Raw genomic sequence first — 56,497 nt, 5'->3', positions numbered from 1 at the left:
ATAGCTTCTACAGAGAGAAGAAGACGATGAGTACTCCGATCGTGGCCGGCAGTCTTCGGCCTACCCGCACCCGCACTCTCCAGGTCGGCTCCGCCGAGGTCACCGTCCAGGACCGTGACCGCACCCGGCCGTTCCTGCTGCTGCACGGTGGAGGGGGCGTGCAGACGATGTCCGGTTTCGCCGATCTGCTGGCCGAGCGGACGCACTCCCGGGTGCTGCTGCCTACCCATCCCGGCTTCGGCGGTACGCCGAAATCCGATGGGCTGACCGGCGTTTCCGAGCTGGCTCGGGCGTACGTGACGATGCTGGATCAGCTCGACCTCACGGACGTGACCGTGATCGGCAACTCCTTCGGGGGATGGCTGGCCGCCGAGATCGCCCTGCGGAACAGTCCGCGCGTCAGCGGCGCGGTGATCGTCGACGGGATCGGCATCGAGGTTCCGGGGCATCCGATGGCCGACGTCAGCGGCTTCTCGCGGGACGAGCTCCTGGCGCACTCCTACCACGACCCGAGCAAGGCGCCCGTTCCGCCGGGGGGAGGCGGCACCGGCCCGAGTCCCGATGTGCAGGCGCTGATCGGCTATACCGGCCCGGCGATGTCGGATCCGACACTGGCCGAACGCCTTGGCGGCCTGGACATTCCGGTCCATGTGGTGTGGGGCGAGAGCGATCGCATCGCCGATCCGGAGTACGGAAAGGCTTATGCCGCCGCCATCCCGATGTCGACGTTCACCCTGCTTCCGCGCACCGGCCACCTGCCGCAGATCGAGGCGCCCGAGGAACTGCTGGCCGCCCTGCTCGATCTCGGCAACCGGTGAAAGCCCCACTGTACGAGGAGAAATCGGCATGATCACCCCACTGACCGTGACCCGGATCGGAACTCCGCTCGCGGTTCCGTGAGGCCTTGCGCCCGCTGATGTCATTTGGGTGCAGCTCGCCTGGTGGGGGACTTCTGACCTGGGGGCTCTGCCAGATCTCGGGCTGACCGGCGCGGCCCGCGGCCTGGGCAGCGATCATCCGCGCTCGGGGCACCGCATCGGTGAGCCCGTCGAGGTGGGCGGGGTCGTCGTGGTCCTGGCCTTTCCCGCCCGCCTCGCTGTCTGGTGCCCAGGCCGGCTCAGCGGGCGAGCTGGTTGAGCCACTCACGGAGAAGGGCGGTCTCGGCCGGACGGAGCGGGAGCTCGTCCTCGTCCGCGGCGCCGAGAGCGGCATCGAGGGCGAGAGCCCGGGGCGCGAGACCGGGATCCGCGTCCGGGGGTTGCGGATGGTCGGCGGCCAGAGAGTCGATGAGGGTATCGCGCATTCTCGCGGAGACCTCTGGGTCTCGGTCCTCGGGAGGAACGCCGATCAGCGACAAGGTGACGCCCGTGATGGAGGCCAGTAGCAGGCGGGCGGCCAATGCGGGTGGGAGCCGGAGACGGCCCGCGGCGGCCATGCGGTCAAGGAATTTCAGCAGGAGTTCGCGGGCCTCGTCGGCGGCGGGCGGGCGGCGACCGGGGCGGTCGGTGCCGTACATCAGGACGTAGAGCGCGGGGTGGCGCAGGCCGAAGTCGACGTGCATGTCCCAGGCATGGCGCATGTCGCCGACCGGGTCGCCGATGTGCGCCAGGGCCTGCTTCTCGGCCAGGTAGAGGTCGAAGCCGTGAATGGCCAGGGCGGCGAGGAGGCCGTCCTTGTCGCCGAAGAGCTGGTACAGAGATGCGGCGCGGATCCCGGCCGCTGCGGCCACCGAGCGGGTGGAAACCGCCTCAGCGCCGCCCCGCTCCAGGATGCCGGTCGCCACCTCGAGGATCCGCTGGCGGGTACGGGCTTTCTCGTCGTCCATCGTTGCAATGCTACGGAATATCGCGTATCACTGATGCAACATCGATACACATAATCGCGTAGCAGTGATACATCAGGAGAAGCCAGTGATCCGTGTCGGATATGGAGCTATGCAGCTCGCCGGGCCGAATGTGTGGGGGCTACCGGAGGACCCCGAGTCGGCACGGCGCGTGCTCCGCCTGGCGGTCGAGCTGGGAGTGACGTTCTTCGACACCGCGAATGCCTACGGGCCGCGTACGGTGAACCGGCTGATCGGGGAGGCACTGCGGCCGATCCCCGAAGGGGTGATCGTCGGCAACAAGGTGGGCGCCGGACGCGGACCGGACGGGTCCTGGGTCATCACCGACCATCCCGACACGGTCCGCAGGCAGGTCCACGAGGCGCTGGCCGACCTGGGAACGGAAGTCAGCGAGCTGACGTACCTGCGCTCGACGGCGACACCCGGGGAGCTCAGGGCCAGGTGCCCTTGGAGGATTCGCTCGGCGTGCTCGCCGAACTGCGCGATCAGGGACTTATCCGCCGCATCGGCCTGTCCGGCGCATCCCCGGAGACGCTGGCCCGTGCCCAGCGGATCACGCCGATCGCCGCCGTGCAGAACCGTTTCAACTTGCTCGACCGCAGCGGCGTCCGGGTCCTCGCCGACTGCGAAGCGCAGGGCATCACGTTCGTCCCCTACTTCCCGCTGGCCTCCGGACGGCTCACCAGATACGAGGAGCTGGCCGCTCCCGCGGAACGCCTCGGCGCGGCACCGGCCCAGGTCGCGTTGGCCTGGCTGCTGCGCCGCTCCCCTGTCATGGTCGTCATTCCAGGCACGGCGAACCCGGGCCACCTGCGCGCCAACATCGCCGCGGCTGAAGTCGCCGAGAACCTGACCGAGGCCGAGGTAACCCGCCTGACCCGCCTCGCCGACGAGTCTGACGTCGTCCTCGATCGGCCATATCAATCCACCCTCTGAAACCGTTCGTCTCGGCGCGGGGTGCGGATGTTGCCGGAGGTGAACGGTATTGAGCGCACTTACGTTGCCGAAGGGCTGTTTTCGGCACGCAGTAGTCCGTGGGCGATGACATCCGTCGCGGCTGCCAGTAGCTCCCGGAGTTCGGATTCGTTGTGGCGGAGGCTGTCCGGGCGCCAGTGCAGGCTGATTATGCCGTTCCAGGCGGCCAGGAGGGCCATCGCTACCTTGGTGGGGTCGACCGGTCGGGCGATGCCGGCGTCGATGCCCTGTTGGATGGCTCGGGCGAGTCGGTTGTTCTGTTCGGTGATCTGGGTGGCCATGCGGTCCAGCAGGTCTCGCCCCGCGGGGTACTGACCCGGGTCGCCCGGGAAGGCGAGCATGCGGAAGTACTCCGGGTATTGCAAATAGAGCTGGAGATACTGTTCGGCGACCGCGTAGACCTGTTCGGCGGGGCCGCGATCCGGGGTGAAGGCCAGATCCATGAAGTGGCGGTCGGTGTCGAGGACGCGCTCGACGACGGCGGCGTGGAGCCCGGCCTTCGACCCGAAATGGTTGTAGATCGAGCCGACGGCCACGCCCGCGTGCTCGGCGATCTCCTCCACGGTCACCTCCGCGACCGGCCGCTCGCTGAAGATCTCCTCCGCCGCCTGCAGCAGCGTCTCGATCGTTCGCTGTTTACGTGGGTCCATCCACACCGTTCTTGTAGTCATTGCAAAAAGTCGGTCACCACGGTAGCTTACCGGGTATTGAACTTCTTGTAATGATTACAAGAAGTCGAAGAGGGGAGTCTCGATGACCGCGTCAACTCGTGAGGTGTCGTTGCGGCCGTTCCGGCGACTGCCGTTCGCGAACCTGCCGGAACGGCCGGCCCGCCCGCATCCGTACTTCGACTCGACCGCGCACGAACTCCGGATGGAGTCGGATACGTTGGGGCCGTTGCGCATTCACTATCGCGAATACGGTGCCGGTGAACCGCTGCTGCTCCTGCACGGTTTGATGACGAGCAGCTATTCGTGGCGGTACGTCCTCGACGGGCTCGGGCAGCACTATCGGCTCATCATCCCGGATCTGCCCGGTGCCGGGTCCAGTAGCGCTCCGGCACGACGCCGCCTGGCGCCGGAGGCGCTGGCCTCCTGGATCGGTGAATTCCAGGTGCGGTTGGAAATACGCGGATGTCCTGTGGTGGCCAATTCGCTGGGCGGGAATCTCGCCATGCGCCAGGCGTTGCGGGATCCGAGCGCCTTCTACGCGATGGTGAATATCCATTCGCCAGGGGTTCCGATGTCGCGTCTGCACGCGCTGCACCCGGCGCTGTCGTCGTTGCCGGGTGCGGAAGCCGTGCTGCGCTGGTGGATTCGGCGTGACCCTGCTCGCTGGGCGCATCGCAGCGTGCACTACTACGACGAAACGCTGAAATCGCTCGAAGAGGTGCACCGGTACGGGGATCCGTTCACCGGTGACGAGGGCGTCGGTGCGTTCGTCGACTACCTGCGTGATGTGATGGCCCCGGCCGGATTCGCCGATTTCGACCGGGAACTCGCTCGCCGCCGCAGTCGTGGTGAGCCGTTTCCGGTTCCGCTGCAACTGATCTACGCCAACCAGGACCCACTCGTGCCGCCCGGCGTCGGTGAGCGTCTGGCGGAGCTGATCCCCGATGCCGAGCTGTGCCGGCTCGACCGGTCTTCCCACTTTGCGCACGTCGACACCCCGGCCGAGGTCACCGATCTCGTCCTCCGCTTCCTTCGCACGCATTGACGAGGCGACCCGGGGCGATACGGAGGCTCGTCGATCGCACCGCGATGGAGGCTCGTCGACCGCACTGCGATGGAGGCTTGTCGACCGCACCGCGATGCTGGACAGTGTGATCGGGTGTTCGTCCGGTGGGGGCGGGCGCGGGGATGCGGAGTGAGGAGGTAGGGAGTCCCTCCGTGGCGGTGCGGGCTCCCGGTCGCCGATGGTCAGTGAGACTCGGTTGAAGGTTCAGAATGCGGTGCACCGCACGGGGATCGGTCTGACGAAGGGGCTTGTGGGCACCCGGCTGTTGGGGATGCCCACGCTCGAACTCACGACGGTCGGGCGCAAAACCGGGCGCCGACGTCCGGTCATGCTTTTCGCCGCGGTCGTCGACGGCGAGACGATCGTGGTCGTGGGTTCGCGGGCGGGGGATTCGGTGCATCCGGCGTGGTTCCTGAATCTTCGGGACAACCCGCGAGTGGAGGTGTCCCTGCGGAACGGTCCGGTGCGGACGATGCTTGCCCGCGTGGCGACCGCCGACGAACGCGCGGAATTGTGGCCGCGGGTCGTTGCGGCTTGGCGGGGGTATGCCCGGTACCAGCGCAGGACCGAGCGGGAGATACCGCTCGTATTGTTGAGCCCGGCTCCGGAAGACGGCTGATTCGTGTCGTCCGGTACGGACAGCCAGTCGGCGGGGAGAATGTGAGCATGACCGACCTGACCACCTTCGCAGATCTGGCGGCGCCCGAGCACGGGCTCTGCGTCGTTGTCACCATCCGGGCCGACGGCTCGCCGCAAGCCAGCGTCGTCAATGCCGGTGTCCTGCCTCATCCGCTGACCGGGTTCGACTCGGCGGGGTTCGTGGCGCGGGGTGGCACTGCGAAACTCGCCCATCTGCGGGCGAATTCGGCCATCGCGGTGACCGTCCGGAGCGGTTGGCAGTGGGTCACCGTGGAAGGTGCGGCCCAGTTGATCGGGCCCGACGATCCGCATCCCGAGGTCGATGACGAGCAGCTGCGGCTCCTGTTGCGCGCCGTCTTCATGGCGGCCGGCGGGACGCACGACGACTGGCCCACCTACGACCGGGTGATGCGCGACGAACGCCGCGCCGCGGTTCTCATCACGCCCACCCGGATCTACTCGAATCCGGCATAAGGGAGCGAAAACCCCTGGACTATGGGCGTTACGGTGGACGAGTGATCGCGAAACCTACCGTCGTCGCGCTGAAGAAAGCCGACGCCGGGGAGATTCTCACCTTGCAGCGGGCCGCCTACATCACCGAGGCGCAGGTGCACGACGACGTGCTGCTGCCCCCGCTGACGCAGACGTTGCGCGACCTGCTGGACGAGTTGGCATCGCCTGACGTGACGGCGTACGGAATCCGGGACGGGGCACGATTGGTCGCCGCGGTCCGGATGCGGGTGGAGGGGCGCGTGAGTCATGTCGGGCGGTTGGTCGTCGCGCCGGACCGGCAGGGCAACGGTCTCGGTTCGGTTCTGCTGCGGGCCGTCGAATTCCTTGTCCCCGAGTCGGTTGCGGAAATGAGGCTGTTCACGGGCGAGCACAGCCGGAGCAATATCCGGCTCTGCGAACGTTTCGGCTACCGCGAGATCGAGCGCACGCCCGCGGGCGCCCATCAGCTCGTTCACCTCGCCAAGGCGCTCGATCGTCCCGCAACTGTCTCCGGCGACAAGGAGTTGCCGGAATACATCTAGCGGGGCCGGGGTGCCGACGGATGGACGTTACTCCGGCCGAGGGCGGAGGACCAGGCCGAACATGATCATGTCGCGGTGGGTGTCACCGATGCGCTGGTAACCGCGGAGGACGCCTTCCGGAACGAATCCGCATGCGTGGCAGACGGCTTGGGAGGCGTGGTTACCGGGCTCCACGAGGGCTTGCAGCCGGAGGAGTCCGAGTTCTGCCGCGAGGTCGATGAGGAGGGTGACGGCGGCCTCGGCGTAGCCGTTGCCGCGGTGGCGATCGAGGACCCAGTACCCGATATTGCCTCGGCGGTGGGTCCAGTCGATGGCGTTGATGGTGGCCATGCCGACGACCTCGGCGGATGTCACGGAGACGATCGCGAGCGGGCATCCCCGTCCCCCTGCCGCCTGGTCGGATTGGCGTTGTAACCAGGTAGCCCCTTGCTCGGGCGTGTAACGGGCGGGGACGGTCGTGATCAGCGGTATGTAGGGATCGGCGGCGGCTTCGGCGATGGCCGGCAGGTCGTCGTCGGTCCACGGGCGCAGGACGGCGAGCGCATTTCCGAGCCGCGGCAGCGCGCGCAGATCCGGTGGTCGGGCGCGATCGTGCGGTGTAGTCATTCGCGGCGACTTTCGTGGGACGACGGTGACTCGATCCGAACAGTGATCTCCGCGATGACCTCCGCAGGCCGGGGACGGTCGGCGATCTCGGCTGCGATGGCCCGGGCCTGGCGGCAGCTCACGGAGATTCCAGTTTCCGCGCGAAATCCCGGAGGTCGGAGGTGAAGAGGCCGGGCTGTTCGAAGGCGGCGAAGTGGCCGCCCCGCGGCTGCTCCGCCCAGTGGATCACGTTCCACTGACGGTCGCACCATCGGCGTGGCGCCCTGGTCTTCTCCCGCGGATAGAGCGCGATGCCGGTGGGAGTTTCCACCCTGCTGCCCCATACCGTGGCGTCGGCGCCGTACCATTCCGACTCCGCGTAGAGCCTCGCGGCGGACGTGGCGGTGCCGGTGAGCCAGTACAACATCGTGTTGTCCAGCAGCCGGTCCACCGTGAACGGCAGGCCCCCGCGGGTATCGGACCAGGTGTGGAACTTCTCCAGCAGCCAGGCCGCGAGCCCGGCGGGGGAGTCCTCCAACGCCGGGCCGATGCTGTGCGGGCGGGTGGCCTGCTGGAGGTAATAGCCGTTGTCGGCGCCATAGACCCGCGTATTGTGTTCGAGCGCAGCGCGTTCCAGCGGTGTGGCTTCGGCCAGCGGATCGGCGAGCCCGGGCGGTGCCACGGCCCAAGGAAAGTTGATGTGCGCCCCCAGTAGCCGGTCGGGCCGGGTGAGGCCCAGCTGCCGGACGACGAAGGCGCCCCAGTCCCCGCCCTGGGCCAGGAATCGGGGATATCCGAGTTCGCCCATCAGCACGGCGAAGGAGTCGGCGATGGCGGGAACGTCGACGCCGGGTGCGATGGTCGGTCCGGACAGCGCGAAGCCGGGCATCGATGGCAAGACCACGTGGAAGGCGTCTTCGGCGCGCCCGCCGTACGCGGTCGGATCCGTCAGTGCGGGAACGCAGTCCAAGAACTCCATCACCGAGCCCGGCCAGCCGTGGCACAGCAACAGCGGTGTGGCGTGCTCGTGCCGGGAGCGCGCCACGAAGGCATGCACCTTCAACCCCGCGAAGGTACCGATGACCTGGGGTATGGCGTTCAGTTCGGCCTCGGTGCGACGCCAATCGTAGCGGTGCAGCCAATGCTCGACGAGCCGCCGCAGCCAAGGCTGCGGCGTACCCCGCTCCCAATCCTCGTCCGGCAGGTCGACGCGAAACCGCGTGCGTGCCAGCCGGTCGCGCAGGTCGATCAGCGTCTCCTCGGCAGTGGCGATGGTGAATGCGTGCACCCACGCATTCTTACTCACCGTGTGGTATCCGCGGCCTCACCACTCGCCGGGGAAGGTCTGTGCCGACCAAACCGCCTGTGGCCGAGCATCTTTGCCACCGGCCGGCGGTGTACGAGATCAGCAGCCCGGACCGCCGAACGTCCGGCAGTAGGTGACCGGATTGCCGTATTCCTCGATGGCGAGCAGGTGGTCGCCATCCCACTCGGTGCGGAAGAGATACACGTTGCGGTACGGGCGGGCGTCGGCCGTGGTGAAGTCGCCGTTGGCCTGGACGAACGACGTTCGGCCGCCATCGGTCACGCTGATCCGCACATCGGTGAATTCGATGGTGGCCATGGCGGTGAAGACGCCGCCGACATATCCGAGAACCTGGTCGCGGCCGACGAATCGGCCGGCGGGGGCCTGGCCGCCGTCGAACGACAACGGCACCGTCAGCGTTGCCGATTCGGTGAGCATGCCTTCGATCGCCGGGAGGTCCTTGTGCCGCAACGCATCCAGGAAGCGGTGGGATCGGTCGACGGCGGCGTGTTCCGGTGAATGGTCTTGTGCCGCAGCATTTGTGGGGGACACCGCGGCGACGAGGACGGCGAGCAGGACGGCGGTGAGGCGAATGCCCATGGGAACTCCAAGAGACTGAGTATCTACTGATACTGAGTATCATAAGGGTTCCGGTATCGGTTGGCTAGACTGGCGGAGTGAGTCGGCCGCAGCACCCCGAGCCCTCCCTGCGCGAACGCAAGCAGCGGCGGGTGCGGCAGGCGATCGTCGAGGCGGCGCACGAGCTGTTCGCCGAGCGCGGCTACGGTGCCGTCACGGTCACCGATATCGCCGCGCGCGCCGAGGTCGGCCGGGCGACGTTCTTTCGCTACTTCGGCGACAAACAGGAGGTCGTCTTCGGCGACGGGCATCCCGACTGGTCCGGGTTCGCCGCCGCGGCGCCCGAGCCGATCGGCGCCGGTCTGCCCGCCGCGCTGGATGTCGTCCGGACGCTGGTGGTCGGGTTCGTCTCGGATCTGGTGGCACGGCCCGACGCCTATATCGCGCACGAACGCCTCGTGGCCGGTGAGCCGGAATTGCGTGCCCGCAGCCTCGCCAAGCAGCGGCACTACGTCGGCCAGATCACCGCGCTGCTGGTCGAGGCCGGAGCCGAGTCCGAAACAGCCTCCCTGGCAGCGGAACTCGGCTTGGCATGCTTCTACGCCGGGCGCACCGCCGCCGACAACGATCCGCACCGCCTGACCGACGCTGTCGCTTCCGCCTTCGACCGGCTCCGTTCGGCGGTGCGCTGATGCTGTCTATGCCCGCGGCCGGTGCGGAGCGTCGTGTCGATTGCCGGTGCGGAGCGTCGCGTCGGCCGTCGGTGCCGGGCATCTCGTAGCAGGGGATGCCGGTCGCGGTGGCCGGATTCGCCGAGGTCGCGCACGCGGATGCCGAGCGCGGCAGGGGCATCGCGCGGCTCGCCCGTGCCGTGCGTGTCATCGGCCACCGATGCCGTGCGTCTGTCGGCTACCGATGCCGAGGTTTGCCAGGCATGGTGCGTGACCACCCCATCGGTACCGGGCTCGTCGGTGACTGGCGAATCCGTTGTTGCCTTCACGCCGGTGTCAAGGTTTAGCGTCGTGACGGCGACAGAGCGAGGAGAGATGCATGCTGATCGGGGAGCTGGCCGATCGCGCGGGTACGAGCGCCCGCACATTGCGGTACTACGAGCAGCACGGGTTGCTGCGGGCGGAGCGGTCCGGCAACGGTTATCGGGTGTACGACGAGCAGGAGTTGCACATCGTCCGCAAGATTCGCGCACTGCTCGAACTCGGGTTCGGGCTGGAGGACACCCGCCCGTTCGTCACCTGCTTGCGTGCGGGGCATCGCAACGGTGACGAATGCCCGGAATCGGTCGAATCCTTGCGCCGCAAGCTGGCCGAGGTCGACGAGGCCATGGATAATCTCGCCGCCGTGCGGCGGAATCTGAGCGATCGCCTGGTGGACGCGATGGCCGAGCCTGCGCCGCCGCAATGTGAGTTCACCCAGCTGTTCTGACCCGATTCGAAGTCGCTCGACGGCCCGTAGCGGGTGCGTCGGCGCCGATGCGAGGAGATTTCGTGAAATTCGCCGTCAACTACGCGACGCCGGTCGACGGGACCGATCCCGACCGGCTGGCGGGGTTCGCCGAGCACGCGGAGAGCTGTGGTTTCGAGGCGTTGTACGTGCCGGACCACGTCGTGCTGTCTCCCGGCGCGAAGAACGGGAACGGCGAACTGCCCCCGACGCTTCCCTACCTCGATCCGCTGGACTGCCTGAGTTTCGTTGCGGCGGCGACGAATCGGATTCTGCTCGGCACCGGTGTCCTGCTGCTGCCGTACCGGCATCCGGTGGTCTTGGCCAAACGCCTTGCGACGGTGGACGTCCTGTCCAAGGGCAGGATGCGGCTGCTGACCGTCGGGCTGGGCATCATGCCCGGCGAGGCGAAGGCGGTGGGCGTCGACTTCGCGACCCGCGGCCGCCGCGCCGACGAGGCGATCGACGTGCTCCGTCTGCTGTGGTCGGGCGGCCCGGCCGGCGTCGACCACCACGGCGAATTCTTCGACTTCGACAAGCTGTGCAGCTATCCGAAACCGCACGGGGTCACCGAGCTTCCGATCCACGTCGGGGGATCCAGTCGCGCGGCGGCGCGGCGCGTCGGGCTGCGCGGCGACGGGTTCTTCCTCGGGGGAATGCTGACCGAGCAGGAGCGCGACGAGCAGTTCGAGCTGGCCCGCAAGACCGCCGCGGAGGCCGGCCGCGACCCCGCCGCCCTGGAGTACACGCGCTGGGGTCCGAGCGATCTCTCCGCGGAACAGGTCGGGGAACTGGCCGAGCACGGCGTCACGCGGGTGGTGGTGAACTTCGCCGCCCCTGATCTCGATCAGCAGCGCGACCAGATGTCGGAATTCGCCGACCGATTCGGCCTGAGGTAGTCGAGTCCACCGCGGCGGTGCCGCCTATGCCGAACTGTGGCGGTGCCGCGTTCAGATAGCGGTGGTACCGCGCGTTTCCGAACAGCGTGGCGCCGTATATTTCGTACGGGGCAGCGCGTGAACGTCGCACAGCGGTGTCGGGTGCTTCGCACGGTGGCAGCGTCGCGAGATGATGTCGGACAGCAGTTGGCCGGCAGGAGCGCCGGGACGCTACGTGCTATCGGCGCGGATTCCGGCGAGGACGATATCTATTGCGCGGCCGAGTGTTTCGGCATCCGTGGGTTCGGAGGCCGTGATCTGGGACAGTCCTCGGATGAGGAGGTAGATCTCGTCGACGGTGACCGCCGGCCGCACGGCACCGGCGTCCCGGGCGCGCGCCAGCACGGCGTCGACGGTTCCGCGTAGGTTGTGCGAGGCGGTGCGGACCGACGGGGGCACCTGGCCGTCGGTGCCCAGTAAGGAGACCAGCGTGAGCTTGGTGGCGCCGCGTTCGATCATCACCCGGATGAGCTCGCGCAGGGCGTCGAAGGGATCGCGGTCGGCGGACAGGCTCTCGGCGCGGCCGGAGAGGTCGGCGAAATGGGCCAGCAGCGTGGCCTCGAGCAGATCGGCCTTCGTCGGGAAATGCCGGAACACGGTCGCGATGCCCACTTCGGCCCGCCGTGCGACCTCCTCGGTGGACCCCGCCGCCCCCTGTTCCCCGAACACCGATTCGGCGGCGGCGAGGATCCGCTCGCGGTTCTGCCGCGCGTCGTGTCGCACCGGGAATGTCCTCTCGTGGGCGATGGGGCGAAACCACTTTAACCGGAGTCGGCACTTCGCTACAGTAACCGGAGTATTGACCTCGCTCAGGAGAGTGGAATGAGCACACCCGCCGATGTCATCCGCGCGGTCACCGCCGGTGTGAGCCGCCTCGTCGTGGGTGGGCTCGACGACGAGGAGCGGACCGCGCTGCTGGACGAGCTGGCCGGCTACTACGCCGAGGAGACCGACGTCCGGCATCCGTTCGCGCCGCTGGGCGATACACCGCTGCGCACCCGGGTCGAACTGTGGGAACACTTCGCCGAATCGGCCCGCGGCGGAGGCGTGGCCGAGTTCGGGCCGGACGACGTCGTCGTGCACGAGACCAGGGACCCGGAGGTGGTGATCGTCGAATTCGCTTATCGCGGAACGGCCGACGGCGGCTCGTTCGCGCTGCCGTGCATCTTCGTGGTCCGGGTGCGCGCGGGCGTGATCGTCGAATCGCGCGACTACGCCGACCACATCGGCTTCGCCCGCGCCTTCGGCCGGCTCGGCGATCTCGCCACCGCACTGGCCGCCGAGGGCGAACGCACCCGATGAGCGGGACGGTGCGGAGACGGCCTTCGGCGTTCGACCGCACCACCCCACGAGCTAGGGTGCGGATTGTGGGCGAGCGGGAGCTGGTGGAGGACTACGTCGGCGACGGCGGGCTGATGCAAGTGGCGACGGTCCGCGCGGATGGTTCGCCGGTGGTGTGCACGGTCTGGTATGTGCCGTCGTTCGATCCGGATCGGTTGCACTTCATCTCGCGCACCGATCGGATCCACTCGGCGAACCTCCGTCGCAACCCGGCGGTCGGCGGGGCGATTCTGCACGATCCGCCGGCCGAACTCGGCCTGACGGGGCGCGGGCTCTCGTTCACCGGACGCGCGGTGGAACTGCCGGGCGCCGGGATCGAGGCCGAGAAGCGGGCGTTCGCGGCTCGGTGGCCGAATGCCGCCGGTGTGCTCGGCGCCATGCCCGACGCCGCCTCGCGGCTGTACGAGATCGCCGTGCAGCACTGGGTGTTGTTCGACGAGGAGAACTTTCCGGAAAGTCCGCGGCGCGAGATCGCGGGACGGTAGCCACCGGACCGACGTGGCCCGTTCCGGTCGCGCGGGTGATGGATGATGGGTGGTATCAGGCGGCTCGCGGGTGAGCCGATCCCGTCCCGAGGAGGTTGTGTGCCGCGCACGCCCGATTGGTCGCCCGACGATATCGACCCGAACGTGCCCAGTTCGGCCCGGATGTACGACTACGTGCTCGGCGGGTTCAACAATTTCGAGGTCGACCGCAAGCTGGCGGACTGGGTATCCGAGACGATGCCGGAGGTGGCCCAGGGCGCCCGCGACAACCGCGCATTCCTGCGGCGGGTGATCACCCACCTCGTGACGGAGCGGGGCGTCGGGCAGTTCCTGGATCTCGGGTCCGGCATCCCGACCGCGGGGAACGTGCACGAGATCGCGCAACGGCTGGTCCCCGGGACGCGGGTCGCCTATGTCGACATCGATCCGGTGGCGGTGCGGGTCAGCCGGCAGCTGCTTGCGGAGAATCCCGACGCGACGGCCGTCCGCGGTGACCTCACCGATATCGAGCCGATCCTCGCCGACCCGGAGGTCCGCGCGCTGCTCGATTTCACCCGGCCGATCGCCGTGCTCCTGGTGTCGGTGCTGCATTTCGTCCCCGACAGCGCGCGGCCCCGGTCCGTGATCGAGCGACTGCGAAACGCGTTGGCGCCGGGCAGCTTTCTGGCGATCTCCCACTTCACCCACGAGGGCCGGGAGGACTACGCGAAACGCATCGTCGCCATGTCCCGCCAGACCCCCACCACCACGAACCCCCGTACCCGCGCCCGAATCGAGGACCTGTTCGGCGATTTCACCCTCGTAGCGCCCGGCTTGGTGGACGTCACCGAATGGCACCCGGAGGAGGACGTAACACCCACGGGCCGGTCCGGCTGGTACGGCGGAGTCGGCATCCTGGGGTGAGCCCCGTCCTTTCCGTCCTTCAGGGCGTCCTCCGTTCGCGCCCGTCCGGTGTGTCCCGTTCTCGTCATTCCGGCGTGCTTGTGGCCGGAATCCAGCGGCACGATGTAGATCCCGACCACCGGTGCGCCGGGGTGACGAGGCGCCTGTGAGAGCCCGGATGGAGAGCTGCCCGCGACGGCACAGGGGCAGCGATGCGCTGACAAGAGCCCTGGACAGGTCTACTGTCCCACACATGCCGAGGTGATCGGGCGGGGTGTCGGCGATCCCGGAGGGCCGCACCGGATTCCTCGCTTGTCTCGAGAACAGGAGAGGGCGTTGCGATTCCTACGAATGGGCGCGTTGACCGCCGCCGCGGTGCTGGCCGCGGGCCTGGCGCTGACCGGATGCTCGACGAGCGGCAGTGACACCGAGCTGGTGACCGTGAACGGCGCCGAGCCGCAGAATCCGCTGGTGCCGACCAACACCAACGAGAATATGGGCGGCCGGGTGGTGGACCGGCTGTTCGCGGGACTGAAGTACTACGACGCGGACGGCCGGGCGCACGACGAGATGGCGCAGTCGATCGAGACCGCCGATCACCAGCACTACACGATCGAGATCAAGCCGGACTGGACGTTCACCGACGGCACACCCGTGACGGCGAAGTCGTTCGTCGACGCCTGGAACTACGGCGCCCTCAGCACCAACGGCCAATTGCAGAACTGGGTGTTCACCTCGATCGCCGGGTACGACGACGTCTCCGCGGATCCGCCCAGGGCGCAGACGATGTCGGGGCTGAAGGTGGTCGATGACCACACCTTCACCGTCGATCTCACCCAGCCCTCCATCGATTTCGAACTCTCCCTGGGCTTCGCGCCGTTCTATCCGCTGCCCGAATCGGCCTACCGGGATATGAAGGCCTTCGGTGAGCACCCGATCGGCAACGGTCCCTACAAGTTCGACACCTGGGAGCACAACAGCAAGATCGAACTTTCGACCAACCCCGACTATCACGGCGGCCGCCCGGCCAAGAACAAGGGCCTGCGGTTCGCGATGTACCAGTCCTACGACACCGCCTACGCCGACCTGCTGGCCGGCAATCTCGATGCGCTCGACACGATGCCGGAGAGCGCCCTGGCCACCTACCAGGAGGATCTGGGCGACCGGGCCATCAACAAGCCGACCGCGCAGAACGAACACCTCGGCATCCAGCCGAACCTGCCGCACTTCGGCGGCGAGGAGGGGCTGCTGCGCCGCAAGGCGATCTCGATGGCGATCAACCGGCAGCAGATCTGCGACACCATCTGGCACGGCACCAAGATTCCGGCGCGCGACTACACCGCCTCCACGCTGCCCGGTTTCCGGGACGACCTGCCGGGAGTGGGGACCCTCCAGTACAACCCGGACGAGGCGAAGAAGGTGTGGGCGCAGGCCGAGGCGATCGCGCCGTGGTCGGGGCGTTTCGAGATCGCCTACAACTCCGACGGCGGCCACCAGGCATGGCTCGAGGCGGTGGCCAACAGCATCAAGAACACCCTCGGGATCGATGCGGTCGCGACGCCGTACCCGACCTTCAAGCAGATCCGGGATCTGGTGCATTCGCACACCATCGGCAAGGCGTTCCGGTACGGCTGGCAGGGCGACTATCCGTCGATGCTGGAATTCCTGACCTCCCAATATCTTTCCGGTTCGGAGACCAACGATATCGACTACTCCTCGCCGGAGTTCGACGCGGCGATCGCGGCCGCGCAGGCGGCCCCGACCCCCGACGAGTCGTACGGGAAGATCGCGCAGGCGCAGACGGTGCTGATCCGCGACATGGCCGATATCCCCGTGCTCAACTACATTTCGAACGCGGGCCGGTCCGACAGCGTGAAGCAGGCGCCGCTGACCTGGAGCGGCCTGTTCGATTTCGAGAACATCGAGAAGTAGCCGCTCGCTCACGGGGAAACCGCCGGGCAGTGCGTATCCGGTTGCGGCACAACCAGATCTATGAAGTACCGGTCGGCGGCCCCGGTCGTGCACGCGGTGCGGCCGTAGACGCCGTGCCCCCAGCCGTCGTAGGTCAGCAGCACCGAATGCGGCGTATCGGCGGCCACGTGGGTGGCCCATTCGTGCGGGGTCGTCGGATCGAACCGCGCGTTCATCAGGAGCGTGGTCGGGGCGTCGGTGATACGCGGCGGGTGTGGCGGATTCGGTGCCGGCGGCAGGGCGGTGCAGAGGCTGGTGGCGACCCAGGCGAAGTGGGACCGCAGCGGCCCCGCACTCTCTTTGTGCATGGCCCACAACTGCTCCCAGTGCGCCTGGTCGCGGATGCCGAGTTGCTGATCGGCACACATGATCGTCAGTGGCCACGGTTGCGGCTGCCCATTGCGCCGGGGAGCGGGAGCGGCCATCGGTGTCAGCGGTCGCTCGGCCCGTGCCCGGAGGTCCTCCGCGAGGCGGGGCCAGTCGGGTTTGTAGAGAGGCTGGGTGGAGACCTGGCTCAGCACCAGCGGGTCCTGCCGTTTTCCGGTCGGGCTCGACAGGAGACCGTGGGCCGCGCGGTCGTAGAGTGAGTCGTACAGAGCGGGAATATCCCTGCCGTGCAGAGCGCAGGTGGATTCGCGATCACACCAGGACACGAACTCGGCGAACGTGTCCCGGGCAGCCCGGGCCTCGGAGGCGAGGTAGTCGGGACCGGAGAGATTGTGGTCGACGGCGCCGTCGAGCACCATCGCGCGGACCTGCCGGGGGAACAGTTCGAGATAGGCCTGGCCGGACGCGGTGCCGTGGGACCGGCCGTAGATGCTGATCGTGGTCTCGCCGAGTGCCTTTCGCAGCGCGTCGACGTCGCGGGCCACGCTCGCGCTGTCCAGATGGTCGACGAGCGGGCCGGTGTGCTCCCGGCAGCTGTCCGCGAGATCCCGTGCGTAAGAGACGACCTCTGCCAGTCGGCCGCCGGTGTCGGGCACGAGATTCGGCTGGACGGTGGCCAGGCCGGCATCGCACCGCACCGGATGGCTGCGCCCGACCCCGCGCGGATCGAGGCTGACGATATCGAACCGTCGATGTAGTTCGGGGCTCAGCCGGTCGCCGTGCAGCACCTCGTCCACTCCGGAGGTGCCGGGGCCGCCGGGCAGGGAGACGAGCGTGCCGAGGCGGTCGGCCTCCCGGGTTCGCTTGCGCGCCACGGCCATCTCGATGGTCTGCCCGCCGGGATCGGACCAGTCGACCGGCACCGCGAGGGTCGCGCACTCCACTTCGGCGTTCTCGGGGCACGGCCGCCAATCGAAATCCGAGGCCCGGCCCTGTGCGCCGGAACAGGCGGTGATTCCGGCCCCGCTCATCGCCACGGCCAAGGCCGTTATGAACACTGTGAACAGGTGTCGCACGGACGTGAAGCGATCCTGTCCCGTCGGTGCCGCAGAGGGCATCTTCATCCGGAAGTATTCACTTCTCACCCCCGGGTACGACGGTCGGCGGTGCGAACGCCGGTACTCGCACAGTCGGTACAGCAACGCTCCCCAGCCCCCCAAAAAACGTCATCCCTGGCATGCTCTTGGCCGGTATCCATCACCGGCACTGATGGATTGTGTCCACAAGCACGTTGGAAGGGCAAGGGGACGGGCCGGAGCTCGCGCGCGATCAGCGGCGCACGTCGTCGATCGCGATCGGGCGCCGCTCTCGGCCGGACAGCTCGCACGCCTCGGCGATGTAGAACGCTTCCAGGGCATCCCGTGGACCACAGGGGTTGTCGGCCCGCCCGGCAACGACATCGACGAAGACCGACAGCTCCGCGGTGTAGGCCCGGCGGAACCTGTCCATGAAGCCCGGATACGGCGGCAGCGGCGCGGCCGGATACTCCGGTTCGACCGAACGCAGCGGGGCCCGATCATCCAGTCCGACAATCGCATTGCCCTCGGAACCGAGCACCTCGAGCCGGACGTCGTACCCCGCCCCGTTGTAGCGGCCCAGCGAAACCGTCGCCAGCGCACCGTCGTCCAGCCGCATCAGCACCGACGCGGTGTCGACGTCGTCGGCGTCGGCGAAGAACCTCGCGCCCCGGTTGGCGCCCTGCACGAACACCTCGGTCACCTCCCGCCCGGTGACCCAGCGGATGATGTCGAAATCGTGCACGCCGCAGTCGCGGAACAGGCCACCGGAGCGCGGAATGTATTCCGCCGGCGGCGGAGCCGGGTCGAGCGTGGTGGCCCGCAGGGTGTGCAGCCAGCCCAGCCGGCCGGACGCGACCGCGGCGCGGGCCGCGGTGTAGCCGGCGTCGAAGCGGCGCTGGAAGCCGATCTGCACCGGCACCGTGCGGTTTTCGAGGTAGTCGACGACCGCGAGGGTGCCGGTGATATCGGCCGCGACCGGCTTCTCGCAGAACACCGGGAGGCCGCGGTCGACGGCCGCGACGATGAGTTCGGGATGCGAGTCGGTGGCGGTGGCGATCACCAGCCCGGCGATACCGGAGTCGAACAGGGCGTCGACGTCGGGCGCGAACTCGACGCCGAGCTTGGTGGCGGTCGCCCGGGCGCGCTCGGGATCGGCGTCGGCGACCACCACACCGGATACGCCCGGAAGACCGGCCAAGGTTTCGGCGTGCGAGACGCCGATGCGTCCCGTGCCGGCGAGGCCCACCCTGAGGGTCATGCCTGAACTCCTGTCGATCCGAGGGGCGTCATGTCGTCCACGGTCGCATCCGTCCGTATCCGTGTCCGGCGTATGGTCCGAAGACCGTGCGCCGTAGCGGTTTTCACCGTGCGGATGGTCCGGTAGCGGAGCACACGACCGGCGACGAGTTGTCGTGGCCGGCTACCGAAACATTCTGTCGCAGACCACCGGTTATGGCCTGTCGTTCCAGGTAGAACAGCTGATTCGCGGTAGGGTCGGGGTCCTTGACACCGCAGTGACGCAGGTTACATAGTTGGAGCGCTCCAAGGTCGGAGCGCTCGGATTCGCATACCGACAGGCCGGAGAAGTCCGATGACCGAACCGCTGCACCAGCTTCGCATCGCCGCCGCGCCGATATCCTGGGGAGTCTGCGAAGTACCGGGCTGGGGCCGGGTGCTGGATGCGAGCACCGTCCTGTCCGAGATGGCCGCGCTCGGAATCACCGCGACCGAATTCGGCCCGCCCGGTTACCTTCCGGAGGATCCGGCGGCCGTGCGTGAGCTGCTGGGTGCGTACCGGATCGCCGCGGTCGGCGGCTTCCTGGCGCTGCCGTTACATCGCGAGCCCGGCCGTGCGCTGGAGGCGGTGCGCACCAGCGCCGCCCGGTTCGCCGCCACCGGCGCGGAGGTGCTGGTGCTCGCGGCGGCCACCGGTGCGCCCGGTTACGATGCGCGCCCGCCGCTGAGCGGCTACGAGTGGCGCACGCTCGTCGGCGCCGTATCGGCCGCCCGGGATATCGCCGCCGAGAACGGCCTGCGCACCGTGCTGCATCCGCACGTCGGCACCCACGTGGAAACGGCGGCCGAGGTGGAGCGCTTCCTCGCCGATTCCGACCTGGACCTCTGCCTCGATACCGGCCATCTGCTCGTCGGCGGCGCCGATCCGGTGGATCTGGCGCGGCGGCACGGCGATCGGATCGGTCACATTCACCTCAAGGATGTCCGAAACGCCCTCGCCGCCGAGATCCGCGGCGGAACAATGGAATACAGCCGGGCCGTGCGGCGGGGTCTGTACGCCCCGCTGGGGGAGGGGGATGTCGATATCGAGGCCCTGGTGCGGCATGTCCGGGCCGCGGGTTACCGGGGTTGGTATGTGATCGAACAGGATACGGCGCTGGCGCCCGGCGAGACCGCCGACGGCCCGAGCCGCGACGCCGCCCGCAGCCTGCGCTATCTGGTGCCCCTCGGCGCCGCGCCGGAGTTCGCCCGAATCTAGGTGGTAGCCCATGACAGCGACGTCGCAACCACCCGCCCGGAACGGCGAAGAGCCGCGCGAGACGACCCGCCGAGCCCCGGCGGGCCCGCGTTCCGGCCGCAGCGACCGCCATCAGGGCACAGGGGCAGCCGCCGGTGAACTCGTCGATGTGCGAGGCGAAGAGGCCGAGGAAGTCGGAGCGTTCGAGCATCGGCTCCGCGATGCGCGCGCCGAGCGCCGTCGCGCGGGCATCGCATCACCGCTGGGCCGAGGTTCTGGTGGCATCGCGCGCAGGCGTGTCGGCCGGGAGTCGCACGAGGCGGTCCCCGCGACTGCCCGGGGCCTTCGGTTCGGCCGCGCACGGAGCGGCCGGGGTGCGCGGGAGTCCACGCGGGCTACTTCGCGCAATGGGTGTTCCGGCGAGCCGGGGCGCGGTGGATTTCTGCGTCGGGTGCTGCCGGTACTCGCCGGCGGGATGGTGCTGGCCGCGTGCAGCGGGCCGGGCGCCGATGTGCCGGTGCCGAATGACCGGACGCCGGTGGCGGCGGGGAAGTTCGAGTCCGTCGCCGTGGTTACCCACGGCACGCCCGGCGACGCGTTCTGGAACGTGGTGCAGAACGGCGCCCAGGCCGCGGGTAAGGATCTGGGCGTCCGCGTCGACTACAACTCCGCGGGCGATCCGGGACAGCAGGCCAAGCTCATCGACAACGCGGTGGCGCAGCGCGTGGACGGGCTGGTGGTGTCGATGGCGAATCCGGATGCGCTGCGCCCGTCCGTCGAACGCGCCGTCGCCGCGGGAATCCCGGTGGTGACCATCAACTCCGGCGAGGCCGAGAGCGCGAGGTTCGGGGCGATCGGCCACGTCGGCCAGAGCGAACGGTCGGCGGGCGAGGCCGCCGGCGCCCGGCTGCGGCAGGCCGGAAAGGCCAAGCCGCTCTGCGTGATTCACGAGGCAGGCAACGTCGGGGCGGCCGAGCGCTGCGGTGGCGCCATGCAGGGGTACGGCAACGCCACCACCCTGCAGGTCGACATCAACAACCCGACCGACGCGCAGGCCCGCATCAAGGGCGCGCTGGAGGCCGACCGGTCGATCGATGCGGTGCTGACGCTGAACTCGCAGATCGCCGCGCGCGCCGTCGCGGCGGTGCGGGAGTCGCGGTCGGCCGCGGCGGTGGCCACCTTCGACCTGAATTCCGATGTGGTGGACGCGATCCGGGCCGGCGCGCTGCTGTTCGCCGTCGACCAGCAGCAATACGAGCAGGGCTACCTGCCGGTGACGATGCTGCGGCTGTACCGGGCCAATCTGAACGCCGTCGGCGGTGGCCGGGCGGTGCAGACCGGTCCGGCCTTCGTCGACTCCGGCACCGTCGACGCCATCGCCGGGCTCGTGGCACAGGGCACCCGGTGAGGACAGGAGTGGCGGAATGAGTGCTTCCACAACCGTTTCCGAGGCGGCGCCACCGGCGTCCGGGGTGCGGTCCTCGCTGGTGAACCGGCTGATCGTGCGGCCGGAGATCGGCTCCGCGCTCGGCGCCGTGCTGGTGTTCGTGTTCTTCTCGGTGATCACCGAGGAGTTCCTCAGCCCGCTCGGCGTCGCCACCTGGCTCGACGACGCCTCCACGCTGGGCATCATGGCGATCGCCGTGGCGCTGTTGATGATCGGCGGCGAGTTCGACCTGTCGGCCGGGGTCATGACGGCCTCGACCGCGCTGGTCACCGCGCTGCTGGCGGTGCACGCCGGCTGGAACGTGTGGCCCGCGCTGCTGGTGTCGCTGCTGTTCGCGCTGGCCGTCGGCGCGTTCAACGGCTGGCTGGTGATGCGCACCGGGCTACCGAGTTTCATCGTCACGCTCGGCACCTTCCTTGCCCTGCAAGGGATCAACCTCGGTGTGACCCGGCTGGTCACCGATACCGTGCAGGTGTCCGGGATCCGATCGTCGTCCGGATACGACTCGGCCGGTTGGATTTTCGCGTCGACCACCGACCTCGGCGAGGCCCGGATCCAGGCCTCGGTGGTGTGGTGGATCGCACTCACCGCGATTGCGGCGCTGGTGCTGATGCGCACCAGGTTCGGCAACTGGGTGTTCGCGGTCGGCGGGGTCCTGCCGGGTGCGCGCGCCGTCGGTGTGCCCGTGGTGCGGACGAAGATCGTCCTCTTCATGACCACCGCGTTCGCGGGCTGGGTGGTCGGTTCCTGCAACATCCTGCGGTTCGCCGGCGTGCAGGCCAACCAGGGGGTAGGGCTGGAGTTCCAGTACATCATCGCCGCCGTCGTCGGGGGCTGCCTGCTCACCGGTGGTTTCGGATCGGTGGTCGGCGCGGCGATCGGCGCGCTGATCTTCGGCATGGCCCGGCAGGGCATCGTGTTCGCGCGCTGGGACAGCGACTGGTTCATGTTGTTCCTCGGCGTGCTGCTGCTCTCGGCGGTGCTGGTCAACAACGCGTTCAAGAAGCGGGCGGAAAGGGTGCGACGATGACGGTTCCGCCGAACGAGCCCTCACATGTCGAGACGCCACTGATCGAAACGCACGGCATCGGAAAGAGTTACGGCGGCGTGGTGGCGCTGCGGGACGTGTCCATGGTGGTCGATCCGGGCGAGGTCACCTGCGTGCTCGGAGACAACGGCGCGGGCAAGTCGACCCTGATCAAGATCCTCTCCGGCGTGCACCGGCACGACACCGGGGAGCTGAGGGTCGACGGGAAACCGACCGTATTCGGCTCTCCGCGTGCGGCATTGGATCTCGGTATCGCCACCGTGTACCAGGATCTGGCCGTGGTGCCGCTGATGAGCGTGTGGCGCAACTTCGTGCTCGGCGCGGAACCCACCGTCGGCATCGGCCCGTTCCGGCTGCTGGACCGGCGCAAGGCCGTCGACACCACCCGGAAGGCGCTGGCGGACATGGGCATAGACCTGCGCGACATGGATCAGCCGGTCGGCACGCTGTCCGGCGGTCAGCGGCAGTGCGTCGCCATCGCCCGCGCGGTCCACCACGGCGCCAAGGTGCTGATCCTCGACGAGCCGACGGCGGCGCTGGGCGTCAAGCAGACCGGTGTCGTGCTGCGTTACGTGGTGCAGGCCCGCGACCGCGGCGTGGGCGTCGTCCTCATCACGCACAACCCGCATCACGCCTACCCGGTCGGCGACCGGTTCCTGCTGCTCGAGCGCGGCGGCGTGCTCGGCACCTACGAGAAGTCCGAGATCGACCTGGCGGAGCTGACCAGGCAGATGGCCGGCGGCGCGGAACTCGAAGCGCTGCAACACGAATTGGACCGGGTGGTGCCGCAATGAGCGAGCCGGCGCGCGACCGATCCGGACCGGTAAGGGGCGATCCGCATGAAACTGACCACCGCACAAGCGCTCGTCGCCTGGATGATCGCTCAGCATTCGGAGACGCTGGACGGTCGTGAGGTCCCGCTGTTCCCGGCGGTTTTCGCGATTTTCGGGCACGGCAACGTGCTCGGGATGGGGACCGCGCTGGAGGAACGGCGCGATGTGGTTCCGGTGTGGCGCGGGCACACCGAGCAGGGCATGGCGCTGGCTGCGGTCGGGCTGGCGAAGGCCACGCACCGGCGGCAGGTGGGGGCGGCGACCTCGTCCATCGGTCCCGGTGCGCTGAACATGGTGACGGCGGCCGGTGTCGCGCACGCCGATCGCCTTCCGCTGCTGTTGCTTCCGGCCGACACGTTCGTCGGTCGTGCCCCCGACCCGGTTCTGCAGCAGGTGGAGAACTTCGGCGATCCGACGGTGACGGCGAACGACGCCTTTCGCCCGGTCAGCCGCTACTTCGACCGCATCACCCGGCCCGAGCAGCTGATGGCGACCCTGCCGCAGGTGGCGCGGGTGCTGACCGACCCGGCCGACGTGGGCCCGGTGACGCTGGCGCTGCCGCAGGACGTGCAGGCCGAGACCAGCGATTTCCCGGCCGCGCTCTTCGATCCGGTCGTGCATCGGATCGCCCGGCCGCGGCCCGATCGCGACGTGCTCGCGGAGGCGGCCCGCGCTCTGCGCGCGGCGCATCGGCCGCTGCTGGTGCTGGGCGGGGGAGTGCGCTACTCGGGCGCCGGTATGCGGGCGCTGGAACTGGCGCAGCGGCACGGCATCCCGGTCGCCGAGACCACGGCCGGCCGCACCCTGATTCCGCACGATCACCCGCTGTACGCCGGGCCCCTGGGCATCACCGGCTCGGCCTCGGCGAATGCCCTTGCCGCCGAGGCGGATCTGATTTTCGCCGTGGGAACCCGGTTGCAGGACTTCACGACCGCGTCCTGGACGGTATTCACGCCCGGTGTCCGGCTGGTCTCCGTCAATACCGCCCGCTTCGACGCCGTCAAGCACCGCGCGCTCGATGTGGTCGCCGATGCCGGTGCGGCACTGGAGGATCTGGCACCGCGGCTGGCCGACTGGCGGGCGGATCCGTCGTGGAGTTCCCGCGCGGCCGATGTGCGCCGCGAATGGGACGCCTACATCACCAAGCTGCGCGCCCCGGAGGGAGGAATTCCCAGCTATGCCCAGATCGTCGGCGCCGTCAACGATCTCAGCGAACCCACCGACTACGTGATGGCGGCATCCGGCGGCCTGCCCGGCGAGCTCGTCGGCGGTTGGCGCGCGGTGGGCGGCGAGCCGACCATGGACGTCGAATACGGATTCTCCTGCATGGGATACGAGGTGGCCGGCGCGTGGGGCGCGGCGATGGCGCACCGCCGCGGCCTGGTCACCACCATGCTCGGCGACGGCTCCTACCTGATGCTCAACTCCGAGCTGTACTCGGCGGCGTTCGCCGGTCACCCGCTGGTGGCGGTCGTGTGCGACAACGAGGGTTACGCGGTCATCGCCCGGTTGCAGCAGGATCAGGGCGGCAACGCCTTCAACAACTTCTACGGCCAGTGCCGCTCCAACCACGCCGAACCGCCCCGGGTGGATTTCGCCGCCCATGCCCGGGCGCTGGGCTGTTCCGTGTTCACCGCCGCCGACGTGGCCGAGTTCCGGGCGGCCTACGCGGGTGCGCGGGCCGCGGCGCTGGCCGAGTCGCGCCCCGCCGTGGTGGTCGTGCGCACCCAGCCGTCGACCTGGACCGAATCCGGCGCCTGGTGGGAGGTCGGTGTCCCCGCGCACCTGTCCGGCCGCGCGGCCTACGATGCTGCCAAGCCCGGCCAGGTGCGGATCACCCGGTGAGGCTCGGCTCGCAGGCGAGAAGGTATGAGAGATGGCGCACGGCACGGTCAAGTGGTTCGACAGTGAGAAGGGGTTCGGTTTCATCACCGCCGACGGCGGCGGCCCGGATGTCTTCGTCGACTACACCGAGGTCGAGGGTTCGGGCTTCCGGTCGCTGGCGGAGGGCGAGCGGGTGGAGTTCGAGATCCGTCGCGCCAAGGCGGGACCCGAGGCCAAGGGCGTGCGCGTGCTCCGGCACCGGTAGTGTGGCCTGGCCCACACTCCCCTAATGGTGTTGCGGGAGTCACTTTTCAGCTAATGCGGCTAACGGCTATTTATCCGCGGCGTATATAACGGTTGTCAGCCAGTTCGACCGGGATTTGTAAAGGAGAAACATTCTATGATCCCCGTTATCATCGACACCGGTAGCGCCGCTCTGGGCGGTCTGTTCGACACGTTCGGCTCGGCCTTCCACGGCCTGCTCGACACCCTGTGGACCGGCTCGTTCGGGGGCTGACCTCGTACGACGGCGGGGTGAGCAGCCCCTGGGTCCGGCCCCGGACGGTTCTCCGTTCGGGGCCGGACCCATATCGTACGGAGCATGGTATGTCGCCGGCCCTGATCCATGCCCAGCCCGAAGATGCGCTATAACGGTACGATAACTACGATAATCACTGTGGGATAACAAGATTGGTAGCAGACCACCCGCAACCCCCTGCCCGAGCGCGATCACAGTGGCGAATCCGCGACCGCGCGTGGCAGTGTGGACTGTTGAGACCGGGTCTGCCGTATGGATTGGCCGGCTCGGCTCGTCAACAGAAGGTATGAAATGGCGCAAGGCGTAGTGAAGTGGTTCAACAGCGAGAAGGGCTTCGGGTTCATCGCGCAGGACAACGGTGGTCCCGACGTGTTCGTGCACTACTCGGCTGTGGCCGGGACGGGCTTCCGTTCCCTCGATGAAGGTCAGCGTGTGGAGTTCGAGATCGGCCAGGGCCAGAAGGGCCCGCAGGCCCAGGGCGTCCGCGTGATCGCGTGATCTGATCCACGACTTTCCAAGGGCCCGGCACCTTTTCGGTGCGGGGCCCTTGTGCGTCTCCGGGTCGGGACCGGTCGGTAACCGTTCCGAGACTGGCAGCAAACACCGGGACCTGGTCGTGACGACCTGGTCGTTTTCCGTTCAGCCCCTGGTCGATAGGGCCGTGAACGATGGTGGCAGCGGTAGCTGAACGGCGGCTGCCCGACGGGGACCGGGAGAACCCGAACCATGTACAGCGACGTGCAGGCCGGTCACAAGTACACGATGCGGATCAGTCGGCTGGCCATCGACAAACTGGGAATCAAACTCTACGACCGAGTTTCGGCGGTTCTGGCCGAACTCATCGCCAACTCCTACGACGCCGACGCCACCGAGGTGGCAGTGACCCTGCCCTGGGGCGTCACGCTGGCGGGCACCGTGCGGGCCGCCGAGGAACCGCAGTTCGAGATCGTCGTCACCGACAACGGCCACGGCATGACCGCCGCCGAGGTGAACGAGCACTATCTGATGGTCGGCTCGGATCGCCGGCAGCGCACCGGCTCGGATCTGTCCCGCGAACGCGGGCGACCGGTCATGGGGCGCAAGGGGATCGGGAAGCTGGCGGCCTTCGGCATCTGCCGGACCATCGAGGTGATCTCCGCGGGCAGCGGGCCCGGCGACCGTGCGGCCGAGGGCTGGCCGGTGTCGCACATCGTGATGGATCTCTACGACATGCTCTCCGACACCGAGAGCGACTACTACCCGAAGATCGGTGCGCGCGACGGCACTACGAGCCCGGACCGGGGCACCACGGTCATCCTGCGGGACTTCATCCGCAAGCGGGTGAACTCGGGGCCGGAGCTGAATCGGCAGCTGGCGGCGCGATTCGGCATCGAACGCCCGGACTGGCGGGTCGAGGTGCACAACGGCCTGGTCGCCGGGGAGAGCTTCATCCTCAGCGATCTGCCGATCGACGTGATGGAGGAGACCCGGGTCGACGTGGTGCGCAGGCCCGTCCGCCTCGGCCGCCAGACGCTGCCGGTGTCGGGGTGGATCGCCTACTCCAAGCACCCCTACCGGGACGAGGCGATGGCCGGCGTGCGGATCTACGCGCGTGGCAAGATCGTCGCGCAGACCCGGGACTTCGGCATCTCCGACCGGTTCACCGGCGAGTTCAAGTTGCGCTCGTACCTGGTCGGGGCCATCCACGTGGACTGGCTCGACGAGGACGAGGACCTGGTCCGCTCCGACCGCCAGGACATCATGTGGAATTCGCCCCGCGGCGCGGCGCTGGCCGTCTGGGGCCACGATCTGATCAAGCAGATCGGCCGGAGGGGCGAGCGGTCGATCCGGCGGCGGGTCTGGACCGAGTTCGTGGAGAAGTCCCGCCTGTACGACGTGCTGGAATCGATCGCCCCCGGCGACAGCATGTTTCGGGACGCGGTGGTCGATGCCGCCCGAATCCTGGTGGCGAACAAGGACCGTGCCGCCCTGGAAGAGGCCGGATATGTGGAAAGCATTGTGCGGCTGGCGCTGTCGCTGGGCCCGCAGCGCAGCCTGCTGGAGACGTTGAAGGAGATCGCCGACGACGCCGATCCGCAGCTGGACGTGGTGGTGGCGCTGTTCGAGCGGGCCCGGGTGGCCGAGATCTACTCGCTGGGCCAGATCGCCAGCGAGCGGGTCGCCGTGGTGGACCGGCTGAGCACGCTGATCGACGACCGCCGCTCGCTGGAGCGGCCGTTCCAGGAGCTGATCGAGCGGGCGCCGTGGCTGCTGGCCCCGGAGTGGACGCCGCTCGGGATGAACGAATCGCTCAAGCGCGTGCGGGCCAGCTTCGAGCGCTGGTACGCGCAGAAGTTCGGGGTCACCCTGATCACGTCCTCGATCGGCAGCGAGAAGCGCGAACCGGATTTCGTGCTGCTGCACGACGCCGGCGAGCTGTGGATCGTGGAGATCAAGCGGATGGACTACCACCTCACCGACGAGGAGTACAACCGCGCCGTCAACTACCTGTACGCGCTCGACACCTTCCTCGACGACAACCCGAGCATCGGTACCCAGTTCCCGCGCCGGCGGCTGACGTTCATCGTCGACCACATCGACAAGCTGCATCCGGCCTCGCTGTCGTCGCTGGACAGCGACGCCCGGATCGACCGCCGGACCTGGCGCGAACTGCTCGATTCGACGTTGCGGGCGCACCGTGACTTCCTCGCCCGGGTGTACGCCATGCGCGGGTCGGAGGACGAGCGGTTCGGCGGGGTGCTTGCCGGATAGCCGGGACGCATGACTACCGGCCGGTACCCCGCGCTCGAACCGGGGCCATTAAGCTGGGCCGCGGTAAATGCCGATCCCACTTTTCTCAGGAGTGCCCCACAGTGAGCCAACATGGCCGTCCTGTTGTTCTCATCGCCGACAAGCTCGCCCAGTCGACCGTCGATGCGCTCGGTGACGGTGTCGAGGTTCGCTGGGTCGACGGCCCCAACCGAGCCGAGCTCCTGGCCGCCGTGCCGGAGGCGGACGCGCTGCTGGTGCGTTCGGCCACGACCGTCGACGCCGAGGTGCTCGAGGCCGGGAAGAATCTGAAGATCGTCGCCCGCGCCGGCGTCGGCCTGGACAACGTCGAGGTCCCCGCGGCCACCGAGCGCGGCGTCATGGTCGTCAACGCGCCGACCTCCAACATCCACACCGCCGCCGAGCACGCCGTCACGCTGCTGCTCGCCGCCGCCCGCCAGATCCCCGCGGCCGACGCCACGCTGCGCGAGCACACCTGGAAGCGCAGCAAGTTCACCGGTGTCGAGATCTTCGGCAAGACCGTCGGCGTGGTCGGCCTGGGCCGGATCGGGCAGCTGTTCGCGGCGCGGCTGGCCGCGTTCGAGACCAAGATCATCGCTTACGACCCCTACGTCTCGGCCGCGCGCGCCGCGCAGCTGGGCATCGAGCTGGTGTCGCTGGACGAGCTGTTGCGGCGCGCCGACCTGATCTCGGTGCACCTGCCGAAGACCCCGGAGACCAAGGGCCTGCTGTCGAAGGAGAAGCTGGCGCTGACCAAGCAGGGCGTCATCATCGTGAACGCCGCCCGCGGCGGGCTCATCGACGAGCAGGCCCTCGCCGACGCCATCACCTCCGGCCACGTCCGCGGTGCCGGCATCGACGTGTACGAGACCGAACCGTGCACCGACAGCCCGCTGTTCGAGCTGCCGCAGGTCGTCGTCACCCCGCACCTGGGCGCGTCGACGGCCGAGGCGCAGGACCGGGCCGGTACCGACGTCGCCAAGTCGGTGCTGCTCGCGCTGGCCGGCGAATTCGTGCCCGGTGCGGTGAACGTCACCGGCGGCACGGTCGGCGAGGAGGTCGCGCCGTGGCTGGAGATCGTGCGCAAGCAGGGTGTGCTGCTGGGCGCCCTGGCCAACGAGCTGCCGGTGAGCCTGGAGGTCGTGGTGCGCGGCGAGCTGTCCAGCGAAGACGTTGCGGTGCTGGAACTTTCCGCGCTGCGCGGCATCTTCTCGGCGCTGGTCGAGGACCCGGTCACGTTCGTCAACGCGCCGCAGCTGGCCCGTGACCGCGGCATCGACGCGTCGGTCACCACGGTCTCGGAGAGCCCGTCGCATCGCAGCCTGGTCGACCTGCGCGCGGTGTTCGGCGACGGCCGCACCCGCAATGTGGCCGGCACCCTGACCGAGCCGCGGCAGGTGCAGAAGATCGTCAACATCAACGGCCGCAACTACGACATGCGCGCCGAGGGCCTGAACCTGGCGGTGCTGAACTACGAGGACCGCCCCGGCGCGCTGGGCCGGATCGGCACCAAGCTGGGCGAGGCCGGGGTCGACATCCAGGCCGCACAGCTGAGCCAGGATGTCGATCAGGAAGGCGCGACAGTAGTACTACGTATCAACAAGGAAGTCCCCGCCGACGTGCAGGCCGCGATCGCCGAGACCGTCGGCGCCGCCAAGGTGGCCCAGGTCGACCTGAGCTGACCCTGCCCGTCGTCGCTGCGCGCGGATCCCGCACCGGGGTCCGCGCGCAGTGCTTTTCGGGGCTCATCAGTCGTCCGCGGGCCGCGAATCCACTATGCGAGACCGGCTTGCCCTGGTGAACAGGGTGATCGGGATGCCGGATAGGGTGGCGGTGCTTGGGCAGGCGTCGGGCAGGCGCACGAACGAATGGAGCTTTGGTCACATGAAGCTGGCTGTCATCCCGGGTGACGGTATCGGTCCCGAGGTCATCGCCGAGGCGCTGAAGGTGCTCGACGCGGTCGTCCCGGGCGTCGAGAAGACGCACTACGACCTCGGTGCCAAGCGATACCACGCGACCGGTGAGGTGCTGCCGGATTCGGTGCTGCCCGAGCTGAAACAGCACGACGCGATCCTGCTGGGCGCGATCGGCGATCCGTCGGTGCCGAGCGGGGTGCTGGAGCGGGGCCTGCTGCTGCGCACGCGCTTCGCGCTCGACCATCACGTGAACCTGCGGCCCTCCAAGCTGTTTCCCGGCGTGACCAGCCCGCTGTCGGGCGATCCGGATATCGACTTCGTGGTCGTGCGCGAGGGCACCGAGGGGCCCTACACCGGCACCGGCGGCGCCATCCGGGTGGAGACGCCGCACGAGGTCGCCACCGAGGTCAGCACCAACACCCGGTTCGGCATCGAGCGCGTGGTGCGCTACGCCTTTGATAAAGCACAGCGGAGGCGTCGTCATTTGACCCTGGTGCACAAGACCAACGTGCTGAGCTTCGCCGGCGCGCTGTGGCAGCGCACCGTGACCGAGGTCGGCGCCGAGTTCCCCGATATCGAGGTCGCCTACCAGCACATCGACGCCGCCACCATCCACATGGTCAACGACCCGGGCCGCTTCGACGTGATCGTCACCGACAACCTGTTCGGCGACATCATCACCGACCTGGCCGCCGCGGTCTCGGGCGGCATCGGCCTGGCCGCCTCCGGCAATATCGACGCCTCCGGCACCAACCCGAGCATGTTCGAGCCCGTACACGGCAGCGCCCCCGATATCGCCGGCCAGTCCAAGGCCGACCCCACCGCCGCCATCCTCTCGCTGTCGTTGCTGCTCACCCACCTCGGCAAGCCCGAAGAGGCCACCCGCATCGAATCCGCCATCGCCAAGGACCTCGCCTCCCGCACCGGCCCGGCGTCCACGGTGGAGATCGGCGAACGCATCGCGGGCGCGGTGTGAGCTGCCGATTCCAGGGAGATGCGGCCGCGTCGGCAGAGTCTTTGCAGGATGTTCCCGTCTGAGCCAGGGGTGAAGACCTGCGCCCGATGGGTGCACTAACGTCTAATGTGTCTAGTGTGAGGACTACATCCGTCGGGTGGCCTCGTCTGTGTGTCTTATCGAACTGGAGGCGGCATGACAGCGGAAAAGGTGCCCTGTATCGCTGACTTCGGGCCGTACACAGTCCTCGATCTGCATGATCTTCCGGAAGATGGCAAGGGTTTCGAGCTCGAGGACGGGTGGTTGATCGAGGTGGCGGCGGGGTATCGACACAACTGGATCGCTCGGCGTCTGGCGCGCATCGTCGAAGCCGCCGGCGACGGTTTGGTTGTGGCACTCGATGGGGGCGAGTGGGAAGTGAGTACCCCGAGCGGTGTGCGGAAACCGGATGTCGTTGTGGTGTCGACAGATCTGGCGCACGCGCTTCTCGCTGAGGAGATGCCGAAGCTGATTCCCGGTACGGAGTTGCTGCTTGCCGTCGAGGTGGTGTCACCCGGCAGCGCAAGCGAGCGTACCGATCGAGTTCGGAAGGTCCACGAGTACGCTGCGCTGGGAATCCCGCAGTACTGGCTCGTAGAGCAGCGTCCTGACGTACGCGTTCACAGGTTCGTGCTGGATGGCTCGTCGTACAAGTGTGAGCCCATTGTTGCGGCCGGATCGGAGTTCAGGGCAGATGTGAAGGCGGACACTGTATTTCCTGTCACTTTCGATCCTGCCGAACTCCTCGGTCACTGACCGGTCGGGTCGATGTCCTCCGGCCGTGTCCAGCGGTCTGGACGAATGCTGTTCGTATCGGGTCCCATCGTGAGGATGGCGAAATTCCAACTACCCCTGGGTATTCAACCAGCGGTCAGGAAATGGTTGTTCTCCCGTGGCGGGCGAGGGGGACCAAGGGGATTGCGGCGGTGGCGATTACGGCCGTGACCAGGTAGGTGGTGGGGAAGCCGGCGGCGGTGATCAGGGCGCCGAAGACGGGGGCGATGGCGGCGGAGGCCAGGTTCTGGCCGGTGTTCTGGATGCCCAGGCCGCGGCCGCTCCAGTAGGGGCCGGCGATCTCGGCGACGGCGGTGAAGGCCAGGCCGTTGTCGGCGACGGTGACGATCGAGGCCACCGCCAGGATCGGGAGCGCCGCCCACCACCAGTGCAGCCAGGACGCGATCGCCAAGGCACACATCGAGATTGCCGCCGCGACGGCGACCGTGCGCAGCGGGCGCAGCCGGCTGCCCACCCGGTCCGACCAGACCCCGGCGCCGATCCGGCCCGCGGCGCCCAGCAGCTGGGTGCCGGTGACCACCGCACCCGCCACCGGCAGCGACAGCCCGGCATCGCGATGCAACCACAGCAGCGCGAACGTCCACACCGTCGCCTGCGGAATCACCAGCAGCACAGAGACGGCGTGAATGCGCCACAGGGTGGTGTCGCCGCGGTACGGATTGTCCGGGTGCGTATTGCCGGCCGCCGACGGACGCGGCGGGTCGATGATTCCGAACCCGCACCCCACCGCGGCCACGCCCGCCATCACCGCCGGTACCAGGATCGCGGTGGAAAACCCGTGCGCCGCAGCGACGGCCGGGATGGTGAGCGCGCCGATCGCCACGCCCAGCGGCTGCGCGGTCTGCCGGATGCCCATCGCGAGTCCGCGCTGATGCGGCGGGAACCAGCCGACGATGACCCGCCCGCTGGCGCCGTTCGTGGAACCGGCGCCCATGCCGGCGACGAACAGCAGCGCCCCGAGCGCCGCGTAGCCGGTGACCATCGTGGCCGCCACGCCCGCCACGCACATCACCACCGGTCCGGCGACCAGGACCGTCCGCTCACCGACCCGGTCCACGGCGTACCCCCACGCGATCAGGGTGCACACCAGCCCCACGGTCGGCATCGCCACCAGCAGACCCGCTGTTGCCAAGGGCATTCCGCGTTCGGTCAGGGCCGGCAGGAGGAACGGTGCGCCGTGCACGATGACGGCGCTCGAGCTCTGCGCGAAGACGCCGAGGGCGAGCATGATCCACCGGCGGGTCGCGTGTATCTGGGCCGCGGCGGTCATACCCTCACCTCTGCTTCTCATATATTGGGAATATGTTCCTACCCTGTGAACATGACCCTCACGGTACACCCCGGCCCCGGGCCGGATTCGCCGCCCCGGAACACCTGCCCGGGCCCCGTGCAGACCACCCGGTCCGGCGTATATCACCAGATGGATAGACTGTCGAGTCATGCGCCTAGGTCGAGTTGCCAGTCCGGATGGGGTCGCGTTCGTCAGCATCGAGGGATCGAGCGCCGACGAGAGCACCGCCAAGGAAATCGCCGAACATCCGTTCGGAACACCGACGTTCACCGGCCGCAGCTGGCCGCTCGCCGACGTGCGGCTGCTGGCCCCGATCCTCGCCAGCAAGGTGGTGTGCGTCGGCAAGAACTACGCCGGCCATGTCCAGGAGATGGGCGGTGAGGCGCCCGCGGATCCGGTGATCTTCCTCAAGCCCAACACCGCCATCGTTGGGCCGAATGTCCCAATTGTGCTGCCGCCGAGTTCGTCTCAGGTCGATTACGAGGGCGAACTGGCCGTCGTGATCGGCCGCCCGTGCAAGGACGTGCCCGCCGCCCGCGCCCGTGAGGTGATCCTGGGCTACACCGTCGCCAACGACGTGACCGCCCGCGACCAGCAGCGGCACGACGGCCAGTGGACGCGCGGCAAGGGCTACGACACCTTCTGCCCGCTGGGCCCGTGGATCGACACCGCCGTCGACCCGGCCGACCTGGAGATCAGCACCGAGCTGGACGGCGACGTCCGCCAGCGCAGCCGCACTTCACTTCTGCTGCACGATATTCCGAAGCTGATCGAATGGGTCAGCACGGTGATGACGCTGCTGCCGGGTGACGTGATCCTCACGGGCACACCGGAAGGTGTAGGGCCGATGAAGGATGGGCAATCCGTCTCCGTAACGGTCGAGGGCATCGGCACCCTCACCAATCCCGTTGCCGCCAAACGTTGATCGAGAGAAGGAAGATGTCTGACGTACGGGTCCGCTTCTGCCCGTCGCCGACCGGCACGCCGCATGTCGGCCTGATCCGGTCGGCGCTGTTCAACTGGGCGTACGCCCGCCACCACGGCGGCAGCTTCGTGTTCCGCATCGAAGATACCGATGCCGCACGCGATTCCGAGGAATCCTACGGCGCGCTGCTGGACGCGCTGCGCTGGCTCGGGCTCACCTGGGACGAGGGTCCGGAGGTCGGCGGACCGTACGAGCCGTACCGGCAGTCGCTGCGGCGCGACCTTCATCTCGACGCGGTGCGGCGTTTGCTGGAGGCCGGGGAGGCCTACGAATCCTTCTCCACGCCAGAGGAAGTCGAGGCCCGTCATCGTGCCGCCGGACGCGATCCGAAGCTGGGCTACGACAACTTCGATCGCGACCTGACGGCGGAGCGGATCGCCGCGTACAAGGCCGAGGGCCGCCCGGCGGTGGTCCGGTTGCGCATGCCCGACAAGGCCATCGGCTGGCACGATCTGGTGCGCGGCGAAACCACCTTCGAGGCCGGGGCGGTGCCCGATTTCGCGCTCACCCGGGGCACCGGTGAGCCGCTGTACACGCTGGTCAACCCGCTCGACGACGCCCTGATGAAGATCACCCACGTGTTGCGCGGTGAGGACCTGCTCTCGTCCACTCCGCGGCAGATCGCGCTGTACGAGGCATTGCGGCGGATCGGGGTGGCCGAGTTCACTCCGCAATTCGGGCATCTGCCGCTCGTCCGGGGGCAGGGCAACAAGAAGTTGTCCAAGCGCGATCCGGAGTCCAATCTGTTCGTCCACCGCGACCGAGGATTCATCCCTGAGGGTTTGCTGAATTACCTCGCTTTGCTGGGTTGGAGCCTCGCGGACGACCGCGACGTCTTCTCGATGGCGGAGATGGTCGAGGCGTTCGACATATCGAAAGTAAATTCGAATCCGGCGCGCTTCGACCAGAAGAAGGCCGACGCGATCAACGCCGAGCACATTCGTTTGCTGGAGCCGGGCGATTTCGCCCACCGGCTGCGCGAGTACCTGACCGCGCAGGGGCACATCGGCGCGGAAGTGGACGAGAAGCTTTTCGAGACCGCGGCCGCGTTGGTGCAGACCCGGATCGTGGTACTCGGCGATGCCTGGGAACTGCTGAAGTTCCTGTTCGTCCCGGCCGAGGAGTTCACGGTCGATCCGGCCGCGGCACAAAAGAATCTCGGCCCTGACGCCGCCCCGGTGTTGGCGGCCGCCGACGCCGCTCTGGACGGCGTTGCGGAATGGTCGGCGGCTGCCCTCGAAGAGGCGCTGAAAACGGCGCTGGTGGACGATCTGGGCCTGAAACCGCGCAAGGCATTCGGGCCGGTGCGGGTCGCGGTGACGGGTTCGCACATCAGCCCGCCGCTGTACGAGTCGCTGGAGTTGCTGGGCCGGGCGGTCACCATGTCCCGGCTGCGGGCCGCGGCAGCCGGTCTGACCAGCTGATTTGTAGTTTTCCGGTGAGGGTTTGGTAATCTTTCACCCGGCCCGGAACGAGGCCGCCTCCCGGCCGGGGAGGCGGCTGAAAGCCCAGGTCATTGGGGTATGGTGTAATTGGCAACACAGCTGATTCTGGTTCAGCCATTCTAGGTTCGAGTCCTGGTACCCCAGCGGAGTACGTCTTCGGAGTACATCCACCTGGCCCCGTCGTCTAGCGGCCTAGGACGCCGCCCTCTCAAGGCGGTAGCGCGGGTTCGAATCCCGTCGGGGCTACACGAATGAGAGGCCCATGCCCATGGGGCATGGGCCTTTTTCGTTTCGCTATGTCTTTTGGGGGCGCGGCCCCCAAGCCCCTGCCCGGCGGGGCTTCGCCCCCCGGACCCCCCATCCTGTGGTGGCGTGAGGTGGTGGTCGGCGCCCTCGTTCGAGGCGGTGCTCGGTCCTCTCGTCGTGCCGGGTGCTCGGTGTCCTTGTCGTGCCTGTGGGTCGGTCTTCTTGTCGTCGCGGTGTGCGTCGGCCGGGATCTCACGGTGGATTCTGGTCACAAGCATGCCGGGATGACGACGGTCGGCAGGCCGGATGACGAGGGGAAGTGGGCCGGAACGACGAGAGGGTGGGGCTCAGTTCTGTGGGGGCCAGGTGCTGCCGCCCGGCGGCATCTCGGGTAGGCCCAGTTTGCGGTGGTCCCAGCTGCGGGTGCGCTCGGGGACCACCCGGATCGCGGTCCGCTTGTTCAGCATCGCCTCCACCATCGGGCGGGCCTCCTCGCTGTACGGGCCGGTGTAGCGCTCCCACACGCTGACCCCCACCCGGAACAGCGCCTCGGCATCGTCGACGATCTCGGCGCGGCCCTCGATGGAGACCCCGCGCAACTGGTCGTAGGTGTCGCCGGCCTCCACCAGCACCGTGACCCGCGGATCGCGGCGGATGTTGACCGCCTTCTGCGATTTGGCCTTGGTCTCGAACCAGATCTCCCCGTCGACCAGCCCGTACCACATGGCGGTGAGGTGCGGCAGGCCGGCGCGGCCCAGGGTGGCCAGCGTGATGATGCGGCTGTCGGTGAGGAACTCGGTGATCTCCGCGTCGGACATCACGATCTGCGCACGTTGATTAGCTCCCATGGGCCGACTGTACTTTACGGCGTATGGCCGACGTCACAGTGCGCCGCGGCGGACGAGGCGCCGCTACAGGCGCTTGTGCAGGGCGTCGGCCGCGGCGACCAGATCGGCGGCCCAGCGCGCCCCGGGGCGGCGGCCCATCCGATCGATCGGGCCCGAGACGGACACCGCGGCCACCACCGCGCCGGACGAGTCGCGCACGGGCGCGGAGACGCTGGCCACGCCGGCCGCCCGCTCGGCGGCGCTCTGCGCCCAGCCGCGGCGGCGCACCTCGGCCAGCGCCCGCTCGCCGAAGACGGCGTCGTTCAGCACGCCGTGCTGCAGCTCGGCGTCCGCCCAGGCCAGGAGTACCTTGGCCGCGGAACCCGCGGACAGCGGCAGGCGCGCGCCCACCGGCACGGTGTCGCGCAGGCCCGAGGTCGGTTCCAGCGCGGCGACGCAGACCCGCGAGTGGCCGTCCAGCCGGTAGAGCTGCACGCTCTCGCCGGTGATCTCGCGCAGCCGCGGCAGTACCGCGTTGGCGGCGTCCAGCAGCGGGTCGGCGGCGGTGGTGCCCAGCTCCGACAGGGCCGGACCGGGCCGCCACAGGCCGTTGGCGTCCCGGGTGAGCATCCGGTGCACCTCCAGGCCCACCGCCAGCCGGTGCGCGGTGGCGCGGGGCAGTCCGGTGCGGGTGCACAGCTCGTTGAGGCCGCACGGCTGCTCGGCCGCCGCGTAGAGCACGGCCATGGCTTTGTCGAGCACTCCGATGCCGCTATGCTGTCTCATAGAACGATATTAGCGTCTCGCATACTGAGATCTCCAAATCGGATCTCCCCTCGGACCGCCCCATCGCGAGGATCTCCGGATCGGGAGACATCCACATCGCGAGATCGCCACAGTCCGGGACGCGCCAACCGTAGCCGCGCCGTCAGCCCATATTCGGCGCGGAGCATCGAGCGAAAGGTGAGCAGAGATGGCCGATCGGCCACGCACCCTGGCGGAGAAGGTCTGGGACCAGCACGTCGTCGCGTACGGCGAGGGAGAGGGCGACGCGCGCGAACCCGATCTCCTCTACATCGACCTGCACCTGGTGCACGAGGTGACCAGTCCGCAGGCCTTCGACGGCCTGCGCGCGGCCGGCCGTCCGGTCCGCCGGACCGACCTCACCATCGCCACCGAGGACCACAACGTCCCGACCGTGGACATCGACCAGCCGATCGCGGACCCGGTTTCCCGCACCCAGGTCGAGACGCTGCGGCGCAACTGCGCCGAGTTCGGGGTCCGGCTGTACCCGATGGGCGATATCGAGCAGGGCATCGCGCACGTGGTCGGCCCGCAGCTGGGCCTGACCCAGCCGGGGATGACCGTGGTGTGCGGCGATTCGCACACCTCCACGCACGGCGCGTTCGGCGCGATCGCGATGGGCATCGGCACCAGCGAGGTCGAGCACGTGCTGGCCACCCAGACGCTGTCGCTGAGGCCGTTCAAGACCATGGCGATCAATATCGACGGGCAGCTGCCGCCGGGCGTCACGAGCAAGGACGTGATCCTGGCGGTGATAGCGAGGATCGGCACCGGCGGCGGCCAGGGGTATGTGCTGGAGTACCGGGGCGAGGCCGTGCGCGCCATGTCCATGGAGGCGCGGATGACGATGTGCAACATGTCCATCGAGGCCGGCGCCCGGGCGGGCATGGTCGCCCCCGACGAGGTCACCTACGCCTTCCTGCAGGGCCGCCCGCACGCACCGCAGGGCGCGGACTGGGATGCGGCGGTGGCGGCGTGGGAGGCGCTGAAGACCGACGAGGGCGCCGAATTCGACGCCGAGGTGCATATCGACGCCTCGACGCTGACCCCGTTCGTCACCTGGGGAACCAATCCGGGGCAGGGGGCGCCGCTGGGCGATTCCGTGCCGAATCCGGACGATATCGTCGACGAAACCGCGCGAGAATCCGCCGAGAAGGCACTGCGATACATGGATTTGGAGCCCGGAACTCCGCTTCGCGCGGTCCGGGTCGACACCGTATTCGTGGGCTCGTGCACCAATGGGCGGATCGAGGATCTGCGCGCCGTGGCCGGGGTATTGGACGGTCGCAAGGTGGCCGAGGGCGTGCGCCTGATGATCGTTCCGGGCTCGATGCGGGTGCGCGCACAGGCCGAATCCGAGGGGCTGGGCGAGATTTTCACCGCGGCCGGCGCGGAATGGCGGCAGGCCGGCTGCTCGATGTGCCTGGGCATGAATCCCGATCAACTTTCCCCCGGTCAGCGATGCGCCTCGACATCCAACCGCAACTTCGAGGGCAGGCAGGGCAAAGGCGGCCGTACGCACCTGGTTTCGCCGCTGGTCGCCGCGGCCACGGCGGTGCGCGGAACGCTGTCCTCACCTGCGGATCTGAACTGATCGGCCGATTTACACAGACTTTGGAGGAGAACCCATGGAACCGTTCAAGGTACACAAGGGGATCGGCGTGCCGCTGCGCCGATCCAACGTCGACACCGACCAGATCATCCCCGCGGTCTATCTGAAGCGGGTCAGCCGAACCGGATTCGAGGACGGCCTGTTCTCGGCCTGGCGCTCGGATCCGGCCTTCATTCTGAACACCGAGCCCTACAACCGGGGGTCTGTCCTGGTCGCAGGTCCGGATTTCGGCACGGGTTCCTCACGAGAGCATGCGGTTTGGGCGCTCATGGACTACGGCTTCCGGGTCGTGATCTCCGCCCGCTTCGCCGACATCTTCCGAGGCAACGCCGGTAAGGGCGGCCTGGTGGCGGCCCAGATGTCACAACACGATGTCGAATTGCTCTGGAAGTTGCTCGAGGAACGTCCCGGCCTGGAATTGATCGTGGACCTCGAGGCGCGCACGGTGACCGCCGGAACCGCCGTGTTGCCCTTCGATATTGACGACTACACCAGGTGGCGGCTGCTCGAGGGTCTGGACGACATCGGCCTGACACTCCGGCGGGAAGACGCCATCGACGCCTTCGAAAAGGCAAGGCCGGCTTGGAAACCGACGACCATTCCGGACGCTATTTCGCAGGCGTAAACAGTCCCGGGTGTTAGCTGGGAGCTACCAATCACGGTTGCTGCGCGTGTGCCACGCCACATGAAATTTGGCGTGGCACATAGACTCTTGCCCATTGAGGGTTTACCGTGGTACCTAGTCGGTCCGACGACGGGCCATTAGTCTGCGGAGGATTCAATGAACAAGGCGGAACTGATCGACGTTCTGACCGAAAAGTTGGGTACTGACAGGCGCACGGCCACTGCGGCAGTCGAGCAGATTGTCGACACGATCGTGCGCGCGGTGAACAAGGGTCAGAGTGTCACCATCACCGGATTCGGTGTGTTCGAACAGCGTAAGCGGGCGGCACGGGTGGCGCGTAACCCCCGTACCGGCGAAACCGTCAAGGTGAAGCCCACTTCGGTGCCGGCTTTCCGGCCGGGTGCGCAGTTCAAGGCGATCATCGCGGGCAAGCAGAAGATCGCCGCGGCCGGTCCGGCCGTGAAACGTGGTGTCGCAGCGCCGGTGTCGGGTGCGGCCAAGAAGACGGCCGCCAAGAAGACCGCGGCCAAGAAGACGACGGCGAAGAAGACCGCCGCCAAGAAGACGACGGCGAAGAAGACCGCCGCCAAGAAGGCCCCGGCCAAGAAGACGGTCGCCAAGAAGACGACCGCGAAGAAGGCCCCCGCCGCCAAGAAGACGGTGGCCAAGAAGACGACGGCGAAGAAGACCGCCGCCAAGAAGGCCCCGGCCAAGAAGACGGCGGCCAAGGCCACGGCCAAGAAGACCGCGGCCAAGAAGGCGCCGGCGAAGAAGAGCGCCGCCAAGCGGACCGCCACGAAGCGGACCACGCGGCGCTGACGGCGTCGACCGACGCACCACGCGAAAGCGGCCCCGGCCCTGCAGGCCGGGGCCGCTTCGTGTCTGCGGTTCGGTGGTGCCGTGTCTGCGGTTCGGTTGCGCCAGAGGGGTTGTCGGCGGGCGCCCGCGGAACCCGCTGTCCCGGGCGGCTATTCGGTGTGGCTGCGCACCCGCAGCGCCCGGTCCAGGTGGTCGGCCGCCAGCAGCCGCCCGCCGGCAACCGACAGCGCCCAGACGCTTCCCTTGCGATTGCGCGCGGGAGGGAGTGTGACACCGTCGATTTCGGCCCACTGTTGCAGCAGCGGCGGAATCACCTTGCCCTGACTGCAGATCACCCGCGTGACCGGGGTGGAAGCCAGTTCCCGGACGCGGTCCAGGGCGGCGTCCGGGGCTGCGGCATAACCGGTTTCGGACAGCAGCGATTCCCGGCCGATCGGCACGCCGAGGGACTCCGCCAACGGGTCCACGGTCTGCACACAGCGCAGCGGTGGCGCCGAGTACACCTCGGTGGCACCGAATGCCAGCAGACTCGGGGCAAGTATCCGGGCCTGGTCGCGGCCCGCCGACTCGAGCGGGCGTTCGTCGTCGGGACCCTTGAAACGGCTGCGACGGCCCGCCTTGCCGTGCCGCACCAGCAGCAGCGTGCTGGTGTCGGGCGGCAGCCGCAGGAAATTGCGCACCATGGAGCGGTCCATCGGATACGACAACTCGTCCATCACGCTGTCGACCGGATGCCAGCGCAACTGGTTCACCTCCGCGTTGGGGGCGAACTCGCCGCCGGTGACCGTGGCGGACCAGTAGTCCACCCGCTTGAGTTTGCGATGGCCGGTGACCGGATAGGTCACATAGCCGAGATAGCGGCCCAGGTGGCAGTCCAGGCCGGTCTCCTCGGCCACCTCCCGCACCGCCGTGACCATCGGTGTCTCGCCGGGATCGATCTTGCCCTTCGGCAGCGACCAGTCGTTGTACTTCGGGCGGTGCACCAGCGCCACCTCGATCGCGCCGCCGCCCGTCGCGCGCCGCCACAGCACGGCGCCGGCGGCGAAGATATTGGCCTTGACAGGGGGATCGGAGAACCCGGTGTCCTCGGAATCCCGTGTCATCGAACGACTCACTGCTGGTCCGGTCGCCGTAACCGCATCATGAACTCCTGGTGGTCGCGAACCTGTTCGCCGTCGAGGCCCGAATCGGGCTGGGCCTGCCAGCCGCCGTCGGGCTCGAGCACCCAGCAGCGGGTCGAGGGATGCAGCGCCGAGTCGAACATCTCCTCCAGCTGTTCGCACAGCTTGCGGTCGCGCACCTGGGCCATGACCTCCACGCGGCGGTCCAGGTTGCGGTGCATCATGTCGGCGCTGCCGATCCAGAACTCGTCCTGCGCCCGGAAGTGCAGAATTCGCGAATGTTCCAGGAAGCGACCGAGAATCGAGCGCACCTCGATATGCTCGCTCATGCCGGTCACGCCGGGGCGCAGCCCGCAGATGCCGCGCACCACGATCTGCACCGGCACACCGGCCTGCGAGGCCAGGTAGAGGGCGTCGATGATCTGCTCGTCGACGATCGCGTTGGCCTTCAACCGGATTCGGGCCGGTCGGCCCTGGCGGGCCAGCTCGGTCTCGCGGTGGATGCGCTCGACGATCCCGGAGCGCACGCTGGACGGGGCGACCAGCAGGTTGCGGTAGTGGGCCTTGCGCGAGTACCCGGTCAGCGAGTTGAACAGGTCGGTGAGGTCGGCGCCGATTTCCGGTGCGGCGGTGAGCAATCCGACATCCTCGTACAACCGCGCCGTCTTCGGGTTGTAGTTGCCGGTGCCGATGTGGCAGTAGCGGCGGATGGTGGCGCCCTCGCGCCGCACCACCAGGCAGGTCTTGCAGTGCGTCTTGAGGCCGATGAGGCCGTAGACGACGTGCACGCCGGCCTGTTCCAGCTGGCGCGCCCACTTGATGTTGGCCTGCTCGTCGAACCGGGCCTTGATCTCCACGAGCGCCACCACCTGCTTACCGGCCTCGGCCGCGTCGATGAGGGCATTGACGATGGGGGAGTCGCCCGAGGTGCGGTACAGCGTCTGCTTGATCGCGAGCACCTTCGGGTCGGCAGCGGCCTGTTCGATGAACCGCTGCACGCTGGTGGAGAACGAGTCGTAGGGGTGGTGCACCAGCACATCGGCCTCGCGCAGCGCGGCGAAAACGTTTCGGGGCGTCTCCCTTTCGCCGAATGCCGAGGGCGTCGCCGGGACGTAGGGTGCGTCCTTGAGCTGCGGCCGGTCCGCCCCGTACACCTGCCACAGGCAGGACAGGTCCAGCAGGCCCGGCACCTGGATCACGTCGGCGGGATCGACGTCCAGCTCGCGCAGCAGCAGATCGAGCATGTGCTCGGTCATATCGTCGGAGACCTCCAGGCGCACCGGCGAACCGAAGCGCCGCCGCGCCAGCTCGCGCTCGAGCGCCTGCAGCAGATCCTCGTCGCGGTCCTCGTCCACCTCGAAGTCGGCGTTGCGCGTGATGCGGAACGAATGATGTTCCACCACATCCATTCCCGGGAACAGCTGATCGAGGTGCGCGGCGATCAGGTCCTCCATCGGCAGGAAGGCCGCGAGCCTGGCCGCCGCGCCCTCGGCGGTGCTGCGGCGCACCCGCACGAACCGATCGACGTTGTCGGGCACCTTCACCCGCGCGAAGTGCTCGCCGCCGGTGTCGGAATCGCGCACGGTGACAGCGAGATTGAGGCTCAGCCCGCTGATGTAGGGGAACGGGTGGGCCGGATCGACCGCCAGCGGGGTGAGCACCGGGAAGACCTGGTCCTGGAAGTACCCCGACAGCCGCCGCCGCTCGTCGGCATCCAGATCCGACCAGCCGATGATGGCGATGCCCTCGTCCAGCAGCGCCGGGCGCACCTGGTCGAGGAACACCCGGGCGTGCCGCGCCGCCAGGTCCTGGGTGCGCTTGGCGATCAGCTCGAGCTGTTCGGTGGGAGTCAGCCCGTCGGCCGAGCGCACGGACAACCCGGCCTCGGCGCGGCGCTTGAGCCCGGCGACCCGGACCATGTAGAACTCGTCGAGGTTCGAGGCGAAAATGGCGAGGAACTTGGCGCGTTCGAGCAACGGCTCCGAGGTGTCCTCGCCGAGCGCCATCACGCGGGCGTTGAAGTCCAGCCAGCTCAGCTCCCGGTTGAGGTAGCGATCGGCGGGCAACTGCGGCGTCGCGGTGGCGGTGGGCGGCGGTGTGGCCGCCGGCGGAGCTGCCGGCAGTCGGGGCTGTTGCTGCTGGACAGTTTCCGGTTCACTCACGGTCACGATCATTCCTTACCGGTCGAGCGGCGCCGCGTGCGACACCGCCGTTTCGACAACGTGTGACGCCGTTCTGGCGATCATCCAGCACACATGTGATTCGCCGCATACCTCCGCATGAGATCTCGGTGAACAGGTTCGGGCCATCCGATGGCCCGCAATACGGCGGCGGTCGCCGGCCCCACCCCGAGCTCCGCGGCCCGGTGCAGGTCCGCCGCGGTGTCGACGTCCAGCCGCAGGCCCGGCCAGTCACCGGTCAGATCCTTTGCGCCCGAGTCGATGTGGCGGCGGGCCGACTCCTCGCCGAACAACGGCGCCAGCGGGGCGCGGCCGTCGCGCACGAGCAGTGCCGCGGTGCCGCGGCCCGAGTGATCGGCGACGATCGCGCGGCCGGCGGGAGCGGTGGCCAGCATGTCGGACAGCTCGCCGGGGCACAGTGCGGGCAGATCCGCCTGTAGCGCAAGCAGATCGACCGCGCCGTGCCGATCGCGGAGCGCGGCCGCGCCGGCGGTGAGCGCGGCGTTGAGCCCGTGGTCCGCGGCGCCCGCCTCGCTGCAGGACGGGTCACCGTTCGTAGGTGCGTGGTCGGCATCGATGCTACCGACCGGATCGGGGTGGACGGCGGCGCCGAGCGCCCGGACCGTCGCGGCGACCTCCGGATCGGGCGTCACCACCGTCACCGAGCCCAGGCCGGCCGCCGCCGCGGCGGTCACGGTGTCCGACAGCATGGCGAGCACCAGCCGCGAGCGGTGGCCGGGCGGCAACCGGTCGGCGAGTCGGCTCTTGGCCCGATCGAGATTCTTGACCGCGATCACGGCGTGGACGCTATCCGGACGCATGTGCCAATCGTCCCACGCGCGGCGCAGTGGTGAAGGTCATGCCGGAAAGTCGAACCGTACGGTCGGACGGGTGCTACTGGCGGTCCCGCCGAGCGCGGTGCGCGGGCCCGGGCCGTGCGGCGGCAAACGCCCGGCAGGAATGGCGATTCGGCGGCCCCGGCGCCCGGTGGCCGGGCGTGTCGGTGACCATCGATCCGGCGCGGAGGTGGTGCCCGGATGGCATATTGACTGCATGACTAGGGCGGCAGTGATGGGCGCGGGGTCGTGGGGCACCGCGTTCGCGAAGGTGTTGAACGACGCGGGCACCGAGGTGACGGTGTGGGCCCGACGGCCCGAGGTGGCCAAGGCCCTGGCCACCGAGCATCGCAACCCGGTCTACCTGCCCGATGTCGAACTGCCGGGCATCGCGGCCACCGACGACTACCGGGCTGCGCTCGACGGCGCCGACACGGTGGCGCTGGCCGTGCCCTCGCAGTCGCTGCGCGCCAACCTGGAGATCTGGCGTGACGCCATCGCCGCCGACGCGACCCTGCTGAGCCTGGCCAAGGGCATCGAGACCGGCACGCTGCTGCGGATGAGCGAGGTGATCGCGACGGTGACCGGCGCCGCGACCAGCCGCATCGCCGTGCTGTCGGGCCCCAACCTGGCGCGCGAGATCGCCGCGCAGCAGCCGGCCGCGTCCGTGGTGGCGTGCACCGACGCCGCGCGCGCCGAGGCCGTGCAGCACGCCTGCGCCACCGGCTATTTCCGGCCCTACACCAACACCGATGTGGTCGGCTGCGAGATCGGCGGCGCCACCAAGAACGTCATCGCCCTGGCCTGCGGCATCGCCTCGGGAATGGGGTTGGGGGACAACTCGATCGCCAGCCTGATCACCCGCGGGCTCGCCGAGATCATCCGGCTGGGGGTGGCGCTGGGGGCCAATCCGGTGACGCTGGCCGGGCTGGCCGGGGTCGGCGATCTGGTGGCCACCTGTACCTCGGAGCTGTCGCGCAACCGGTCGTTCGGGCACGTGCTGGGTGCGGGCGGTTCGATGGCGGCCGCGCAGGAGGCCACGCACGGTCAGGTCGCCGAGGGCGTCAAGTCGTGCACCTCGATCCGGGCGCTGGCCGAACGGCACGGGGTCGAGATGCCGCTGACCGCCGCGGTGCATCAGGTGTGTCACGAGGGCCTGTCGGTGGCCGAGGCCGTCGGCCAATTGCTCGGGCGCCGGATGAAACCGGAATGATTGACGGGCGGCCGGTCCGGGTACGGTTCGCTTTATGAGCGATGCGAAGGCGACGGGCGCGCAGTCCTTACCGGTGACATTCGCCGCCGCCGCCGAATCCGGCCGTACCGACGGTGGCCGGATCAGGGTCGCGGTCGTGTTCGGCGGGCGCAGCAACGAGCACGCCGTGTCGTGTGTGTCGGCCGGATTCGTGCTGCGCAATCTGAACCCCGCGCGGTTCGAGGCGGTGCCGGTGGGCATCACCCGCGAGGGCACCTGGGTGCTGGGTGGTTCGGACGCGCGCGAGCTGGCCATCGCCGATCGGACGCTGCCCGCGGTGGATTCGGCCGGCACCGAGCTGGTGCTGGCGGCCGATCCGACCCGGGCGGGCAATCTGCTGGCGCTCGGTGACGATTCCGGTCCGGGTGCGGTCGATGTCGTGTTCCCGGTGCTGCACGGCCCGTTCGGTGAGGACGGCACCGTGCAGGGTCTGCTGGAGCTGGCGGGCCTGCCCTACGTCGGGCCCGGCGTATTGGCCAGCGCCACCGGTATGGACAAGGAGTTCATGAAGAAACTCCTGGCGGCCGAGGGGCTTCCGGTCGGCGAGCACGTGGTGCTGCGGCCGGGCGTCGCGAGCGTGGCCGAGGCGGATCGGGAGCGCCTGGGGCTGCCGGTCTTCGTGAAGCCCGCGCGGGGCGGCTCGTCCATCGGCATCACCAGGGTGTCCGACTGGGCCGAACTCGGCGACGCCATCGGCGCGGCGCGGCGCCACGATCCGAAGGTGATCGTGGAGGCGGCGGTGGTGGGCCGCGAGGTCGAGTGCGGCGTCCTGGAATTCCCGGACGGCCGCGTGGAAGCCAGTGTGGTGGCGGAGATCCGGATGCCCGGCGACGGAGACGCGAACGGCTTCTACGACTTCGACACCAAATACCTCGACGACGTGTGCGAATTCGATATCCCGGCCAAGCTGAACGACGATGTGGCCCAACAGGTCCGAGAGCTGGCCGTGCGGGCGTTCCGGGCGCTGGACTGCCAGGGCCTGGCCCGCGTCGACTTCTTCGTCACCGACGCCGGCCCGGTGGTCAACGAGATCAACACCATCCCCGGCATGACGGCGATCTCGATGTTCCCCCGCATGTGGGAGGCCACCGGGGTCGACAACCAGGCCCTGGTCGCGAATCTGGTCGAGACGGCGCTCGCGCGGGGGACCGGGCTGCGCTGAGCGGGCGCCGGCGGCGCGTGCCGACCGAGTCCGAAAACGTTGCCGGGGACGTTCGGCTCGGTGCGGTGTCGGGATGCGCTGCGTAATCTGGATGCGTGATCGTCGCGATGACCATTCCCGGCTTGGCGCTGCTCATTATCGGGGTCGCCTTCGCGGAGGTGGCCTACCGAAGGATGACCGGCCGCGCGGCGTTGCCGTGGATGCGCGACCAGGATGGGAACGGTGCCGCGGCCATCGGCTTCGAGCAGTTCGCCGCGCTGTTCAACTCGGCCGAGCGGCACAAGTTCGAGGAACGCCAATCGGTGCTCATGCATCGCGAGAGTCCGGGCGACGGCGCGCCGGGCCGGGTGGATATCGACCTGAGTTCGGGGACGGCCCGACTCCACTGAGCCCGATCATGGGCCGATCATGCACTGATCGCCGGGTATTCGTCGTCCGGCGATCGATGTCAGGCGGCCGGTGCTCGCCGGTATTCGTCATTTCGGCGGGTAGGCGGTCGGAATCCCCTGGGCCGGAGGCAGGCCGCGGTGTTGCGGGAGGCGTGCGGGTCCGGTACAGAGTCGCTGGATGCCGGGCCGTGGGAAGGGGCGCGCCTGACTCCGGGCGAGGTGCGCCCGGTCCGGGCGGTTGGCGATACACCGGTGCTTCGGCAGGTACGGAGGCCCAGGTTTCCGGGTGATTCGGGACGTGCGTGGGTTCCGGTATCGAGTCGCCGGACGGGGCGCCCATCCGCGAGGTGACTGGAGCGGTGTCAGTTGGGTAGGGGGCCTGGGTCGAGCGGCTGGGCGGGGACGGTCTTGGTGATCGCGTCCGAAATGGCTTGCAAGGGGGTCGGTCCGGCGTCGTCGGCGACGGTGACCGCGATGTAGGTGCCGCGGTCGACGGCGAACCAGGTGCCGGAGGTGGCGCCCGAGGTCTGGTCGCGCACCTCGAACCAGTTGACGCCGTTGATCACCTGTAGCGCCGACGCGCCGTTGAACTCCAGCGGACGGTCCATGCCGCAGCGCAGCACGATCGGCTCGCCGCCGTCGGGCAGCTGCCAGGCGACGGTGGCCGGCGGGGCTGGTTGCGCCAGCTCGGCGCGGCTGTAGTCGCCGAGGTCGCCGGGCAGGGCGGGCATCAGCGCCGCACACACCGGCCCGGCGGCAGCGGGAGTCGGCACGGAACCCAGCGCCAGCGGTTCGCGGGCCGGGTTCTGCCGCGACAGCACCGCGAGCACCAGAACCGCGACGATCAGGGCGACCGGCAGCGCGACGGCGGTGGCGATGAGGGCGGGGGAGAACCGGGGCGTCTCGGAGTCGTCGTCGGTACCCGTTGCGCCGGTGTCGGTGGACGAGGATTCGGAGTCGTCCGGGGCGGTTGTCTCGTCGGCGTTGTCTCCGGGATCAGCGCTGTCTCCGGGATCAGCGCTGTCTCCGGGATCAGCGCTGTCTCCGGGATCAGCGCTGTCTCCGGAATCGGCGTTGTCTCCGGGATCGGCGTTGTCTCCGGGATCGGTGCCGGTCTTGCCGGTATCCGATTCGGCCGGTCGAGCGCTGGTGCCTTCGGCGGCGCCGGCCTTCGACCCGCCGGCGGGCCGGGGTTCGGTGGCGGCCGAGCCGGTGCCGCTCGGCTCGGCGGTGCTTTCGGCGGCGTCGGCAGCTGTCTCGCCGGTGCTCGGGGAATCGGCACACCCCGGCTCGGCGTTCTCGGCAGCGGCGTCTTCGTTGCCCGGGGAGTCGGCGGTGCGGGGGCTCGCGGTGGGGTCGCCTCCCGGTGTCGCGGCCGCTGATCGGTCCTGTTCGGACGGGGTTGCGCCGTCGGGCCGGTCCGTCTCGCTGCTCATCCGGGGGTTCTTCTCCGCTCGTCCTCGATCGGGGGCCGCCGGTCGGCGGCCCGTCGTAGCCGCTGGTATGGATATGCGGATCCGAGCGTAGCGAATGGCGGCAGCGGGCAGTCGTGTACGGGCACCATCCGGCGACGCCAGTACTGTCGATCACGCCCGGCGCCGGCCGGCCCATCGGAAGGAGAGCGCCATCACCGACAGCATCCCGCGCACGGTGCGCGAACTGGGCGAGTTCGCCCTCATCGCGCGCATGAACGCCGGCCGCGGTCAGGGCGCCGGCGTGCTGCTCGGCCCCGGCGACGACGCGGCGATCGTGGCCGCGCCGGCCGGGCGCTACGTCGTGAGCACCGACATGCTGGTGCAGGACCGCCACTTCCGGCTCGACTGGTCGGCGCCCGGCGATATCGGGCGGAAGGCCATCGCGCAGAACGCCGCCGACGTGGTCGCGATGGGCGCGGCGCCGAGCGCGTTCGTGGTGTCGCTGGGCTGCCCCGCCGACACTCCGGTCGAATTCGTGGACGGGTTCGTCGACGGTATGTGGTCCGAGGCGCGCCGCGCGGGAGGCTCGATCGCCGGCGGCGATGTGGTGCGCAGCCCGCTGCTGGTGATCTCGGTGACCGCGTTCGGTGACCCCCCGGACCGTCCGGTGTTGCGTTCCGGGGCACGCCCCGGCGACATCGTGGCGGTGGCCGGGCGGCTGGGCTGGTCGGCGGCTGGACTGGCGCTGCTCGGCTCGGGTGCGAACCTCGAGAGCTTCCCCGAAGTCGTTGCCGCGCATCGGGTTCCGCGGCCGTCCTACGGCACGGTGCTGGGCATGCCCGCCGGGGCCGCGATCACGGCGCTGATCGATGTCTCCGACGGCCTGCTCGCCGATCTCGGGCATATCGCCGAATCCTCCGGCGTCGCCGCCGACATCGACTCGGCGGCGCTCGCCGACCCGGCACTGGAGCCGGTGGCCGAATTGCTCGGTGCCGACGTGCTCGACTGGGCACTCACCGGCGGCGAGGACCACGCCTTCGCCGCCACTTTCGCTGCCGGGCAACATCTTCCCGAGGGCTGGCGGCCGGTCGGACGGGTCGCGGCGGGTGGGGGAGTGACCGTCGACGGAGCACCGTGGACGGGACCGTCCGGCTGGGAATCGTTCACGGAGGGCGGGTGAGCTTTCATGGCCGAACGCATCACGCTAGGTTGTTTCGGCATGGGCGCAAAACCACTGCCGGAGATCATCGATACGGGCTGGGCCGAGGCGCTGGAACCGGTTGCCGACCGGATAGCGGCGATGGGCGAATTCCTGCGTGCCGAGAACGCGGCCGGGCGCGGCTACTTCCCGAAGGGCGAGAACGTGCTACGCGCGTTCCAGCGTCCCTTCGACAAGGTCCGGGTGCTGATCGTCGGCCAGGACCCGTACCCCACGCCGGGCCACGCCATGGGCCTGAGTTTCTCGGTGGCGCCGGACGTTTCGCCGGTTCCGCGCAGCCTCGCCAACATCTTCTCGGAGTACTCCAAGGATCTCGGCCATCCGACGCCGACGTGCGGTGACCTGTCGCCGTGGTCGGATCAGGGCGTGCTGATGCTGAACAGGGTGCTCACCGTGCAGCCGGGCCAGCCCGCCTCGCATCGCGGCAAGGGCTGGGAGCCGGTGACGGAGCAGGCGATTCGCGCGCTCGTCGCCCGCAAGCAGCCACTGGTGGCGATCCTGTGGGGCCGCGATGCCTCGACGCTGAAGCCGATGCTGGAGGGCGTGCCCTGCATCGAATCCGCGCATCCCTCACCGCTGTCCGCTTCGCGTGGATTCTTCGGATCGAGGCCATTCTCACGAACGAACGAATTGCTGGGTACATTAGGTGCCGCTCCGGTCGATTGGCGGCTGCCCTGACCGGAGCGATGACGCTCGAACGAGTCAGGAGAAAGTGCATGCAGATGAAATCCGTGCGTGGTGCTGTCGTCACCGTCGCCGCCGGTGCGGCCGTATTCGGGGCACCCGTTGCCGCGCAGGCCGCGCCGCTTCGGCTGGAGCCCGCACCCGCGGTACCGCAGGAGGCACCCGCCGGACAGGCCGCGCCGGTGCTGGCGCTGTGGGATCCGCAGACCGGTTCGGCCTCGCTGTCGTCGAACGTGAACGCCCGGGGCCTGTGCCTGCTGCAGAGTGTCAGCGCGCAGAACGAGCTGGACTGCCTCAACGGCGGCGAGTGAGTGCGACGGGCGCGCGGCGCCGGATCATGCGGACCTGCATGGCGGGCGTGAAGTCCTCGACGCGGCGCGTGCCGTCGAGTTCGAAACCGTATTTGCGATAGAAGGCTTGGGCGCGCGGATTATCCTCGAACACCCACAACGAGGTGTCGGTGTCGGGGCGGAGGACCGCGCGCATCAGGTCGTGGGCGAGACCGGAGCCGTACCAGGTGGCCCGGACGTACATGGCGCTCAGTTCCCAAGCGGTGACCGGTGTTTCGTCGCCAGGTGGCCCGGCGCCGGCGAATCCGACGACGGTGTCGGCCACCAGCGCGACCACCGTGGAACCGGGATGTCGCACCCGGATGCGTTCCCAACCGTCGGCCCGGCGATCGACGTCGAAGGCCGCGAGCACATGCTGCGGCACCAGGTCCCGGTACGCCTCCCGCCAGCAGGCGATATGGCATTCGGCGAGGCTGCGGGTGTGCTCCGCCGCCAGGGGTGCGATCCGCCAGGCGTGTTCCGCCATCTGTCCCCTCCCGAAATCACTTCCCGAAATCACTCCGGTCTTCGGCCGGCAACGACGACGGCGCCCCGGACACCCTGTCGGGTGCGCCGGGGCGCCGTTCTCGCGTGGGGGTCGGCCCGCCGAGCACTCAGCCGCGAACGACCTTGCCCGCCTTCAGGCAGGAGGTGCAGACGTTCATCCGACGGGTGTTACCCGGCGCGACCTGCGCGCGGACGGTCTGGATGTTCGGGTTCCAGCGACGGTTGGTGCGCCGGTGCGAGTGCGAAACCGACTTACCGAAGCCGGGGCCTTTGGCGCAGACGTCGCAGACGGCAGCCATAGTCGCGAACTCCTTCGTGTCATGTCGGGACCGCCGCCCACACGGGACGGCCAGTCCTAAAACCTTGGTCAATGCCTGTCGGCGGATACCGCCGACGAACGCGGCCGACCGACGGCCACGTGAGGCAACCCTGCAAGGGTAGCGGGGGGCCGTTATCGATGTCCAATCGGGTCGGGGCCGACGGGTGTCCGATCGGGTCGGGTGCGGCCGGCGTCCGATCGGTCGGGTCGGCGTTCGATCGGTCCGGTCGGATCTGCCGTCGCGGCTCGGACCGCCGTGCTCGATTGGTCGGGTGACGTGATTTCGGGTACATCGAGGTCGGTGGTGCGATGAGGTTACTGCGCTGCGGATGTGTCGGTCGGGCCTACTAGGCTGGCGGGCGGTTCGGTGGGATCGGTTGTGGTGGGAAAGGACGGTGACGTGCCCGGGATCCGGGAGGAGCTGAACGGTGCCGCGCTCGCGCGGTGGGGTCGGCTCTGCCTGGACGGACTGGTACGGCACCACGACGAGATCAACGCGCTGAACGTCTTCCCGGTGGCCGACGCCGATACCGGCACCAACATGCTCGCGACCATGCGCGCCGCCGTCGGGGCCGCCGAGGCGGTCGAGCAGGCGGAGGGGGACGGGTCCTCGTCGCTGATGGTGGCGGGTGCGATGGCGCGTGCGGCAACCGCTGGGGCGCGCGGGAATTCGGGCATCATCCTGTCCCAGGTGCTGCGCGGGGTCGCCGAGGCCGCGGCGGCGGGGCCGCTGACGGCCGAGACGCTGCGCGGGGCCCTGCGCCGCGCCGCCGTTCTGGTCCGCGATGCCTTGAGCGAGCCGGTCGAGGGGACGATGCTGACGGTGCTGGAGGCCGCGGCCGACCGAGCGGAGGACTGCGCCGAGGACACGCTCGAGGCCGTGGCGCTGGCGGCGGCCGACGGCGCGGCGAAGGCGCTGGGCGATACGCCGTCGCAACTGAACATCTTGCGCGCCGCCGGAGTGGTGGACGCGGGAGCACGCGGCCTGCTGGTACTGCTGGACGCGCTGGTGACAGAGGTGACAGGGCAGCTCCCGACGCGCCAGGAGTACACGGCCTCCGGGCCGATACCCGCACGGGACATGTCGGGGTCGGTGACTGTGGGAGAGGCCGAGTCCGGGTCGGTTCCTGCGGGTGCCGGTGCACGTCGGACCGCCGCGCGCACCGGCTCCTCGGAGGTGATCGAAGACGATCGGGCAGGGGAGTCGTCCGGCGAGGCGATCGCTGTCGTCGCGTCGTCTGCGGATGTGGCGCAGACCCTCGAGGGCTGTGCACCGGACGAGGGTGCGAACGGTCCTGCGCCGGGCGCGCACCCGCAGTACGAGGTGATGTACCTGCTCTCCGGCAGCGACGAACACCGTATCGCCGCTCTGCGCGAATCTCTTGCGCGGCTGGGTGATTCGGTGGTCGTGGTCGGCGACGGCGCCGGTACCTGGTCGGCGCACGTGCACTGCGCCGACGCGGGCGCGGCGGTCGAGGCGGGGCTGGCCGCGGGCACGCCGAGTCGTATCCGCATCGAGGGGCTGGTCACGAATCAGCTCGGGACGTCCGGCCCGGCCGACCGCGGGATTCTCGCCGTAGCGGTGGGTCCGGGCACGGCCCGGTTGTTCGAGGACGGCGGTGCACTGGTCCTGCGCGGCGCGGTGACCACCGAGACGCTGCTGTCCGCCATCCGGAACATGCCGCACCGCGAGGTCGTGGTGCTGCCGAACGGCGCCCTGCCCGCGCACGAACTGGTCGCGGTCAGCGTCGCAGCGCGGGGCGGTCAGCGGGAGGTACTGATGCTGCCGAGCGGGTCGATGGTGCAGGGCCTGGCGGCGCTCGCCCTGCACGACGCCGGCCGCACCGCCGCCGACGACGTGTTCGCCATGTCGGAGGCGGCCGCCGCCACCCGGTGGGGCGCGCTGCGGGTGGCGGCGGAGCGGGCGCTGACCATCGTCGGCACCTGCGAGCAGGGCGATGCCCTCGGCCTGGTCGGCAACGACGTCGTCGTGATCGACCCCGACCTCGGCACGGCCGCCCGCACGCTGCTGCGGCGGATGCTGGGCCTGGGCGGCGAACTGGTCACGCTGTTGCTGGGCGCCGACGTTCCGGCCGGGCTGGGTGCGGCGCTCACCGAGTACATCGCCGCGACCTTTCCCGGCGTCGAGGTGGTCACCTACGACGGCGGACAGTCCGCCGACCTGGTGCAGATCGGGGTGGAATAGATGACGACACTGGGCGACCGGCTCGACCACGTGCTGGGTGTGAAGGCGGCCGAATCGCTGGCCGACGCCTTCGACATGCACACCGTCGAGGATCTGCTGCGGCACTACCCGGCGCGCTACGCCACGCAGGGGCAGCCCCTGACGGAGGAGCAGCCGGAGGAGGGCGCGCACATCACCGTGGTCGGCCGAGTGGTCAAGGCCGAGTTGCGGCCGATGCGCCAGCGCCGCGGCGAACTGCTGAAGGTCGAGCTGGACGCCGGCTCATCCCGCCCGGTCGAGATCACCTTCTTCAACGGCAGGAAGGTGAGTTACCTTGTCAAACAGGGTGTTCGGGCGATGATGTCGGGCACCGTGCACTACTGGCGGCCGGACCGGTGGAACCTGTCGCACCCGTCCTATCTGATCATGCCCGAGGCGGGCGAGTCGGTGGAGAACCTCACCTCGGTCCGCGGTTCCGGCAGTCTGCGCGGGCTGGCGGAGAGCGCGAAGGGCGCCGGGGGAGTGGATGTCTCGTTCTTCGAGCGCGAGTACATCCCGGTGTATCCGGCGACGGCGAAGGTGCAGAGCTGGGATCTGCTGGCATGCGTGCGGCAGGTCCTCGACCAGCTGGATCCGATCGATGATCCACTGCCGCGGGACATTCGCGACGATCGCGGACTGATGGCCATATCCGACGCGCTGCGGCTGATCCACCTGCCCGAGCACAAGTCCGATATCGAACAGGCCAGGGAGCGTTTGCGTTTCGACGAGGCGCTGGCCCTGCAACTGGTGCTCGCCGAACGCCGCCACGACGCCGAGGACCGATCGGCACGCCCGTGCCCGCCCCGCACCGACGGTATCGCGGCGGCCTTCGGACAGCGCCTGCCGTTCGAACTGACGGCGGGGCAGCGGAAGGTGATCGCCGAGATCTCCGGCGACCTGTCCCGCGACCATCCGATGCACCGGCTGCTGCAGGGCGAGGTCGGCTCCGGCAAGACGGTCGTGGCCCTGCACGCGATGCTGCAGGTGGTCGACGCCGGTCAGCAGTGCGCGCTGCTGGCGCCGACGGAAGTGCTTGCCGCCCAGCACTATCGGTCGCTGCGCGGAATGCTCGGCGATCTCGGCGCCGCGGGCGAGCTGGGTGCGGCCGACAACGCCACCAAGGTGGTCCTGGTGACGGGCTCGATGTCGGCGGGCGCGAAGAAGGCGGCCCTGCTGGACGCGGTCACCGGCGAGGCGGGAATCGTCATCGGCACGCACGCGCTGATCCAGGACGCGGTCGAGTTCTACGACCTGGGCATGGTGATCGTCGACGAGCAGCACCGCTTCGGCGTCGAGCAGCGGGACGCGTTGCGCGCCAAGGCGAAGGACGGTGTCAGCCCGCACCTGCTGGTGATGACGGCCACGCCGATCCCGCGCACGATCGCGATGACGACTCTCGGTGATCTGGAGACCTCCACGCTGACCGAACTGCCGCGCGGCCGTTCGCCCATCACCACGCGGGTCGTTCCGGCCAAGATGCATCCGGCCTGGGTGGATCGGGCGTGGGAGCGCATTCGCGAGGAGGTCGAGGCAGGCCGGCAGGCGTACGTCGTATGCTCGCGCATCGGCGACGAGCCCGACGCGGCCGCGGGTGGAAAGGGTAAGGGCCGCAAGGCGAAAGCGGACGAGGAGAAGGAGGAGCCGACCACGCATGCGGCGGTCGACGTCTTCGAGACGCTGAGCTCCGGCCCGCTGTCCGATCTGCGCGTGGGGCTCTTGCACGGGCGCCTGCCCAGCGACGAGAAGGACGGGGTGATGCGCGCGTTCAACGACGATGAGATCGACGTGCTGGTGTGCACCACGGTCGTCGAGGTCGGCGTGGACGTGCCCAATGCGACCGTGATGGTGATCGTGGACGCCGACCGGTTCGGGGTCAGCCAGCTGCATCAGCTCCGCGGGCGCATCGGCCGCGGCAAGCATCCGGGCCTGTGCCTGCTCATCACCGAGACCTCGCCGATGGGCGGCGCCATGGCTCGGCTCGAGGCGGTCGCGGGCACCCTCGACGGCTTCGAGCTGTCGGTACTGGATCTGCGCCAGCGCCGCGAGGGCGACGTGCTCGGCTCCGCCCAGTCCGGCACCGCCCGCAGCCTCCGCCTGCTGTCACTGCTGGACGATCTCGAAGTCATCACCGCCGCACAACAATTGGCCCGAGAGGTGGTCGACTCCGACCCGGGCCTGCGCGACCACCCCGGCCTGGCCACCATGATGCACGCCGCCGTCGACGCCGAGCGCCTGGAATACCTGGCCAAGTCGTAGCCGGCTCCGTCGTATCCGTCCACCTGCAATCCGTCGGCCCAGCACGCCCGGCTTGCCTGCCGTCACCGGCACGTCCCCGCCCAGCTACCGTCCTCCCGGCATGCTCTCGGCCGGGATCCGTGCCGCCTCGG

53 protein-coding genes, 2 tRNA genes and 2 pseudogenes are annotated in these 56,497 nt (G+C 69.0%); 40 read left to right on the top strand and 17 right to left on the bottom strand.

Features of this window, described 5'->3' with window-relative positions; translation table 11 throughout:
* The first annotated feature begins 26 nt into the window (after positions 1-26).
* Positions 27-818 carry an alpha/beta fold hydrolase gene (locus tag D892_RS0139750; protein ID WP_024806577.1) on the top strand — a complete coding sequence of 264 codons (792 nt, stop codon included), beginning with the start codon at positions 27-29 and terminating at the stop codon, positions 816-818.
* Between the two features lie 299 nt (positions 819-1,117).
* On the opposite strand, the gene D892_RS0139745 is transcribed toward D892_RS0139750, so the two are convergent.
* The gene (locus D892_RS0139745) at positions 1,118-1,825 is read right to left on the bottom strand and encodes a TetR/AcrR family transcriptional regulator (protein ID WP_024806576.1); all 708 of its coding nucleotides are present in this window, start codon (positions 1,823-1,825) and stop codon (positions 1,118-1,120) included.
* Between the two features lie 109 nt (positions 1,826-1,934).
* Here D892_RS0139745 and D892_RS49955 point away from each other — a divergent pair.
* Both D892_RS49955 and D892_RS49340 read left to right on the top strand, forming a co-directional pair.
* Positions 1,935-2,186, top strand: a pseudogene (locus D892_RS49955) (aldo/keto reductase); the annotation flags it as partial.
* A gap of 122 nt (positions 2,187-2,308) precedes the next feature.
* Positions 2,309-2,779 (top strand): aldo/keto reductase, encoded by a 471-nt coding sequence (locus D892_RS49340; protein WP_198037116.1) that lies wholly within the window; start codon positions 2,309-2,311, stop codon positions 2,777-2,779.
* Between the two features lie 59 nt (positions 2,780-2,838).
* Here the strand turns inward: D892_RS49340 and D892_RS0139735 are convergent, their stop codons facing one another.
* A complete protein-coding gene (locus D892_RS0139735) occupies positions 2,839-3,489 on the bottom strand; it encodes a TetR/AcrR family transcriptional regulator (protein WP_232236279.1) in 651 nt (216 codons plus the stop codon).
* Between the two features lie 82 nt (positions 3,490-3,571).
* Between D892_RS0139735 and D892_RS0139730 the strand changes: the two genes are divergently transcribed.
* The 4 genes from D892_RS0139730 to D892_RS0139715 all read left to right on the top strand — a co-directional run bounded on the left by D892_RS0139730 (position 3,572) and on the right by D892_RS0139715 (position 6,228).
* Positions 3,572-4,534 (top strand): alpha/beta fold hydrolase, encoded by a 963-nt coding sequence (locus D892_RS0139730; protein ID WP_084161430.1) that lies wholly within the window; start codon positions 3,572-3,574, stop codon positions 4,532-4,534.
* Between the two features lie 217 nt (positions 4,535-4,751).
* Positions 4,752-5,174 carry a nitroreductase/quinone reductase family protein gene (locus tag D892_RS0139725; protein ID WP_232236278.1) on the top strand — a complete coding sequence of 141 codons (423 nt, stop codon included), beginning with the start codon at positions 4,752-4,754 and terminating at the stop codon, positions 5,172-5,174.
* 47 nt (positions 5,175-5,221) lie between these two features.
* Entirely contained in the window at positions 5,222-5,668 is a 447-nt protein-coding gene (locus D892_RS0139720; RefSeq protein WP_024806572.1) for a TIGR03618 family F420-dependent PPOX class oxidoreductase, read from the top strand.
* 41 nt (positions 5,669-5,709) lie between these two features.
* On the top strand, positions 5,710-6,228 hold the full coding sequence (locus tag D892_RS0139715; RefSeq protein ID WP_198037115.1) for an N-acetyltransferase: 519 nt from the start codon (positions 5,710-5,712) through the stop codon (positions 6,226-6,228).
* A 27-nt stretch (positions 6,229-6,255) separates the two neighbouring features.
* Here the strand turns inward: D892_RS0139715 and D892_RS0139710 are convergent, their stop codons facing one another.
* The 3 genes from D892_RS0139710 to D892_RS0139700 all read right to left on the bottom strand — a co-directional run bounded on the left by D892_RS0139710 (position 6,256) and on the right by D892_RS0139700 (position 8,719).
* A complete protein-coding gene (locus tag D892_RS0139710) occupies positions 6,256-6,834 on the bottom strand; it encodes a GNAT family N-acetyltransferase (protein ID WP_024806570.1) in 579 nt (192 codons plus the stop codon).
* Between the two features lie 118 nt (positions 6,835-6,952).
* Positions 6,953-8,119 carry an epoxide hydrolase family protein gene (locus D892_RS0139705; protein WP_232236277.1) on the bottom strand — a complete coding sequence of 389 codons (1,167 nt, stop codon included), beginning with the start codon at positions 8,117-8,119 and terminating at the stop codon, positions 6,953-6,955.
* A gap of 99 nt (positions 8,120-8,218) precedes the next feature.
* Positions 8,219-8,719 (bottom strand): nuclear transport factor 2 family protein, encoded by a 501-nt coding sequence (locus D892_RS0139700; RefSeq protein WP_024806568.1) that lies wholly within the window; start codon positions 8,717-8,719, stop codon positions 8,219-8,221.
* A gap of 77 nt (positions 8,720-8,796) precedes the next feature.
* Here D892_RS0139700 and D892_RS0139695 point away from each other — a divergent pair, with 77 nt between their 5' ends.
* From D892_RS0139695 to D892_RS0139680, 3 genes are all read left to right on the top strand, one after another.
* Positions 8,797-9,390, top strand: coding sequence for a TetR/AcrR family transcriptional regulator (locus D892_RS0139695; protein ID WP_024806567.1), 594 nt, complete (start codon positions 8,797-8,799; stop codon positions 9,388-9,390).
* A gap of 358 nt (positions 9,391-9,748) precedes the next feature.
* Positions 9,749-10,138 (top strand): MerR family transcriptional regulator, encoded by a 390-nt coding sequence (locus D892_RS0139685; protein ID WP_024806565.1) that lies wholly within the window; start codon positions 9,749-9,751, stop codon positions 10,136-10,138.
* 62 nt (positions 10,139-10,200) lie between these two features.
* Positions 10,201-11,055: an LLM class F420-dependent oxidoreductase gene (locus D892_RS0139680; RefSeq protein ID WP_024806564.1), complete on the top strand. Its 855-nt coding sequence runs from the start codon at positions 10,201-10,203 to the stop codon at positions 11,053-11,055.
* Between the two features lie 210 nt (positions 11,056-11,265).
* On the opposite strand, the gene D892_RS0139675 is transcribed toward D892_RS0139680, so the two are convergent.
* On the bottom strand, positions 11,266-11,817 hold the full coding sequence (locus tag D892_RS0139675) for a TetR/AcrR family transcriptional regulator (RefSeq protein WP_024806563.1): 552 nt from the start codon (positions 11,815-11,817) through the stop codon (positions 11,266-11,268).
* Positions 11,818-11,916: 99 nt separating this feature from the next.
* Between D892_RS0139675 and D892_RS0139670 the strand changes: the two genes are divergently transcribed.
* The 4 genes from D892_RS0139670 (at position 11,917) to D892_RS0139655 (ending at position 15,734) form a co-directional block, all read left to right on the top strand.
* Positions 11,917-12,396, top strand: a complete 480-nt coding sequence (locus tag D892_RS0139670) for a nuclear transport factor 2 family protein (RefSeq protein ID WP_036567826.1) — start codon at positions 11,917-11,919, stop codon at positions 12,394-12,396.
* A 65-nt stretch (positions 12,397-12,461) separates the two neighbouring features.
* On the top strand, positions 12,462-12,920 hold the full coding sequence (locus tag D892_RS0139665; RefSeq protein WP_024806561.1) for a pyridoxamine 5'-phosphate oxidase family protein: 459 nt from the start codon (positions 12,462-12,464) through the stop codon (positions 12,918-12,920).
* A gap of 99 nt (positions 12,921-13,019) precedes the next feature.
* Positions 13,020-13,823 carry an SAM-dependent methyltransferase gene (locus D892_RS0139660; RefSeq protein WP_024806560.1) on the top strand — a complete coding sequence of 268 codons (804 nt, stop codon included), beginning with the start codon at positions 13,020-13,022 and terminating at the stop codon, positions 13,821-13,823.
* A gap of 330 nt (positions 13,824-14,153) precedes the next feature.
* Positions 14,154-15,734, top strand: coding sequence for an ABC transporter substrate-binding protein (locus tag D892_RS0139655; RefSeq protein WP_024806559.1), 1,581 nt, complete (start codon positions 14,154-14,156; stop codon positions 15,732-15,734).
* 8 nt (positions 15,735-15,742) lie between these two features.
* Here the strand turns inward: D892_RS0139655 and D892_RS0139650 are convergent, their stop codons facing one another.
* Entirely contained in the window at positions 15,743-17,176 is a 1,434-nt protein-coding gene (locus D892_RS0139650; RefSeq protein WP_036571616.1) for an alpha/beta fold hydrolase, read from the bottom strand.
* A 253-nt stretch (positions 17,177-17,429) separates the two neighbouring features.
* The gene (locus D892_RS0139645; RefSeq protein WP_024806557.1) at positions 17,430-18,437 is read right to left on the bottom strand and encodes a Gfo/Idh/MocA family oxidoreductase; all 1,008 of its coding nucleotides are present in this window, start codon (positions 18,435-18,437) and stop codon (positions 17,430-17,432) included.
* Positions 18,438-18,770: 333 nt separating this feature from the next.
* Here D892_RS0139645 and D892_RS0139640 point away from each other — a divergent pair, with 333 nt between their 5' ends.
* The 11 genes from D892_RS0139640 (at position 18,771) to D892_RS0139585 (ending at position 31,777) form a co-directional block, all read left to right on the top strand.
* On the top strand, positions 18,771-19,673 hold the full coding sequence (locus D892_RS0139640; protein ID WP_024806556.1) for a TIM barrel protein: 903 nt from the start codon (positions 18,771-18,773) through the stop codon (positions 19,671-19,673).
* 430 nt (positions 19,674-20,103) lie between these two features.
* Entirely contained in the window at positions 20,104-21,060 is a 957-nt protein-coding gene (locus D892_RS0139635) for a substrate-binding domain-containing protein (protein WP_024806555.1), read from the top strand.
* A gap of 16 nt (positions 21,061-21,076) precedes the next feature.
* The gene (locus tag D892_RS0139630; protein WP_051499407.1) at positions 21,077-22,129 is read left to right on the top strand and encodes an ABC transporter permease; all 1,053 of its coding nucleotides are present in this window, start codon (positions 21,077-21,079) and stop codon (positions 22,127-22,129) included.
* Positions 22,126-22,941 carry an ATP-binding cassette domain-containing protein gene (locus D892_RS0139625; RefSeq protein ID WP_024806553.1) on the top strand — a complete coding sequence of 272 codons (816 nt, stop codon included), beginning with the start codon at positions 22,126-22,128 and terminating at the stop codon, positions 22,939-22,941. The genes D892_RS0139630 and D892_RS0139625 overlap by 4 nt, the downstream gene beginning before the upstream one ends.
* A 45-nt stretch (positions 22,942-22,986) precedes the next feature.
* Complete coding sequence (gene iolD, locus D892_RS0139620) at positions 22,987-24,825, top strand: 3D-(3,5/4)-trihydroxycyclohexane-1,2-dione acylhydrolase (decyclizing) (protein ID WP_024806552.1); 1,839 nt, start codon at positions 22,987-22,989, stop codon at positions 24,823-24,825.
* A gap of 31 nt (positions 24,826-24,856) precedes the next feature.
* On the top strand, positions 24,857-25,069 hold the full coding sequence (locus tag D892_RS0139615) for a cold-shock protein (protein WP_024806551.1): 213 nt from the start codon (positions 24,857-24,859) through the stop codon (positions 25,067-25,069).
* Positions 25,070-25,633: 564 nt separating this feature from the next.
* Positions 25,634-25,840, top strand: coding sequence for a cold-shock protein (locus D892_RS0139605; protein ID WP_024806550.1), 207 nt, complete (start codon positions 25,634-25,636; stop codon positions 25,838-25,840).
* Between the two features lie 228 nt (positions 25,841-26,068).
* Positions 26,069-28,093, top strand: coding sequence for an ATP-binding protein (locus tag D892_RS0139600; protein WP_063629994.1), 2,025 nt, complete (start codon positions 26,069-26,071; stop codon positions 28,091-28,093).
* A 101-nt stretch (positions 28,094-28,194) separates the two neighbouring features.
* Positions 28,195-29,793 (top strand): phosphoglycerate dehydrogenase, encoded by a 1,599-nt coding sequence (serA, locus tag D892_RS0139595; RefSeq protein WP_024806548.1) that lies wholly within the window; start codon positions 28,195-28,197, stop codon positions 29,791-29,793.
* Positions 29,794-29,995: 202 nt separating this feature from the next.
* On the top strand, positions 29,996-31,003 hold the full coding sequence (locus D892_RS0139590) for a 3-isopropylmalate dehydrogenase (RefSeq protein WP_024806547.1): 1,008 nt from the start codon (positions 29,996-29,998) through the stop codon (positions 31,001-31,003).
* Between the two features lie 174 nt (positions 31,004-31,177).
* Entirely contained in the window at positions 31,178-31,777 is a 600-nt protein-coding gene (locus D892_RS0139585) for a Uma2 family endonuclease (protein WP_024806546.1), read from the top strand.
* A 115-nt stretch (positions 31,778-31,892) separates the two neighbouring features.
* Here D892_RS0139585 and D892_RS0139580 read toward each other — a convergent pair whose 3' ends face one another.
* The gene (locus tag D892_RS0139580; protein ID WP_024806545.1) at positions 31,893-33,086 is read right to left on the bottom strand and encodes an MFS transporter; all 1,194 of its coding nucleotides are present in this window, start codon (positions 33,084-33,086) and stop codon (positions 31,893-31,895) included.
* A 169-nt stretch (positions 33,087-33,255) separates the two neighbouring features.
* Here D892_RS0139580 and D892_RS0139575 point away from each other — a divergent pair, with 169 nt between their 5' ends.
* The 4 genes from D892_RS0139575 (at position 33,256) to D892_RS0139560 (ending at position 35,783) form a co-directional block, all read left to right on the top strand.
* Positions 33,256-34,032: a fumarylacetoacetate hydrolase family protein gene (locus D892_RS0139575; RefSeq protein ID WP_024806544.1), complete on the top strand. Its 777-nt coding sequence runs from the start codon at positions 33,256-33,258 to the stop codon at positions 34,030-34,032.
* 14 nt (positions 34,033-34,046) lie between these two features.
* Positions 34,047-35,516, top strand: coding sequence for a glutamate--tRNA ligase (gene gltX / locus D892_RS0139570; protein ID WP_024806543.1), 1,470 nt, complete (start codon positions 34,047-34,049; stop codon positions 35,514-35,516).
* Positions 35,517-35,609: 93 nt separating this feature from the next.
* Positions 35,610-35,681 (top strand) — tRNA-Gln (locus D892_RS0139565).
* Positions 35,682-35,710: 29 nt separating this feature from the next.
* Positions 35,711-35,783 (top strand) — tRNA-Glu (locus D892_RS0139560).
* A gap of 347 nt (positions 35,784-36,130) precedes the next feature.
* Here D892_RS0139560 and D892_RS0139555 read toward each other — a convergent pair.
* Together D892_RS0139555 and D892_RS0139550 are read right to left on the bottom strand one after the other, a co-directional pair.
* A complete protein-coding gene (locus D892_RS0139555; RefSeq protein ID WP_024806542.1) occupies positions 36,131-36,631 on the bottom strand; it encodes a pyridoxamine 5'-phosphate oxidase family protein in 501 nt (166 codons plus the stop codon).
* A 63-nt stretch (positions 36,632-36,694) separates the two neighbouring features.
* On the bottom strand, positions 36,695-37,396 hold the full coding sequence (locus D892_RS0139550; protein ID WP_024806541.1) for an IclR family transcriptional regulator: 702 nt from the start codon (positions 37,394-37,396) through the stop codon (positions 36,695-36,697).
* A gap of 187 nt (positions 37,397-37,583) precedes the next feature.
* Between D892_RS0139550 and leuC the strand changes: the two genes are divergently transcribed.
* The 3 genes from leuC (at position 37,584) to D892_RS0139535 (ending at position 40,470) form a co-directional block, all read left to right on the top strand.
* Complete coding sequence (gene leuC, locus D892_RS0139545) at positions 37,584-39,008, top strand: 3-isopropylmalate dehydratase large subunit (protein ID WP_024806540.1); 1,425 nt, start codon at positions 37,584-37,586, stop codon at positions 39,006-39,008.
* 34 nt (positions 39,009-39,042) lie between these two features.
* Positions 39,043-39,651 carry a 3-isopropylmalate dehydratase small subunit gene (gene leuD / locus D892_RS0139540; RefSeq protein WP_024806539.1) on the top strand — a complete coding sequence of 203 codons (609 nt, stop codon included), beginning with the start codon at positions 39,043-39,045 and terminating at the stop codon, positions 39,649-39,651.
* Between the two features lie 156 nt (positions 39,652-39,807).
* Positions 39,808-40,470 carry an HU family DNA-binding protein gene (locus tag D892_RS0139535; RefSeq protein WP_024806538.1) on the top strand — a complete coding sequence of 221 codons (663 nt, stop codon included), beginning with the start codon at positions 39,808-39,810 and terminating at the stop codon, positions 40,468-40,470.
* A gap of 149 nt (positions 40,471-40,619) precedes the next feature.
* Here D892_RS0139535 and D892_RS0139530 read toward each other — a convergent pair whose 3' ends face one another.
* The 3 genes from D892_RS0139530 to cofC all read right to left on the bottom strand — a co-directional run bounded on the left by D892_RS0139530 (position 40,620) and on the right by cofC (position 44,592).
* Positions 40,620-41,573: a bifunctional NUDIX hydrolase/histidine phosphatase family protein gene (locus tag D892_RS0139530; RefSeq protein ID WP_024806537.1), complete on the bottom strand. Its 954-nt coding sequence runs from the start codon at positions 41,571-41,573 to the stop codon at positions 40,620-40,622.
* Positions 41,574-41,581: 8 nt separating this feature from the next.
* Complete coding sequence (locus D892_RS0139525) at positions 41,582-43,765, bottom strand: RNA degradosome polyphosphate kinase (RefSeq protein WP_036567824.1); 2,184 nt, start codon at positions 43,763-43,765, stop codon at positions 41,582-41,584.
* 68 nt (positions 43,766-43,833) lie between these two features.
* The gene (gene cofC, locus D892_RS0139520) at positions 43,834-44,592 is read right to left on the bottom strand and encodes a 2-phospho-L-lactate guanylyltransferase (protein ID WP_024806535.1); all 759 of its coding nucleotides are present in this window, start codon (positions 44,590-44,592) and stop codon (positions 43,834-43,836) included.
* Positions 44,593-44,824: 232 nt separating this feature from the next.
* Here cofC and D892_RS0139515 point away from each other — a divergent pair, with 232 nt between their 5' ends.
* From D892_RS0139515 to D892_RS0139505, 3 genes are all read left to right on the top strand, one after another.
* Entirely contained in the window at positions 44,825-45,820 is a 996-nt protein-coding gene (locus tag D892_RS0139515; protein WP_024806534.1) for an NAD(P)H-dependent glycerol-3-phosphate dehydrogenase, read from the top strand.
* Positions 45,821-45,854: 34 nt separating this feature from the next.
* Positions 45,855-47,021 carry a D-alanine--D-alanine ligase family protein gene (locus D892_RS0139510; protein ID WP_024806533.1) on the top strand — a complete coding sequence of 389 codons (1,167 nt, stop codon included), beginning with the start codon at positions 45,855-45,857 and terminating at the stop codon, positions 47,019-47,021.
* 95 nt (positions 47,022-47,116) lie between these two features.
* The gene (locus D892_RS0139505; protein WP_024806532.1) at positions 47,117-47,410 is read left to right on the top strand and encodes a DUF6191 domain-containing protein; all 294 of its coding nucleotides are present in this window, start codon (positions 47,117-47,119) and stop codon (positions 47,408-47,410) included.
* A gap of 362 nt (positions 47,411-47,772) precedes the next feature.
* Here D892_RS0139505 and D892_RS49950 read toward each other — a convergent pair.
* Positions 47,773-48,333, bottom strand: a pseudogene (locus D892_RS49950) (DUF3515 domain-containing protein); the annotation flags it as partial.
* Between the two features lie 727 nt (positions 48,334-49,060).
* Here D892_RS49950 and D892_RS0139495 point away from each other — a divergent pair.
* Genes D892_RS0139495 through D892_RS0139485 form a run of 3 tightly spaced genes read left to right on the top strand, consistent with a single transcriptional unit; the run spans position 49,061 to position 51,039 of the window.
* Entirely contained in the window at positions 49,061-50,005 is a 945-nt protein-coding gene (locus tag D892_RS0139495; protein WP_024806530.1) for a thiamine-phosphate kinase, read from the top strand.
* A 39-nt stretch (positions 50,006-50,044) separates the two neighbouring features.
* Entirely contained in the window at positions 50,045-50,722 is a 678-nt protein-coding gene (locus D892_RS0139490) for a uracil-DNA glycosylase (protein WP_024806529.1), read from the top strand.
* 38 nt (positions 50,723-50,760) lie between these two features.
* A complete protein-coding gene (locus tag D892_RS0139485) occupies positions 50,761-51,039 on the top strand; it encodes a hypothetical protein (protein WP_024806528.1) in 279 nt (92 codons plus the stop codon).
* Here the strand turns inward: D892_RS0139485 and D892_RS0139480 are convergent.
* Entirely contained in the window at positions 51,023-51,544 is a 522-nt protein-coding gene (locus tag D892_RS0139480) for an N-acetyltransferase (protein ID WP_024806527.1), read from the bottom strand. The genes D892_RS0139485 and D892_RS0139480 overlap by 17 nt on opposite strands.
* Positions 51,545-51,671: 127 nt before the next feature.
* Entirely contained in the window at positions 51,672-51,863 is a 192-nt protein-coding gene (gene rpmB / locus D892_RS0139475) for a 50S ribosomal protein L28 (RefSeq protein WP_011210730.1), read from the bottom strand.
* Between the two features lie 420 nt (positions 51,864-52,283).
* Between rpmB and D892_RS0139470 the strand changes: the two genes are divergently transcribed.
* Together D892_RS0139470 and recG are read left to right on the top strand one after the other, a co-directional pair.
* Entirely contained in the window at positions 52,284-54,089 is a 1,806-nt protein-coding gene (locus D892_RS0139470) for a DAK2 domain-containing protein (RefSeq protein WP_024806526.1), read from the top strand.
* Positions 54,090-56,366, top strand: a complete 2,277-nt coding sequence (gene recG, locus D892_RS0139465; RefSeq protein ID WP_024806525.1) for an ATP-dependent DNA helicase RecG — start codon at positions 54,090-54,092, stop codon at positions 56,364-56,366.
* Positions 56,367-56,497 lie beyond the last annotated feature (131 nt).

Origin of the sequence: Nocardia sp. BMG51109, assembly GCF_000526215.1 — a bacterium.
Taxonomy (GTDB): domain Bacteria; phylum Actinomycetota; class Actinomycetes; order Mycobacteriales; family Mycobacteriaceae; genus Nocardia.
This window is presented reverse-complemented; position numbering and strand designations above follow the sequence as displayed.

Excerpts from the sequence above, each read along its gene's own strand:
- D892_RS0139750 (WP_024806577.1), top strand. The coding sequence starts at position 27 with ATGAGTACTCCGATCGTGGCCGGCAGTCTTCGGCCTACCCGCACCCGC.
- D892_RS0139745 (WP_024806576.1), bottom strand. The coding sequence starts at position 1,825 with ATGGACGACGAGAAAGCCCGTACCCGCCAGCGGATCCTCGAGGTGGCG.
- D892_RS0139735 (WP_232236279.1), bottom strand. The coding sequence starts at position 3,489 with ATGACTACAAGAACGGTGTGGATGGACCCACGTAAACAGCGAACGATC.
- D892_RS0139730 (WP_084161430.1), top strand. The coding sequence starts at position 3,572 with ATGACCGCGTCAACTCGTGAGGTGTCGTTGCGGCCGTTCCGGCGACTG.
- D892_RS0139720 (WP_024806572.1), top strand. The coding sequence starts at position 5,222 with ATGACCGACCTGACCACCTTCGCAGATCTGGCGGCGCCCGAGCACGGG.
- D892_RS0139710 (WP_024806570.1), bottom strand. The coding sequence starts at position 6,834 with ATGACTACACCGCACGATCGCGCCCGACCACCGGATCTGCGCGCGCTG.
- D892_RS0139700 (WP_024806568.1), bottom strand. The coding sequence starts at position 8,719 with ATGGGCATTCGCCTCACCGCCGTCCTGCTCGCCGTCCTCGTCGCCGCG.
- D892_RS0139685 (WP_024806565.1), top strand. The coding sequence starts at position 9,749 with ATGCTGATCGGGGAGCTGGCCGATCGCGCGGGTACGAGCGCCCGCACA.
- D892_RS0139670 (WP_036567826.1), top strand. The coding sequence starts at position 11,917 with ATGAGCACACCCGCCGATGTCATCCGCGCGGTCACCGCCGGTGTGAGC.
- D892_RS0139655 (WP_024806559.1), top strand. The coding sequence starts at position 14,154 with ATGGGCGCGTTGACCGCCGCCGCGGTGCTGGCCGCGGGCCTGGCGCTG.
- D892_RS0139645 (WP_024806557.1), bottom strand. The coding sequence starts at position 18,437 with ATGACCCTCAGGGTGGGCCTCGCCGGCACGGGACGCATCGGCGTCTCG.
- D892_RS0139640 (WP_024806556.1), top strand. The coding sequence starts at position 18,771 with ATGACCGAACCGCTGCACCAGCTTCGCATCGCCGCCGCGCCGATATCC.
- D892_RS0139630 (WP_051499407.1), top strand. The coding sequence starts at position 21,077 with ATGAGTGCTTCCACAACCGTTTCCGAGGCGGCGCCACCGGCGTCCGGG.
- D892_RS0139625 (WP_024806553.1), top strand. The coding sequence starts at position 22,126 with ATGACGGTTCCGCCGAACGAGCCCTCACATGTCGAGACGCCACTGATC.
- iolD (WP_024806552.1), top strand. The coding sequence starts at position 22,987 with ATGAAACTGACCACCGCACAAGCGCTCGTCGCCTGGATGATCGCTCAG.
- D892_RS0139615 (WP_024806551.1), top strand. The coding sequence starts at position 24,857 with ATGGCGCACGGCACGGTCAAGTGGTTCGACAGTGAGAAGGGGTTCGGT.
- D892_RS0139605 (WP_024806550.1), top strand. The coding sequence starts at position 25,634 with ATGGCGCAAGGCGTAGTGAAGTGGTTCAACAGCGAGAAGGGCTTCGGG.
- D892_RS0139600 (WP_063629994.1), top strand. The coding sequence starts at position 26,069 with ATGTACAGCGACGTGCAGGCCGGTCACAAGTACACGATGCGGATCAGT.
- D892_RS0139590 (WP_024806547.1), top strand. The coding sequence starts at position 29,996 with ATGAAGCTGGCTGTCATCCCGGGTGACGGTATCGGTCCCGAGGTCATC.
- D892_RS0139585 (WP_024806546.1), top strand. The coding sequence starts at position 31,178 with ATGACAGCGGAAAAGGTGCCCTGTATCGCTGACTTCGGGCCGTACACA.
- D892_RS0139580 (WP_024806545.1), bottom strand. The coding sequence starts at position 33,086 with ATGACCGCCGCGGCCCAGATACACGCGACCCGCCGGTGGATCATGCTC.
- D892_RS0139575 (WP_024806544.1), top strand. The coding sequence starts at position 33,256 with ATGCGCCTAGGTCGAGTTGCCAGTCCGGATGGGGTCGCGTTCGTCAGC.
- gltX (WP_024806543.1), top strand. The coding sequence starts at position 34,047 with ATGTCTGACGTACGGGTCCGCTTCTGCCCGTCGCCGACCGGCACGCCG.
- D892_RS0139555 (WP_024806542.1), bottom strand. The coding sequence starts at position 36,631 with ATGGGAGCTAATCAACGTGCGCAGATCGTGATGTCCGACGCGGAGATC.
- D892_RS0139550 (WP_024806541.1), bottom strand. The coding sequence starts at position 37,396 with ATGAGACAGCATAGCGGCATCGGAGTGCTCGACAAAGCCATGGCCGTG.
- leuC (WP_024806540.1), top strand. The coding sequence starts at position 37,584 with ATGGCCGATCGGCCACGCACCCTGGCGGAGAAGGTCTGGGACCAGCAC.
- leuD (WP_024806539.1), top strand. The coding sequence starts at position 39,043 with ATGGAACCGTTCAAGGTACACAAGGGGATCGGCGTGCCGCTGCGCCGA.
- D892_RS0139535 (WP_024806538.1), top strand. The coding sequence starts at position 39,808 with ATGAACAAGGCGGAACTGATCGACGTTCTGACCGAAAAGTTGGGTACT.
- D892_RS0139530 (WP_024806537.1), bottom strand. The coding sequence starts at position 41,573 with ATGACACGGGATTCCGAGGACACCGGGTTCTCCGATCCCCCTGTCAAG.
- D892_RS0139525 (WP_036567824.1), bottom strand. The coding sequence starts at position 43,765 with ATGATCGTGACCGTGAGTGAACCGGAAACTGTCCAGCAGCAACAGCCC.
- cofC (WP_024806535.1), bottom strand. The coding sequence starts at position 44,592 with ATGCGTCCGGATAGCGTCCACGCCGTGATCGCGGTCAAGAATCTCGAT.
- D892_RS0139515 (WP_024806534.1), top strand. The coding sequence starts at position 44,825 with ATGACTAGGGCGGCAGTGATGGGCGCGGGGTCGTGGGGCACCGCGTTC.
- D892_RS0139510 (WP_024806533.1), top strand. The coding sequence starts at position 45,855 with ATGAGCGATGCGAAGGCGACGGGCGCGCAGTCCTTACCGGTGACATTC.
- D892_RS0139490 (WP_024806529.1), top strand. The coding sequence starts at position 50,045 with ATGGGCGCAAAACCACTGCCGGAGATCATCGATACGGGCTGGGCCGAG.
- D892_RS0139485 (WP_024806528.1), top strand. The coding sequence starts at position 50,761 with ATGCAGATGAAATCCGTGCGTGGTGCTGTCGTCACCGTCGCCGCCGGT.
- D892_RS0139480 (WP_024806527.1), bottom strand. The coding sequence starts at position 51,544 with ATGGCGGAACACGCCTGGCGGATCGCACCCCTGGCGGCGGAGCACACC.
- rpmB (WP_011210730.1), bottom strand. The coding sequence starts at position 51,863 with ATGGCTGCCGTCTGCGACGTCTGCGCCAAAGGCCCCGGCTTCGGTAAG.
- recG (WP_024806525.1), top strand. The coding sequence starts at position 54,090 with ATGACGACACTGGGCGACCGGCTCGACCACGTGCTGGGTGTGAAGGCG.